Annotated in this window: 30 protein-coding genes and 2 pseudogenes; 8 read left to right on the forward strand and 24 right to left on the reverse strand. The window is 34.7% G+C overall.

Translation table 11 applies throughout. From position 1 onward, the window contains the following. Nucleotides 1–68 precede the first annotated feature (68 nt). From JMM81_RS18430 to JMM81_RS18455, 6 genes are all read right to left on the reverse strand, one after another. Nucleotides 69–1,130 carry a glycosyltransferase family 4 protein gene (locus tag JMM81_RS18430; RefSeq protein ID WP_256243010.1) on the reverse strand — a complete coding sequence of 354 codons (1,062 nt, stop codon included), beginning with the start codon at nucleotides 1,128–1,130 and terminating at the stop codon, nucleotides 69–71. Between the two features lie 148 nt (nucleotides 1,131–1,278). Further along, on the reverse strand, nucleotides 1,279–2,415 hold the full coding sequence (locus JMM81_RS18435; RefSeq protein WP_256243011.1) for a glycosyltransferase: 1,137 nt from the start codon (nucleotides 2,413–2,415) through the stop codon (nucleotides 1,279–1,281). Between the two features lie 99 nt (nucleotides 2,416–2,514). After that, nucleotides 2,515–3,243: a WecB/TagA/CpsF family glycosyltransferase gene (locus JMM81_RS18440; protein WP_256243012.1), complete on the reverse strand. Its 729-nt coding sequence runs from the start codon at nucleotides 3,241–3,243 to the stop codon at nucleotides 2,515–2,517. A 176-nt stretch (nucleotides 3,244–3,419) separates the two neighbouring features. Beyond that, complete coding sequence (locus JMM81_RS18445; protein ID WP_256243013.1) at nucleotides 3,420–4,592, reverse strand: glycosyltransferase family 4 protein; 1,173 nt, start codon at nucleotides 4,590–4,592, stop codon at nucleotides 3,420–3,422. Next, nucleotides 4,589–6,133 (reverse strand): murein biosynthesis integral membrane protein MurJ, encoded by a 1,545-nt coding sequence (gene murJ / locus JMM81_RS18450; RefSeq protein ID WP_256243014.1) that lies wholly within the window; start codon nucleotides 6,131–6,133, stop codon nucleotides 4,589–4,591. The genes JMM81_RS18445 and murJ overlap by 4 nt, the downstream gene beginning before the upstream one ends. Before the next feature lie 51 nt (nucleotides 6,134–6,184). Continuing rightward, nucleotides 6,185–7,630, reverse strand: coding sequence for an O-antigen ligase family protein (locus JMM81_RS18455; protein WP_256243038.1), 1,446 nt, complete (start codon nucleotides 7,628–7,630; stop codon nucleotides 6,185–6,187). 174 nt (nucleotides 7,631–7,804) lie between these two features. Here JMM81_RS18455 and JMM81_RS18460 point away from each other — a divergent pair, with 174 nt between their 5' ends. Next, a complete protein-coding gene (locus tag JMM81_RS18460) occupies nucleotides 7,805–8,950 on the forward strand; it encodes a glycosyltransferase (RefSeq protein WP_256243015.1) in 1,146 nt (381 codons plus the stop codon). Between the two features lie 133 nt (nucleotides 8,951–9,083). On the opposite strand, the gene JMM81_RS18465 is transcribed toward JMM81_RS18460, so the two are convergent. Both JMM81_RS18465 and tagD read right to left on the reverse strand, forming a co-directional pair. Beyond that, complete coding sequence (locus JMM81_RS18465; RefSeq protein ID WP_256243016.1) at nucleotides 9,084–10,286, reverse strand: CDP-glycerol glycerophosphotransferase family protein; 1,203 nt, start codon at nucleotides 10,284–10,286, stop codon at nucleotides 9,084–9,086. After that, on the reverse strand, nucleotides 10,279–10,677 hold the full coding sequence (gene tagD, locus JMM81_RS18470; RefSeq protein WP_256243017.1) for a glycerol-3-phosphate cytidylyltransferase: 399 nt from the start codon (nucleotides 10,675–10,677) through the stop codon (nucleotides 10,279–10,281). Before tagD ends, JMM81_RS18465 begins: the two co-directional genes overlap by 8 nt. 279 nt (nucleotides 10,678–10,956) lie before the next feature. Here tagD and JMM81_RS18475 point away from each other — a divergent pair, with 279 nt between their 5' ends. Then, the gene (locus JMM81_RS18475; protein ID WP_256243018.1) at nucleotides 10,957–12,054 is read left to right on the forward strand and encodes an acyltransferase; all 1,098 of its coding nucleotides are present in this window, start codon (nucleotides 10,957–10,959) and stop codon (nucleotides 12,052–12,054) included. Nucleotides 12,055–12,149: 95 nt separating this feature from the next. Here the strand turns inward: JMM81_RS18475 and JMM81_RS18480 are convergent, their stop codons facing one another. The 4 genes and pseudogenes from JMM81_RS18480 to JMM81_RS18495 all read right to left on the reverse strand — a co-directional run bounded on the left by JMM81_RS18480 (nucleotide 12,150) and on the right by JMM81_RS18495 (nucleotide 22,472). Beyond that, nucleotides 12,150–14,855, reverse strand: a complete 2,706-nt coding sequence (locus JMM81_RS18480) for an SH3 domain-containing protein (RefSeq protein WP_256243039.1) — start codon at nucleotides 14,853–14,855, stop codon at nucleotides 12,150–12,152. Nucleotides 14,856–15,284: 429 nt separating this feature from the next. Beyond that, complete coding sequence (locus tag JMM81_RS18485) at nucleotides 15,285–17,675, reverse strand: C39 family peptidase (RefSeq protein ID WP_256243019.1); 2,391 nt, start codon at nucleotides 17,673–17,675, stop codon at nucleotides 15,285–15,287. 237 nt (nucleotides 17,676–17,912) lie between these two features. After that, a pseudogene (locus JMM81_RS18490) lies at nucleotides 17,913–19,124 on the reverse strand (CDP-glycerol glycerophosphotransferase family protein); the annotation flags it as partial. A gap of 27 nt (nucleotides 19,125–19,151) precedes the next feature. After that, entirely contained in the window at nucleotides 19,152–22,472 is a 3,321-nt protein-coding gene (locus JMM81_RS18495) for a CDP-glycerol glycerophosphotransferase family protein (protein WP_256243020.1), read from the reverse strand. 438 nt (nucleotides 22,473–22,910) lie between these two features. Between JMM81_RS18495 and JMM81_RS18500 the strand changes: the two genes are divergently transcribed. Continuing rightward, complete coding sequence (locus JMM81_RS18500; protein ID WP_256243021.1) at nucleotides 22,911–24,455, forward strand: glycosyltransferase family 2 protein; 1,545 nt, start codon at nucleotides 22,911–22,913, stop codon at nucleotides 24,453–24,455. A gap of 107 nt (nucleotides 24,456–24,562) precedes the next feature. Here JMM81_RS18500 and tagH read toward each other — a convergent pair. After that, nucleotides 24,563–25,354 (reverse strand): annotated as a pseudogene (gene tagH, locus JMM81_RS18505) (teichoic acids export ABC transporter ATP-binding subunit TagH); the annotation flags it as partial. 15 nt (nucleotides 25,355–25,369) lie between these two features. Beyond that, nucleotides 25,370–26,200 (reverse strand): ABC transporter permease, encoded by an 831-nt coding sequence (locus tag JMM81_RS18510; RefSeq protein WP_256243022.1) that lies wholly within the window; start codon nucleotides 26,198–26,200, stop codon nucleotides 25,370–25,372. Nucleotides 26,201–26,632: 432 nt separating this feature from the next. Here JMM81_RS18510 and tagU point away from each other — a divergent pair, with 432 nt between their 5' ends. After that, the gene (gene tagU, locus JMM81_RS18515; protein ID WP_256243023.1) at nucleotides 26,633–27,568 is read left to right on the forward strand and encodes a polyisoprenyl-teichoic acid--peptidoglycan teichoic acid transferase TagU; all 936 of its coding nucleotides are present in this window, start codon (nucleotides 26,633–26,635) and stop codon (nucleotides 27,566–27,568) included. Between the two features lie 215 nt (nucleotides 27,569–27,783). Here tagU and JMM81_RS18520 read toward each other — a convergent pair whose 3' ends face one another. The 7 genes from JMM81_RS18520 to JMM81_RS18550 form a co-directional block, all read right to left on the reverse strand. After that, nucleotides 27,784–29,115 (reverse strand): glycosyltransferase family 2 protein, encoded by a 1,332-nt coding sequence (locus JMM81_RS18520; RefSeq protein ID WP_256243024.1) that lies wholly within the window; start codon nucleotides 29,113–29,115, stop codon nucleotides 27,784–27,786. A 142-nt stretch (nucleotides 29,116–29,257) separates the two neighbouring features. After that, nucleotides 29,258–31,705 carry a sulfatase-like hydrolase/transferase gene (locus JMM81_RS18525; protein WP_256243025.1) on the reverse strand — a complete coding sequence of 816 codons (2,448 nt, stop codon included), beginning with the start codon at nucleotides 31,703–31,705 and terminating at the stop codon, nucleotides 29,258–29,260. A gap of 64 nt (nucleotides 31,706–31,769) precedes the next feature. Further along, nucleotides 31,770–33,599, reverse strand: a complete 1,830-nt coding sequence (locus tag JMM81_RS18530) for an LTA synthase family protein (protein WP_256243026.1) — start codon at nucleotides 33,597–33,599, stop codon at nucleotides 31,770–31,772. A gap of 184 nt (nucleotides 33,600–33,783) precedes the next feature. Beyond that, complete coding sequence (locus tag JMM81_RS18535; RefSeq protein ID WP_256243027.1) at nucleotides 33,784–36,234, reverse strand: SpoIID/LytB domain-containing protein; 2,451 nt, start codon at nucleotides 36,232–36,234, stop codon at nucleotides 33,784–33,786. Between the two features lie 240 nt (nucleotides 36,235–36,474). Then, entirely contained in the window at nucleotides 36,475–37,065 is a 591-nt protein-coding gene (locus JMM81_RS18540) for a class D sortase (RefSeq protein WP_256243028.1), read from the reverse strand. Between the two features lie 288 nt (nucleotides 37,066–37,353). Continuing rightward, on the reverse strand, nucleotides 37,354–44,127 hold the full coding sequence (locus tag JMM81_RS18545; RefSeq protein ID WP_256243029.1) for a leucine-rich repeat domain-containing protein: 6,774 nt from the start codon (nucleotides 44,125–44,127) through the stop codon (nucleotides 37,354–37,356). Nucleotides 44,128–44,327: 200 nt separating this feature from the next. Continuing rightward, on the reverse strand, nucleotides 44,328–44,573 hold the full coding sequence (locus JMM81_RS18550; protein ID WP_256243030.1) for a hypothetical protein: 246 nt from the start codon (nucleotides 44,571–44,573) through the stop codon (nucleotides 44,328–44,330). 361 nt (nucleotides 44,574–44,934) lie between these two features. Here JMM81_RS18550 and JMM81_RS18555 point away from each other — a divergent pair, with 361 nt between their 5' ends. Beyond that, a complete protein-coding gene (locus JMM81_RS18555) occupies nucleotides 44,935–47,154 on the forward strand; it encodes an O-antigen ligase family protein (protein WP_256243031.1) in 2,220 nt (739 codons plus the stop codon). Between the two features lie 421 nt (nucleotides 47,155–47,575). On the opposite strand, the gene JMM81_RS18560 is transcribed toward JMM81_RS18555, so the two are convergent. After that, nucleotides 47,576–48,025 carry a NanQ anomerase/TabA/YiaL family protein gene (locus tag JMM81_RS18560; protein ID WP_256243032.1) on the reverse strand — a complete coding sequence of 150 codons (450 nt, stop codon included), beginning with the start codon at nucleotides 48,023–48,025 and terminating at the stop codon, nucleotides 47,576–47,578. Nucleotides 48,026–48,316: 291 nt separating this feature from the next. Continuing rightward, nucleotides 48,317–49,399: a CapA family protein gene (locus JMM81_RS18565; RefSeq protein ID WP_483862176.1), complete on the reverse strand. Its 1,083-nt coding sequence runs from the start codon at nucleotides 49,397–49,399 to the stop codon at nucleotides 48,317–48,319. Nucleotides 49,400–49,894: 495 nt separating this feature from the next. Between JMM81_RS18565 and JMM81_RS18570 the strand changes: the two genes are divergently transcribed. The 3 genes from JMM81_RS18570 to menC all read left to right on the forward strand — a co-directional run bounded on the left by JMM81_RS18570 (nucleotide 49,895) and on the right by menC (nucleotide 53,298). Then, the gene (locus JMM81_RS18570; RefSeq protein ID WP_256243034.1) at nucleotides 49,895–51,052 is read left to right on the forward strand and encodes a M20 peptidase aminoacylase family protein; all 1,158 of its coding nucleotides are present in this window, start codon (nucleotides 49,895–49,897) and stop codon (nucleotides 51,050–51,052) included. Nucleotides 51,053–51,064: 12 nt separating this feature from the next. Beyond that, nucleotides 51,065–51,889 carry a GNAT family N-acetyltransferase gene (locus JMM81_RS18575; RefSeq protein WP_256243035.1) on the forward strand — a complete coding sequence of 275 codons (825 nt, stop codon included), beginning with the start codon at nucleotides 51,065–51,067 and terminating at the stop codon, nucleotides 51,887–51,889. A 296-nt stretch (nucleotides 51,890–52,185) separates the two neighbouring features. Beyond that, the gene (menC, locus tag JMM81_RS18580) at nucleotides 52,186–53,298 is read left to right on the forward strand and encodes an o-succinylbenzoate synthase (RefSeq protein WP_256243036.1); all 1,113 of its coding nucleotides are present in this window, start codon (nucleotides 52,186–52,188) and stop codon (nucleotides 53,296–53,298) included. Nucleotides 53,299–53,474: 176 nt separating this feature from the next. Here menC and galE read toward each other — a convergent pair whose 3' ends face one another. Continuing rightward, on the reverse strand, nucleotides 53,475–54,443 hold the full coding sequence (gene galE, locus JMM81_RS18585) for a UDP-glucose 4-epimerase GalE (RefSeq protein ID WP_256243037.1): 969 nt from the start codon (nucleotides 54,441–54,443) through the stop codon (nucleotides 53,475–53,477). Nucleotides 54,444–54,671 lie beyond the last annotated feature (228 nt).

Here is a 54,671-nt window from a genome sequence, read left to right on the forward strand (position 1 = left end):
AGGACTTCTGTACCTGTCGCAAGCTTTCGGTACAAAAAGCATTTGCTGAATGAAGTTAAAATGATGCATTATCTATTCTTTGCTCCTGAATATCGGCGTCCTTTAATCATGTTAAGAATAGGTTTATACTCTTTTCCCACTAACCCAAGAACTTCTACGCATAATTCAATTAACAAGAGAAGTACCGCTATGAATATGAACGACCCCCAAACCTTTGCTTGGGAGAAAATGATCGCCGCAAGTCCAAATGCTGTCGCAACCGCATAAATCAAAAGAACTGTCTGTCGATGAGTAAATCCGATATTCAATAAACAGTGATGTAAATGTGACTTATCTGGTGCTGATAGTGGTTGTTTATGAATCAATCGCCTAATGATAGCAAAGAATGTATCCGATAGTGGAACACCTAAAATAAGAACTGGAATAATAAAGGAAATCATTGTAACATTTTTAAAGCCTAATAATGATAGCACGGCAATAATGTATCCTAAAAATAAAGCACCCGTGTCACCCATAAATATCTTTGCTGGGTGGAAATTATAGATGAGAAACCCAAGTGTACTAACAAGAACGAGCGTAGCAATGGCAATAACATATGTGTCACCCATAATGATAGCCATTCCAGCAATTGTCACAAGAGCAATCGATGAAACACCAGCCGCAAGACCATCTAAACCATCAATTAAATTAATAGCATTCGTTACAGCAACAATCCAAAAAATCGTAAATGGGATGGACAAGAAGCCAAAATCAACTTGCCCACCAAAAGGTAAGTTAATGAATTCAACTTGAATGCCTCCCCCCATAACAACAATAAGGGCTGCAATGATTTGTGCAAAAAATTTAATTTTAGCTGTTAGTTCAAAAATATCGTCTAATATCCCCGTGATAATGATGACAAAACTTCCTAATAGGATATAGGGATGGTACTCTTTTGATGGGTCAAAAATAAAAACACCTAATAAAAAGCTAATATAAATAGCCAAGCCGCCTAAGCGTGGCATTATTTTTTGGTGAACTTTCCTATGATTAGGTCTATCTGTTGCTCCAATCTTAAATGCTAATTTAATGACTAAAGGAGTAATCAAAACAGATACCAAAAAACATAATATTAAGGTCACATAAAACATAAAGACCCTCCTTATGACTATCATACCCCTTCTTTACATTCAAAATCAGGGATATATTTCTAACGTCATACCATTTTTCATATCCTGCTTATTATAGCATAACAGCCCTTCTTAAAATACGCATACTTTCGACAAATGAAAGAAAGTATTAAGATGATGATTCTTTTAATGAATCTTTAAATGGTTCTTTTAATAGGGCTTTATATGTATCAAAAACACTTTTTTGAAAAGACTCTAAAGTAAATTTCTTTGAAGCACGATTGTATAGCCGGATTCCTTTTTGTGCGAGTTCTCCCTTCTCCTTTAACTTAATCGCTTCTTCCAGTGCCTCGACTAAAGATTCAATATCCTTTACAGGAACAATCCAACCATAATCCTCAGAAGGAATTAAATCTCGTACACCCCCAACATCCGTGGTGATCACTGCCTTCTTTTCACGTGCTGCTTCTAATAAGACTAATGGAAAACTTTCACTATAGGATGTCAACAGGTTTAAATCAACTATCTTTAACAAACTTGGAACATCATTTCGAAAACCAAGAAAGGATACATGCTTTTCGAGACGAAGATTCTTCGTAAGTTGTTTCATCTCTTCTTCTAAAAACCCATCACCTACTAGAAGTAATTTCACCTGCCTATGCTCTGCAACTATTTTTTCTAAAGCCTGCAGTGCGACCGTATGCCCTTTAACCGGTGTCAGTCTTGCAATCATCATGACCACAAAATCATCTTTGTTCAAAGCTAAATCAGCTCGAGTGATCTGGAATGAGCATTCAGTCGAAAAATCAATTCCATTAAATATAGTCGTAATCTGATCTTTCATGATTCCTTCTCTAGACAACAGTTCTTGAAATCGAGTTGAAATGGCAAAATAGTGATCAGGTTTTTTCAGTGCCCATAAATGGAGTTTTGTTAAAACACTTCCACTAATCCCTTTTTTCAAAAAATCATGATAGGGATTGCTATGAACCGTTGTGACCCATTTACAATCCGGTCTTTTTCGTTTGATAAAATACCCGTAAAGATTGGCTCGCGGTCCATGAGTATGAAAAATATCAATTCCATTCTTATCGATAAAGTCACATACTTTTTTTATAATGGTAAAGTCAAACTTGGATTTTTGGTGGAAAAGCTGAACCTCAATTCCCTTTGATACCGCTTGTTGTAACATTGGCCCTTCCTCAAACAAACCAAGAATCATGTTTTTATTATTTTTTAGAAGGGACAGGATATGAACCATTCCTCCCCCTGTTTCATTCCCAGCATTTAAATGAAGAACCTTCATTCATACTCATCCTTCTTTTGGTCAAATAGTTAGACGACAGTTTCATTTATAAAGTTACACCCGCTTAAACAGGTAAAGAGTACCAATCAAAACAGACCATTAATGTTTATTTCTCACCTTTACTATCTTAAATAAAAATTTAGGCAGTGCTAACATTCTTCTCCATCTGGAAGGCTGTTGGATCAATCGATAGAGCCACTCTAATTGTATCTTTTGCCAAAATTCAGGAGCTCGTTTGACATTTCCTGCGAGAACATCAATACTGCCACCTACCCCAATGAAAATCCCTTTATCAAAAGTAGAAAAATGATGATCAATCCATTCTTCCTGCCTTGGAAATCCTAATGCAACAAATACTAAGTCAGGTTTCAATTGATGAATTTCATGAGGTACTTCCTTATCCTCCAAGGAAAAATATCCATGGTGATGACCGACTAATTTTAAATGAGGAAATTGTTTTTGGATCCGATCAACAGCCTTTTTATTGACCTCTTCTTTTCCTCCAAGAAGATACACTTTCCATTTCTCTTGATTGGCCTCGTTAAGCAGGTGGGTCATTAAATCATATCCAGCAATTCTTTCCTCTATCGGATGCTTCAATAATTTTGAAGCTAATAAAATCCCGTGACCATCAGGAACCACATAATGAGCAGATTGAACAATGTTCCGGTATCGTTCATTTTCATATGAATGCATGACAATTTCAGGATTGGCTGTCACAATAAAGGTCTTTTTATTATTCTTAATATTTTCCTTAATCACCCTTCCCATTTCAAAGAAACTTATGTTGATAAACTGAATTCCCAATACATCTACAAATTTATTCATTTTGTTTTCCTCTTCTTTATACCTGTTCTAATCTGATTCATGATGTTATTCAATCTATTTGTGAAGCTCCTTAGATAAAATAACATATTCTATAATGAAATAGTGAATTAAAACTTAAAAAACATAATATTATAATTATTTTTACAATTACCTAACAAAATTAAAATTTTGTTCATTTACCGCAACTCTAACGCCTCTCTATAAACCTTTTCATACTTTTCAGCGGCAGAAAGATGCGAATAATTATTTTCCACCTTTGTTCTAGCATTTTCAGCCAGTCGATTTCCGAATAATGGATCGTCTAAAATTCGAATAATGGAATTTGATAATGCATCCGTATTTTTTTCTTGTACTAAAAGACCATCCTTTTCATGTTCAAATATTTCTTTCAACCCACCAACTGCTCCAGCAATGACAGGTGCACCTGATCCCATCGCTTCTAAAGCAGATATAGAGGTTGCCTCCTCAACACCATGAGAATGAATACTAGGAACTAAAACAATGTCGGCAATACTATATAGATCTTTCATTTTTTCATGTGGAATAGACCCCAATAATTTCACATTTTCTTGTAATTGCAACTCCATCGTCTTCTGTTCAATCGCTGAATACTGTTCCCCAGTACCCGCGTATATCAGTAATGTATGAGGATGCTTCCCCAGTACTTTTGGAAGTGCTAACGTTGGATAGACCACTCCATTTTTCTCCGTTAACCTTCTAGGTACAAACAATATTTTCACATCATCTGGAATGTTGAATTCTGCTTTCACGTGTGCAGCTTTAGACTTATCCACCTGAAATTCATTTACATTAATAAAGTTTTTAATCGTATATGCCCCTACATTTGATTGCTGTTTGATGTATTCTTTAATCCGCTTATCAACAGCGATCACTTTTGCCGCATTTTTGTATGCCTGCTGTTCCGTCTTAACTATCTCTAAATCTTCAGGGCTTCCTTTCATAATAGCCCCCCTACTGATCGCCTCATAAGAAAAGTATCCATGTACAGTTGCCACAGTCGTTACACCTGATTCAATCGAAGCTAGCGCAGCGTATACATCTTGAGAATTGATTACATCATAATCCGCTTTGACTTTATCGATATACGATTTTAACATTTTCATTTTTTGTCTATCATTCAACAATTGGCCTTTTCCCTTTTTTACTTTATTCATCAAAAATCCTGGAGCTTGTGTAAATAGCTTTCGAGCAAATGGATTCATGTCTGTGAAAGAAAGAACATCTACTTTATGGTTTCTTTCCTCCAGTCCCTTTTTTAATGTAGAAACATGGGTAGAGAGACCACCTTCATGAGGATATTCAAATATGGTTGTTATTAATATATTCATGTTCCTTCCCCCCTTTTCATTAATTGTAACAATACGTTTGTTTCTTTAATTTTGAGTAAGAATGATAACAGTAAAAATAAGCTAAATACGATGAAAGTCATAATGACAAGCGTGATAAAATTGGAAAGTTCGTTAATGAACGGATAAACAGGACTAGATAATAAAAAGACAATGGCAAAGGTAATCATATATTTACCAATATCAAATAAAAGGGTTTTGATGATACGCTTCTCAGGTCGAGACTGTTTCCATAGAAAATACCCCAGAAGCAATGTTTGTAACAAACTAGATATGGTTGTAGCAAGGGCAATTCCTGTTGCTTGAAAATAACGAGAGAATAAAATACTAAAAATAATATAAGTTACTACCATAAAAATACTGGTATACATAGCATTTTTCATTGCCTTTAATGCATATAGACAATTCATTAAATAATCTCGTAAAGCTAAAAAAACAAGACCTAGCGAATAGATCACGAATATTTGTACCGTTTTTAATGTAGCTGAACGGTCAAAAGCCCCTCTTTCAAATGCTAACTCAATTAAATCCTGACCACATACCATCATCACAATGATAAATGGGATGGATAAATAGATAATGATCTTTGCACCTTTGATGACAATTTCAATAAAACTAGTCATACTCTTTATAGCAGATTCTACAATTGATGGATATAAGACCGTTATTAACGGAGCTAATAACACGCTTAAAGGCAATTGCATCAACTTACTGGCATAGTTTAAAGCTGAAACACTCCCTTCCTCTAATCCTGAAGAAATGATTCGATCCGTAACACCATTTAGTTGCACAGCAAATGAAGAAATAATGATAGGATAAAAAAGGATTAAGGTACCTTTGATTCTCTCCTTTTCTTTTCTAAATGAAAAATTAAACTTTGTATCATATTTTGATAATCCAGGGTACTGAATCACAAATTGGAAAACTGCTCCTAATACAACCCCTATTGCTAATCCCACTATTCCGTAATGCTCTGCCAGAATAACAGTAGAAAGGATCACAACAATATTCTGCGCACTCCCCGTTAGAGCTGGCATTACGAATTTTTTATGAGAATTCAAAATTCCTGTAGCAATCGTTGTTAATGCAAAAAAGCAAATACTAGGTAACATAATTCTCGTTAATAGTGATGTAAGTTCCAATTGTTCTTGATTGAAACCAGGTGCAACCACTTGTACTAATTGATCAGAAAATACAAAGGCAATAATGGTAATCAATAATGCAAACAAAAAGAACAAAGTCCCCAGAACACTCATCGTTTCGTCTGCTTTGGATTGGTTCTTTTCCTTTTCTTCCATATAAATTGGAATGATACCTGAATAAATTGTAATACCAATCGCCGTATAGAGTAGGGTTGGGATGATATTGGCAACAAAGAAAACATCGGCAACCTCTGATGCTCCAAAATAGGCCGCAATGATGGCTTCCCTTACAAACCCCAATACCTTTCCAATAGCAGAAATAATCGTAACGATCCCAACCGCTTTCACTATATTCGGAAGTTTATTTATTTTACTAAACATGAGATACCCTCTATTTCCTTACCCTAGTTTAAAGTTTACTTCTACTATTTCTTAGGTTTGATGATGCTTTTCCCAATAGCCTCTATTTAAGATATATCCAAGTAAGATATAGAAATACATGGTAAAGGTTTTGTCTTCCCAAATATTATAAAATAAACCTGCCACACTACCACCAATTAATAGAGCCATTAAAAGAATCGCAACACCGGCTTGTTTTCTCTTTTTCCAAAGCATCACAATCAAGCCAATAATAAAAGTAGCAAAAGATAGTACGCCCAGTATACCGGTCTGTGTAATGATCTGAATGTATTGATTATCAGAATAAATCCCACTCGGTATTTGATATTGGTCAATAATAGGGGATGGATAACTGAGTGAAGCTGAATCGCCAAAAGTACCGAAACCAGTTCCAATAATGGGATGGTCCACAAAGATTTCTAATCCTTTTTTGACAATATATAGTCTCCCCCATTGTGAACTCTGCTCAATGGTGCTTTTGTCAAATGCCTCTGTCATTCTCTTTCTGAAGTCACCATTTCGATCAGTCACCTCATTTTCTACCGAAGAAGGTTCTTCTTGTTGCTGGGTACCCTGCTGCTGCTCTTCCATATAGTCTGTTACCGCGACGACAGGAAAATAAATGAGTGGCAGCGATAGTAGGATGCTGAGAGCTATCGGTTTCATGACCCTCCAATTTTTAGATAATAATAGATAAACAATAAAGCCAACCATTATCGCAATAATGGTTCCTCTAGAATAAGTCAATAAAAACACACCAAATATGACGATCGATGAAGTATTCAATATAAATCGATATTTCGTAAATACTGTTTTCAAATAGATGGAAAAAACAAACGCAATTGATAAATAGGTTGCAAGGACATTAGGGTTTCCAATCAAGCCATAAATTCTAATCCGGTTCGTCTCGGGAAGATTTATAAGACTCCAAGATTCTGGAATAAGCCAGGTTCTTAAAGAAGCCTTTTCAATTATTCCTTGTATGCACAGGATTACGGCCATAATGACCGTTGTCCATAAAAATATAAATACATCTGTTTTATTAATTTTTTGTATACTTACAATAAAAATAAGTAAAAAGGTAATTAAAAAGGCCCTTAACTGGAAAATAATCGCTATAATGGATACATCCATCACGAAAGCTGAAATGGCTCCTATTAAACAAAAAGATAGAAAGCCTATCATAAAGATGTTCATGTTCACTTTCCCTATCACTTTTTTGTTTTCCAACCAATACCATAAGGATTGAAAAAAGAGGATAAGGATGACTAAATCACCAAGATATTTGATATTTTCATTCAACTCTAATAGTGCAGGTCTGATAGGAAAATAAATAATTAAGAATAGAAGACCCTGTTTCGGATTGAATAATAATATAACAGCAATCATAAATGATAGGACTAAACCCATACTTTCATATGGCAATAGTAGACTAACTAAAAGGAATAGAACGGAAATGGGTAAAGCGTATTTTTTCATTTGACTCAATGTAACAGACCACCTTTTTATGTATGTAAACTGGATAGAAACGCTAGTAAAGCATCTCACTTTGAAAAGATATCCTCGTTAGAATAACATAAGATTATGTGTAGAAGTATTAATATTAGTGTAACAATTTGTAAAATTCTTATTACATAGGAGACCATAAATAAAATGCAAAAAGATGATTATTTATTAGTATTGGGGATGTTTCCATGGAACTACTCACATCTTAGTGACACGATCCGTTCTATGATAAAGGCATCAAACCACAAAAGAACAATCTATATAAATCCACAGGCTGAAATCCGTTCAGTGTCTACTAAATGGGAAAAGCGTCAAGAGGGAAACATCCATATTTGGAATCCGCCTTTTCAGTTTCTCCCTACTCGTTATGGGATACACCGTTTGCGAGAAAAAATGACGGCTTATTCATTAGCAGACTATATAAAAAAGGAACTTGGAGAGGATTGGCGCAATCATACGGTCATGTATGTGACACCCACTACGTTGGAGCAATCCTTTGAATATGTCAAAAAATTAAAACCGAAACGGTTAATCGTAGATCTTTTAGATGACAATTTAAACTTTCCTTCCATTTCAATGAAGAAAAAGTCCAAACTCACAGAGATGTTGAAATTCCTATGCCAACAAGCGACCGTTATCACAGCTGTTTCACAATATTTAGTCGAACAAGCGAAGGAAATGACCGATCTACATACGATTCAATACCTGCCAAACGGTGTCGATGTTGAGATGTTTCAAAAAAAGGAAAGCTTAGCACCCGAGGACTTAGAGCTTATTCCGAAACCAAGAATTACATTTGTTGGCGCTCTTACAACATGGATCGATTTTCCTTTAATTCTAGAGGTTGCAAGGAAACTGGAGGATTACCAGTTTATTTTAATCGGTCCGATGGATCAAACTATCCAAAATAATCCTGAAATCAAACAATTAAAATTGATGGAGAATGTTCATTTCTTAGGTCCAAAGCCGTACGAACAGATCCCTAATTACTTACATGATTCAGATGTCCTACTCTTGCCCAGAACAATGGATCCCTATTCACTTGCTTGTGACCCTTTAAAGCTTTACGAATACCTAGCTACGGGTAAGCCGGTTGTTTCAACCAACCATCCGAGCACGAAGCGATTTCCAGATTTCGTTTATACGGGGGGAAGCTCTGAAGAAATGGCAGAAGGAATTAAAGAGGCTTTAACAAGAAGCACGAAGACCAGTCAACTACAACAAAAGTTTAGCAGCAGCTTATCTTGGGAGACACGGATCCATACATTACTCGATTTAGTTGATAGGCCTTAAACGAAAGCATAAAAATAGCCTCAATAAGGTTATTGAAACGAGTCCTTATTGAGGCAGTTTATCTTTTTATTTTTATAGGTTGAAAGAAAAGGAAAAGAATGATTTTTCTACATACGCTTATAATCAATAAATATTATAATGCTCTTCTTCTAACTTCTTCAGTAACAGTGTCTTCTTTGAAGATGTATTGAATCAACTTTTCACTAGAACGCCCTGTAGAATACTTATTCCATCTTCTAGCATATCTTTTAATGTCCTCTAGGTTAAATTGATTTTCCTTTATTAAATGGATAATATCCAAGGTATCGTCAACAATAGGTCCAGGAACCATATTTTCATATTGACCACACAGACCTCTTTCCTTTTGATACGTTTCTAAATCATAAGCAAAGAAAATCATCGGTTTGTTTAATAAAGAAAATTCATACGGAATAGAGGAATAATCTGTAATTAAATAATCAGCATTGACTAACAGTTCATTAATACCGTAAGCCGAAGAAGAAAAATCATATACAAATCCTCGATAAAGCTCAGCATAGTTGACTGTACACTTTGTCGCCGGATGAAATCTTAAAAGCACAACATAGTCTTCACTAAGTTCATTAGCCATTTTTTCAAGATCCAGCTTCATCTCAAATTCGTCGAGTTGCTGATCACGATATGTGGGTGCATAAAGAATCTTTTTCTTGTTTCTTAGTGTAAGGTTCTCTTTCCTGAATTGATTAACGATTTGACTCTGAATAATTTCATTATAAAAAAAGTCAGTTCTTGGAATACCTGTTCTTAAAATACTCTCCTGCGGGAGATTGAAAGCATTCATAAAGGTATTCGCCATTACATCAGAGCCAACAACGACTTTGTGAAATTTTTCATATACACGCAAAAAACGTTCCTGTGCTTTTTTACTGCGATATTGGACAGATTGATCTTCAAGACCAAACTTCTTAATGGCACCTGAAGCATGCCATAATTGGATACATTCGACATCTTCTTTAAAATCAGTGACAGCTAAAAAGCCAAAATAGTTATCTACGAAAATATGTTTTGATGTGGCTAAATGATAAATAGCCTGTAGCATCTGAAGAATATGAAAAGATTCAAATGGAATCAGTTTAATATCATCATATGATTGGAAACATGACCCACTTTTCCCTTTAAAAAGGACAACCACATCGACAGACTTATTTTGTCTTCTTATCTCATCATAGACATACTTGCTGTTATCACCAAAGGAAACGACAAACGTCACCCTATTTTTAAGTGGGAAAAGATTAAAAAAGTTAAATACCCACTTAAAAATAAGCAAATATACGTCAATGATCAGTTCTCTAACCATTGTTCACAGCATGTAAATCCGTTTTAATTTTCGTAGTTGAAATACCAACAGTACGTGGTAAGTAAACAACTTCACAAAACTCTTTAAGTTCATCAAATTTACCTTCCCAATCATCACCCATAACAAAGATATCAACATCATGTTTAATGACATCTTGGATTTTTTGTTCCCAATTCATCTCTGGAATTACTTCATCCACGTGTTTGATTGATTCAAGGATATACTTGCGATTTTCATAGCTATGGTACGCTTCTTTATTCTTTCCCTTATTAAATTCATCTGTCGATAAACCAACAATTAAATAATCGCCTAAATTCTTAGCTCTTTCTAACAAATTAATATGTCCTATATGGAGTAAATCAAATGTTCCATAAGTTAAAACCTTCTTCATTTAAATATCATCTCCTTACCTATTTTTCAAAACCAGGTAATCCACTTTGACATTTACAATCTGTTTAATATCTAAACAATAAAAATATATATTTTACAAAATATTTATATTAAATTAACTTAAACTATATTATATATGCTTGTAGGATTAATTTCAATTTCCTTTTCGTTACATTTACATATCAACAGCTACTTTAATATAAAATTAAAGTAGCTGTATTGTAAAAACTATATGTTATAATTTCAAAAGACATTTTAAGATCACATAGGGGATGATAATTTGGAGAAAAAACACTATTACTCCATAGATTTATTAAAATTTTTTGCAATCATTTTTGTTGTTTGCATTCACTCAAATCCTTTTATAAGAGTGAAAATATACGAAGACTTTGACATTAATTTCTTTATAGATGTTTTCGCAAGGTTTGCTGTTCCCGTCTTTTTTGTTACTTCTGGTTTTTTAATAGGACAAAAAATATTAGAAGGGAAAAATATAAATGAATATTTTAATAAATACACATGGAAAATCGTAACAATTTTTTTATCTTGGACAGCTTTTTATTTTATTTATGACATTTTAGTAAGATTGAATAGTTATAGACAAACAGGAGAGAAGACGGAAATCGAGAAATATATAAATCGTTTTTTTAGCCTGGATACGTTATGGTACACACCGAATGGAACACCTTATCACTTATGGTATCTGGTCGCACTTATTTGGTCTTTAATTATCCTTTATTTCTTTATCAAGCATAAAAAGCTTAATTTATTATTAGTTTTAAGCCTAGGATTTAACTTAGTTGGCCTTTTGGGACAATCTTATTCTGTGATTTTTGATTTAAGCAAAAATACAAGGGAAGCATTGTTCTTTGCCACTTTTTATCTCACCTTAGGGTACTGGATTGGTTTTAACCTCAATAAAATTAGAGGGAATTTATTAAGAGTAAACCCCCTTATCTATTTATGGTTATTTTTTATCTTTTCTGGTCTACAAATTCTAGAAAGCGTACTTTTAGTTAAAAAATTTGGATTCGGAAGGGCAGAAAATTATTATCTTTCAACAGTATTCTTAGTAGTATCTTTATTTTTATTTGCATTAACGAAACCTAATATTGGAAAAGGTTCTTGGTTATCAAAAGTTGGAAAGAATTCACTAGGCATATATGTTATTCATGTATTCTTCATCAATTTAATAAGGAGATTGCTTCCTGAAGAGTTACTTTTCATTAGAGAAACTTTTTGGTGGCACTTACTATATACACCTGCATTAATCGTTATCTCTTATTTTGCATATGAAATTATACAAATAGTCAAAAGAAGAATAAAAAATAGAACTTCGCATAAAGAGGAACTCACACAAGAGCATAAAACATTATAATAAAATGAAACGAGTCGTAGTATGTGAGATTTATAAAGCGGATGAAGAAAAAAAGAAGGTCAGGAATTCTCTCCTGACCTTCTCTTTTTTATAGTCTAATTCTCTAATTCAGTTATATATTCTCCTGACACCCATCCTGTTTCGCTTGAGTTAGGGAGATAAATATTGTACCAACCTGAATCTGTTACAGGTTGCCCATTTTCCAGAACTGCTTTTAAGAATTCATTAGCCTTAGCATACCCAATTTTATCACCCTCAGGCTGATTACGAATGTTCAATGTGGTTGAAAGCCCACTAACCTGCAATAGATTATCAAAAGACAAACTTTCTCCGTAAATCCATCCGGTTTGACCATCAACAGAAATTCGATACCAACGATGATCATAAGGATAGTCACCCGTAGTTCTTACATCGGTATTATAACCTAGAACAGTTACTTTAGTAGATTTCTGTAAAGTACTGATGTAAAAACTTGAAGATAAATAAGGATAACTTCTTAAATTGATATTTCCATTTAGAGTTGCTGTGATTCCTTGTGGGAAATCTATAACAATATCCGTTGGAACAGGTTTTCCTGCTGGAATATCTCTACCTAAGTTTTCTGGAGCACTACCGTTTGGTGTTATAGGAGATGCTGAAGGATAGTACTTAGCATCATACGGCTGAATACCTTCCATTAAATTAGCAATTCCATTTTTCCAATTTTGATCGGTAGCATACTTGACATTCATTCCTGTTAAAGTAGACCCATGCTCTGAATAATAGTAACTACCACCAGGAATTAAATAATTCTTCTTCACCATATAGGCTACAGCATTAATACTTTCTTCAATACTATCAAAATAGTATCCCATTGTGAAAGGAGCAACATCATATGCACCATAACCATATAGATTATTTTTATATGTAAACAAGTTGGATCCTGCCCAACCAGTTTCCCATATAGCATGTGCTACTAGATAAACGGCATTTACTCCGTATTTATTTTGTACATTAATAAAACTTTGCGAATGTTTCTTTAGTTGGCTATTCGAATGGCCCTTACGATCGAAGAAATCCTCAATATCCTTTGCAGATATATTAGCAGGCTTTCTTAAATCAAGTTCCAAATAACCTACTTTTTCAGTGCTAACATCATCTTTATGAATGTATCCAGTTTTCTTATAACCATTAATATAAACAGTTGCCTTATACCAAGAAGTTGTAAATGTTTGAACCTTTAATTCCGCTCCGCTATTATAATATTTTAAAACGGCTGCGTCTTCGGAAGCACTAGAGTACACATTTACTTTGTCTGCAATACCCCATACCTGCAGGTTTGTTGGAGAACTTGTACTATTTTCAACATCTCCAGATTTAATGTAACCTGTTTTCTTATGACCATTAATATAAACGGTTGCTGAATACCAGCCATTAATATAGGACTGATATTTCAAAACACTTCCTCGGTTATATGATTTCAAGACTTCAGAACTAGTTATTGCCTTTTCATAAATCTTTGTTGGTGATTGTAACCCGACCCCATAATACGTTTCTGGGTTTTCTGTTGGGTTTTCCACGTCACTCGCTTTTATATATCCTAACGTCTTCTTCCCATTAATATAAACAGTTGCTAAATACCAGCCTGATACAAATGATTCGTATTTTAAAATGCTACCCTGTTCATATGATTTTAATGTGTTTGAACTCGTGGAGGCCCTTTGGTATACCTTTGTTGGTGATGTCTTTCCTACTCCAATATAAGTGACAGGATTATTTGTAATATTTTCTACATCACTTTTATGAATATACCCAGTAGTCGCTTTACCCTTAATATAAACTGTAGCTTCATACCAATCGGAAGTTAGTGTTCGATATTTTAAAACACTACCTTGTGGATATGTTTTTAATACATTTGAATTACTTGATGCTTTAGAGTAAATATTTGTTGGTTCCTTCAAACTGACCCCATTTAAAGGAATACTTTCCGAAGTGATATTTTCTACATCACTTACTTTAATATAACCAGTAGTTGCCTGACCATTAATATAAACCTTAGCTTTATGCCAATCTGCTGTATACGTTTCGTATTTTAATAAAGTCCCTTGATCATAGCTTTTTAGAGGTTCCGAGCTAGTCGAAGGCTGTTCATATACATGCGTTGTTGGACTCGCTAAACCAATCCCTTGAAGATTTACCGGTGCACTTTGTGTCATTAGATTAAGAGATGTAGGTTCTGCTTCAGCATTCACCTCTGAGGACTCTTCGTCAGAACTTGAAACATCCAATGTTTCCTGCTGGTCACCCTCTAATGTCTCTTCTGTTACATCTGTAACAAATTGATTTTCATCAACAATCATACCATCTTCGTTTTTAACGCTCTCTTCTTCTGTTACATCATTATCTTCTTCATTACTCTCAATAGATTCGTTTATAGACGCTTCTGGTTCTGTTATAGAAGATTCTGCACTATTTAATCTACTATTTCGAAACTCTTCAGCGTTTGATGAATCTACAATCATACTACTCTGTACATAACCATTCAACGACGTTTTTGTTTCAACATCCGTATACTCCAAAAACGTGAATTCTAATCCTTCTTCTAATACAGTTACTTCCGTTTCATCCTCTAGTGATAAAAGGACCTTAGAGTCTAAGGATTCTTCCTCGTAAAGATCAACTGTTCCACCTGCTTCTTCAGCAAAAACCAGAGCTTTCTTTGGTTCAGGGAGTTCAGATGCATATGTAGCATTTGGTTGAAGGGGTATAAACTGTAGTAATAAAAGAAGAATGAGAAAATAAACACTTGTTGTTTTTACCATATTCACAAATAATTTCCCCCATATAAATTTTAGACACTACCCAGCAGATGTAATTGACCCTAGCAATGACTGCTATTTACATATTATTAAATGTTTATCTTACATTAATAAACGTAAACACATACTGGTTTTTGGATTTCCCCATGAGTCTTTTTACATATGGGTAAGAGGCTACTACTAGCTTGCAGCAAAGTTTCGTCAACATTAAAAAGCACATGCAAAATGAATAGTATCTACCTAGTTAACAAAGATACGCTTAGACTTGAACTCTTTTCCTAATCTCCCCTCCTTTTTTCTTTCTAAATACTAATCTATCAAATTACGACAAATTCTTCTACACTTTTTGAATAGTATTATTGTTTTTTCCTATTTTATCATAATGAATCCTGTGATTTATTAAAACCCCCTCCAAATTGGAGGGGGTTCCTGTTATCTAACAACAATTGCTCTTCTATCAAATGAATCAAAAACTTGATTAAATTTTCTTTCGCTAACTGTACTTAATAATTTACCGCCTGCAGGATCTACATATAAATATTCATTCGTTTTTTCATTATATCCTGATAAAGAAATAACATGATACTCAACAGGTGCATACATTTTATCTTCGCCGGAATAATACCATTTCCAGTTTAAAGTTCGAAAATTATACACAACCCAAACTAATACTGGATTACCTTGACGAAGCTCAGATTTAATTTTTTCTTCACTTATTCCATTAATAACTTCACTGTCAGATCTATATTTCTTAGATAATCCAATTAATCCTTCAGGATAAATTAAATTTGGATCTCCTTGCTGACTTCTAAATGGTGAGCCTACGTAGCCCTTGTATGGATCGTTAGAATATGTCATTGAAGCTCCCATATAGGTTTTATCAAGGTTATACCCTTTGAAATTGAGCGCTTGAGTTAAGGAAACGACAGAACATCCCCAAGGCATACTAGGATTCTGCATAATTTTAGGAATAAAAAGTTTCATATTTTCAAGGCGATTCCAATGATTACCATATTTTGTTCCTGTCTTAAATATATAGTTCCCTTTATTCTTTTGAGTACTTTGTTCTTTTAATTCAGCATTGTTAATAATACCATTGTTGTTAATATTAAAGTAATACTTTATATTCTTAGCACGATTTGTTGCTCTTGTTTTAGGATAATATTCATAAGCCTTTATTACAGTGAAAGAATTTTCTTTACGTGTTAAGGAGCTAGTCATGTAACCATTATGATCGTAATAATAAATATATTTTATTTTTTGTCCATGTTTACCGTATACGGCTTTATCATGGTATGTATATCGAGTGATCATTCTTTTAGAATTTTTTGCTCTTCGAGAAGCTTGGTAGACATACCCATTCGTATTAAGGTTAAAAATATACTCAATATTATTTCCTTTACTGCTAAAAGGAGTATTGCTGTAATACTGATACCATGTTGCTATCCTCTGCGTCCCTTTTTCTCTTTTTGTTGCTTTTGTAACATGACCTTGACTATTTAAATTATATATGTATTCAATATTGTTCCCATGATTTCCATAAACTGTTTGCGGGTAATAATCATACCGAGAAATAACTTTCTTTGTCCCCTGCTGTCTCTTACTCGCTTTTTCTACATAACCTGAACGATTTAAATCGAAGATGTATTTAATATTGTCCCCATGATCACCATAAACTGTTTGCGGATAATAATCATACCGAGAAATAATTTTCTTTGTCCCCTGCTGTCTCTTACTCGCTTTTTCTACATAACCTGAGCGATTTAAATCAAAAATATACTTAATATTGTTCCCATGATCACCGTAGACTGTTTGTGGATAATATTGATACCAAGAAGTAATTTTTTTTGTTCCTTTTTCACGTTTAGTTGCCTTTGTTACAAGACCTTCACTATCAATTACAAATACAAATTGAATATTATGACCATGATTTCCAAAAGTCGTTTCTGGATAATATTGAAATCTTTGAATAACTTGTTGGTTCTCCTCATCGAGTTCTTCTGCCGCTTCTACAAACCCATCATTATTAATATCAAAAATATATTTAATTCTACGATCACTATCTTCATAATTTGTCTCAGGATAGTATTCATAGTAACGGATGATTTCAGCAGTTGTCTCTCTCTCTGTTGCCATCGTTACATAACCATTTTTCACGTCATATTCATACTGAATTTGAGTTTTATGGTTTCCATATGTTGTTTGTGGAAAGTAATCATAATAGGCAATAGTTGCTTGTGTTCCTTGTTCTTTTACCTCAGCGTATTGAATCGTTTGGTCCTCGTTTAAGTAAAAGACTTTATTTATATTCACATCTGCATTTTCCACTAAAGTAGTAGCATAATATTCTTGAATCTTTACTAATCTACCATTATCATAGACTTCTGCATATGATAATTCACCATTATTATCAAAATAATATTTGATGTTTCCATCTTCTACAACCTCAACAACTGAGTCTTCCTCTTTAGTTTCCTCAAGTGAATTTTGCTCAAGTGTTCTCAATTGTTTAGTTCCATCTGATGGAATTTCTATTTTTTCTTGCTCAGACTCTGGGAACTCAGATTCAGCTATTTGATCTTTTTCCTCTGTGTCTACTTCAGTTTCCACTGATTCTTCTTCATTTATAGGTGCTATAGCCTCTATACCTTCATCTTTTACTTCTTCAGGCTCTTCTGTCTCATCAGATGAATTTATACTGACATCAGTATTAATACTAGAGTCGGTTTCCTGAGTGTTCGCTGATTCAGCTTGGCCCACATTACCTAAAGAAGAAAGAATGAGCACAAAACAGAACATTAACACCACTAATCTTCTCAACATCTTGTCACACCTCTCATTTTTCCAAAATATTAAATTTTTATCACATGCATTATTCTATAATAATCAACCACTATATTAAACCCACTTAACAGAATTTCAATGATACTAATCATCGTTTTGTTAGTAGCAAGAATAGTGATTCTAATTTTTAGCACTTCGAAAGTATAAAAGAATTTTTATTTCCACAAAAAAATGTCTCTCATAGGCAAGAGACATTTTTCTTGTATATTCTAAGCATTATCTAAAAACTTTTTCAACAACCCTTTTACTTGATTCTCCTGACTCTAAATAACAAAATTTCTCAAAGAACTCCTCGAAGTTATCAGAAATTTGAGGATTAACTTGCTCTATTCGCAAAACCTCTGATATGCATTCTTCTGTTGTTTTCACAAGTGGACCAGGGGCCTTTTTTTCAAAATCAAAATAAAAGCCTCTGAGCTTATCACGATACTCTTCAATATCGTAAACAAAGAAAATCATTGGTTTCCTCAGATTAGCAAAGTCAAAGAAAACAGAAGAATAATCCGTTATTAATAAATCTGAGATTAAATAAAGCTCTCTAATGTCTTCATGTTGAGAAACATTATAAGCAAAGCCTTCGTAAGCAGATATATCCATATTTTCAGCAATTAAATAATGCATTCTTAGCAAAACGATATAACCTTCACCTAAATATTTTCTCATTAAGCTTAAATCTAATTTTAAGTCAAACTTATATTTCCCTACCTGATAAAACTCATTATCTCTCCATGTCGGTGCATATAAAATGACTTTTTTATCTTTGGGAATATTCATTTTGCTCTTTAGTTCTAGAATAGTTTCTTCTTTATTACTGTTATATAAAAAATCATTTCTTGGATAGCCTGACTCAATCATTTCTTTCTTGAAATCAAAAGCACGTCGAAAAATATCTGTTGAATATCGATTAGGGGAAATTAAGTAATCCCAGCGACTAGATTCACTCAAGAAATTTTTTTTATACTTTTCTGTCGTTGTTCCTGGCATATGAACTTCATCCATATCAGCGGCAAGTTTTTTCAAGGGTGTTCCATGCCATGTTTGAACATAAGTTGTGCGGGCTGGTTTTGGAATCCAAGCTGGCATCCGACTATTAAATACCCAGTATTTTGCACGAGCCATAATGAACAACCATTTTAATGAAAACCTTTTAAGAACTTCTACATCCTTTACCTGAAAAGATGACAGGTATCTTGGATCTACACTCCAATACATTTGATATTCTGAGTGATGTTCCTTTAAATACTCATAAATAGCCCTAGGGTTACAACTATATTGTTTACCTAGAAAACTTTCAAACACAATAAGTTTTTGGTCCGCCGGAAACAAACTGACGATTTTAAATAATAATGTATACGTTGTTTTTATAACACCTAAACGTCTTAATTTAGTAAGCATGTTCTTTATCATAGTGATATTTTTTAACCTTCCCCAATAATTGAATGACAAGTTGTAGATTTAGTCAAAGAATTTATCAACTATCCTCTTCGAAGCATTTCCATCCTCTAAAGAACAGTATTTGTCTCTAAAATTTTTGTACTTATCTTTGTATTCAAATTGAATATCTCCAATATTTTTTACAGCTTTAATAATATCCTCTGTCTCAAATAAAAACGGACCAGGCGCTTCTTGTTCAAAGTCCATATAAAATCCACGAATATCATTCTTATATTGTTCAAGGTCATAAGTGAAAAATAACAAGGGTTTTGCAGTATTAGCAAAATCGAACATAACCGAAGAATAATCTGTCATTAATATATCACTTAATAAATAAAGCTCTTGGATATCTGGATAGCTTGAAACATTATAGACAAAGTCTTTAAGGTCATCAGGAATATTCAACTTGTTACTTATGACCACATGCATTCTCATTAAAAGAATATACTCGTTCCCAAGCTCTTGCTTCATTTTATTCAAATCCATGTTTAAATGAAATTGAAACTTATTTTTCCCTGTTGTTTCATTATCTCTAAACGTAGGAGCATAAAGAATAATTTTTTTATCATCAGGAACTTTTATCTGCTTTTTAATACGTTGTATGATCTTAGTATGATCCTGATTATAAAAAATATCATTTCGGGGATAACCAACCTCCAAAATTTCCCCTTTATACTGAAAGGCACTTCTAAATGCTTTTGAAGCATACTCGCTTGGAGAAATTAAATAATCCCAGTTTTCTGTTGCACTATGCACCCTCTCTAAGTACGTTTCATCTCTACCTTGAATATTTTCAATATCAAATAGCATCTTTTTAAGAGGCGTTCCATGCCAAGTTTGAATATAGGTCGTTCCTTTCCGCTTCTGAATATAAGTAGGAAAGTTTTGATTGTTGATCCAATACCTAGCTCTCGCTAAATAATAATAATACTGCGGACTCAGTCTTTTAATTTTTTTCGTTTTTGGGTCATTAAATCTAATATTTTTATTCGTTACCCAAACCATTTTATAAGGAAGCTTTCTTTCAACTATCTCTTCGTAAATGTTTCGTGGACTATCTGCATATTGTTTTCCAACTCCGCTTTCAAATAAAATGAGGTTTTTATCAACCGGCAAGACCACCTTAGCCACTTTATAGAATGTCTTCATACTTGGAAAATACCACTTACTCTTTCTGTATCGATTAAAAAGAGCCCTTAGTAAATCATTTTCCAGAAGTTTAACATACCACTTTTTACCTTCGTAGCCCTCAATAGCCTCAGAAATCCTTTCAGACGATTTCTGATCTCTATGCATTAAAAATTTATCAGATTTCTTTTTATTCTCATCAGATGCTTTAAAGTCTAATTCGACATAATGCTTAATTTTCAACAATAATTGTTCGGCATCATAAACAATATCTCCTGGCAAATCATTATCCAAATCGAGATGAGAAGGTCGTTTACCTATAAATCGTTCTCTGTCAAATTGATAATAGATAACCGGTTTATATAGGAAACTGAAATCAAAAGCTACACTAGAGTAGTCTGTTACCATTAAAGCACTTTCTTTAAGAAGATCTTGAACATCTACTTCACCTTGATTTATAACTCGAACTGGAGTACCTTCGAAATAAGGAGTGAACTTTTGCATATTTGGATGGAGACAAAGAACGATATCTAAATGATTTTCTTGAGCTATAGCATGGAGCTCCGGATGATATACGAGATCTTTATATCTTTGAAAATATTCACTATCTATGAAAGCCTCATCTGTCGTAATCCAGTCTCTCCATGTCGGGATAATTAATAATTGTCTTTTCAAACTTACATCCTTTGAAAATAAACGATCAAATCGGGATAATCCTGTAATGAATACATCTTTAGGATCGTATCCAAAATCATTTACAATCATTTCCTTCTCAAATTTAGAACTGACAAGAAACATATCAGTTTCAAATCCAGGTGCTGACTTACCATAATTGGCAATCATATTTTTAGTACCCATGATTCCATGCTGAAGAAAAACTTTGATTCCTTTTGCAGCCTTCCTAAATCGCCTTGTCCGGACCGGATATAAATAATCTGGATGATGTGACCCTATAATTCTCTTGGCTATCAAAGCGTGCAGAATATGCTCTTTTGACTTAAAAATCAAAACATTTCCAAGCGGTTCAACATTTTCTCGTTCTGGAGAATTCTCTTCAATTACATAGTAAACATTTTTTTCAGGATGATGTTCTCTCATATATTTAAAGAAGTGATATCCGGTGTCTTGAGCTTTATAAGGTCGTTCACCAACAAGCCAAATGTCTTTATTCCTCCCAAGGAAACGATGAAACCAGGCAAATTTTAATTTCCTTTGTAAGAAGTCAAACGTTTCCTTGTTGAACTCGAATACTTCCAAAGACAAGTTTGATCCTTTGAAAGTATAATACGGAGTCACAATAGATGCTTTTTCCTTAAAAATAGAATAAGCTTCCTTTAGGAAATACCTAGCTCGAAAAGTTGGTCTCCCTATCCGTATATATTGTTCTTCACTGCGGTCGTGAAATTTAATTTTCAAAAATAAATCATATACATCCTCTTTTAGATTCTCTCCACTTGAAATAGTATTAAAATTAACAGTTGAGGAGTAATAATAGCGATTGAATCCATATTTTAATTCTGTTTCTTCCCTATTCCATATAAAAGATACGTCCTCATTTAATTCCTTTTCACTATTTCTTCCTTTTAGAACGAGCTTACCTTCTTCTATTTTTGAACCTTTTGTAAATAGTTTCCCTTCAATAGTTAAGGAATGGGTTGACCCTTTAAGCCGATCAACTTGTAATTTCGTTTGTAATTTTGGCTCTTTGTTAAATAGCATTGAAAGATTACCTTTTTCTGTTAAATAACATATTCCATAAGCCATATCGTTATGTACAATCTGTATTCCCTCTATACTGGTTTTTTGAAAACGGCCTAAACGAATTAGATATTCAGCCGTTCTCTTAGAATTTTCACTAATAAAATCGGCTTTTTCTTTTAACTTTTCTATTGAATTGTCACTCAAATTTTCAGTAGGTACACGTAATTTAATGTACCAATCAAAATTCTCATCATCTAATAGGGTTACCTTTTGAAATAGATGATTCACATTTACCTTAAATTCAAACTTATTCCCCACACGTAAATTGGACGAAACAAATATATCTGTCCCTGTATGACGGGATTTCAACCAAAGCTCTCTTACTTCATAATAATCCTTTGAAAGAGAACCACTAATTGTGAGTAACTCTTCACGTTGAAAGATAATTAAATTTTCCTTTAAAGTCTTCGTAACTTTTTTTTTGCGTTTTATTATTTTTTTTAAAACCATCATTCAATCACCAATCAATTCTATATTTAAGTCTTTTTAAGTAATAATCTAATGATAAAACTTTTTATACTATACTACAATAAATCCATTAAACGTAAAATTACATTAGCTTATCTTTTTCTATAATCATACTTACTATGTAATATTATTTTAATGTTTTTATCATTAATTACTCAAAAAATCCTATTACTTGAAATAAAATTAACTAAAAATAAATTTATTCATTTAAAATGTAACGCCTATGTATATTTATACTGTATTTTGACATCTATTAGTAATTTAATTATAAACTTTTCTATTTTTTATCTCATTCTAGACTAATTTAAAATTGTTAACAACATGCATTAATGAAAGGGTCGATATAAAAAATTAATCAATTATGGTACATTTGATTTGTTCCATTGGGTTAGATAAACTTTTTAAGGTTATGGAGTGATATATATGGATAAACATTTATCTGAAAAGGCACTAAAAATATTAAAAAATAAAGATACTATAGTTTTAAATAATCCTAAATCTCTTAAAAATAAGATTTTCAAAAAAGAAAGAAAAGTCTCAGTTGTTATAGCCGCATATAACGCAGCTTCCTATATTCAGAATTGCATTGATTCTGTATTAAATCAAACTCTACATTTTGAGCTAATTGAATTGATAGTAATAGACGATCACTCTAATGATGACACTGCAAATATCATATTGAATTACGCTAAAATGCACTCTAACATTACAGTCGTCCTACTTAAGGAAAACACTGGTACAGCTGCAATGCCCAGAAATATAGGAATTGAATTGACAACTACTGAAAAAATCATATTTTTAGACTCAGATGACTGGCTTGCAGAGAACGCACTATCAACCCTTGTTTCTACCATGGATGAAACAGAAGATGATTTTGTTGTAGGTAAGACAGTGAAAGTAGAAGATAAAGGAGAAAGTATTCTCGCAGAGTTTGTCTCATATAAAGTAAGAAAACATGTGTCTCCATTTGATATTCCATATCTATTCTATCATATGGGTCCACAATCAAAATTAATGAGAACATCTATTTTGAAGGAAAATAATATTCGTTTTCCCGAAATGAAATTCGGGGAAGATAAGTATTTTCTATTTAATGTATTATCGAAGTGTTCTAAAGTAACAACTATAAAAGATCCTATTTGTTATTTAAATCGGTTGTCTACTAATAATTCTTCATTAACTAAGACCACAGAAGTATTAGACAAAAGGGCAGCCGATATGATGATTTTAAAGTATATACTCGACAAACAAGTACCTCTTGAGCAGGAAAAAGTCTTTATGAAACGTTTAGTTGAATATGATCTAGTTAAAACATGTGATAGCTTTGTTTTCGTAAAAAGCAAGGAAAAACTCAAGTTCATAGAAATCATTAGGGAAGCACTCTATCGTCTTAAAGGTCGATCTTATGATATCATTGAAATGTTCGATACACCACTTTATAAAGTTGCCGCAAGACTGATTGAGTCAAAAAGAGATCAAGACTTTATAGAATTATTCCAATGGTACAAATTAGAGAAAAATAAACATATTATTATTCAGAATGGTATCGCTTATTATAAAGTTACACCATTTAGTGATGACGACCCTTTTAAATTAATTCCTATAGACCTATTCGTAAGATCAAAGGATTCTTATGTTGAAGATAATCATTATGTTCAAACATTTGAAATCTATGGGGAATGTATAACAAAAGTGGAATATGTTTTGATAAGAGATAGACATCAATTAGCTAATGAAATAGAGATTCCTTTAAAAATCAATGGGAATGTTGGCGAATTCCGTGTAAATTATAACGAGTTAAATCGGTTAGATAATTCTTTATTTAGTGTTTTTGTACGATATGACGGTTTTCGATTGGCGAATATTAGAAGAATGCTAGAAAATCAAGTAACTTATGACAATAGAAATTTTGTATTTTATACTACAAAGGTTGGCAACGTAGGGCTTTCTCTCAAAGAAAAAGAATAATAAAAAAGGAAGGTGCTCAAAAAACATTTTTTGCACCTTCCTTTTTTCAATTAATAGGGATTTTGAACAAAGTTTATTCATGATGATAAGGTGAATTTTTTTCCTTTTCCTTTTCCACTTTGCCTTTCCATTGCTTCTTGACGAAACTGCCTTTTCTCTTCTAAAGACATTGCTTTATATTTCTTTAAAAACTGTTCATATTTAGGCATAACTTCCTCTATTAACCCATAATCTTTTACTTCACCATATTCCAACCATAACGCTTTTTCACAGAACTTCTTCATTTGACCAATCGAATGACTAATAAAAAAGATGGTCTTACCCTTTTCTTTAAATTCATTCATTTTATCCAAACATTTATCCGCAAAGATTCGATCACCCACTGACAAAGCTTCATCAATAACAAGAATATCTGGATCAATATTTACTGAAATAGCAAAACCCAGTCTTGACTTCATACCGCTTGAATAAGATTTTACTGGTTGATCAATAAAAATGCCAATATCAGCAAAATCTATAATTTCCGGTTCAAGCTTCCGAATTTCAGATTTACTAAAGCCTAACATTAAACACTTCAGTTCAATGTTTTCACGACCAGTTAATTGATTATTTAAACCGGCATTAACAGCAATCAATGCTGTTTTTCCATTAATTTCAAATGTCCCTGATGTTGGGGGGATAATTCCAGCAATAATATTGGATAAAGTAGACTTCCCTGACCCATTAACCCCAATAAATCCAATAACATCCCCTTTATTCGCTTCGAAACTTATATTTTGAATCGCATAAAAATCTTCACCATAACTTTTAGGAGAGATAATATCCAAAAGTTTTTCCTTCGTCCCCTTATATATCTTATATTGTTTGCTTACATTTTTTAAACTTACTGATTGAGTCATTATCTTCACGTCCCATTACAAAAAGTCTACAAAACGATCCCTAAATTTCACATGTAAAACAGAACCGATAACTAGTAACAGTAAAGTTATCCCCCAAAAATAGAGTGTATATTCCCAGTGCTCAATTGGATACCAGGATAGCCCTAATATAGAAGCACGGTACCCTTCAGCTAAATAATAGAAAGGATTTAACTTCATTATAGTATGAATAATAGTGGGTTCAATATGGTAGGGAGGCCATAAAAAAGGTGATAAATAAATTAATATTCGAACCAATGACTGAACTAACATTTGAAAATCCCGTACAATTGTTGATAAAGTTGATGTAATTAATGATAGTACAACTAAAAAGACAACCGTTGATAGAATAAAATAAAGTAATTGAATATAATGTATGTTAATCGGATAACCAAGAAACTGAAAAATCACAAGAACAACCACAAGCAGCATTAAATGCTGATACAACTTCGAAAAAATCACATAAGTTGGAATCACACTCATGGGAAAACTCATTTTCGAAACCATCTTAATACGAGTATAAATAGATTTTGAGCCCTGTGTAATGGATTGGTTAATAAAAAACCAAACAACCATCCCTGAAAGCATCCATGGAAAATAAGGTATTAATTCTCCATTTAACTCAATATCCCCTCGACCAGTACTACTAAATATTCCAAAACCAAATACAAACCAATAGATTGAAATTTGAATCATAGGATTAATGATTTCCCATAGGATCCCTAGATAGTTGTTGCTGTTAGCACTTTTCATTTCATAAACAGACAAACGTCTAACTAAGTAAAAGTTATTAATTTGTTCCTTTATAACTGTGATGACAGAACTCATGTGATAGTCCTTCCTACGTTTGTTTTATAATTTTAATAATTATATATCTCTCGCTCAAAGAAATATGGTGTAACAACTCAACTCATTATCTATAATTCGGAGCGGCCGTATACAGATGTTAGTTTATATTTAATACCCTATCTGAATAAGTATTTTATCATTTTAAAGCTATAATAAAAAGGGCTTGTGATATTATTATTCAATCACCTTACCTGAAAGATTCAATACTCAGGTTATGAATAAAAAGAAAAGTATTATACCAATTTACATTATATACATAAAAAATGAAATAAGCTTATGGGGGTACACTAATATAAAATTAATCCTATATTTGTTAAAAACAAATAGACAAAAAGCACTATGTTTTGACAAGAAATTCTATTATAATGATGGAATGTGATATTTTATTATATATCAAGAAGGGATACGATCATGCGTAAAGATAGAAAACAAAAAAAAGGCAAGCGATGGCTGAAGGTCACTGGAATCATACTCCTACTTTTAGTCATTGGTGCTGGAACATATGCATTTACCGTTTATAAATCCTTAACCAATGCAGTAGATACGATGCATCAACCGATTGAACGAGAGAAATCTGACAAACGACCTGAAGAAATTACATTAACGAATAAAGAACCATTTTCCGTTTTAATGTTAGGTGTTGACGAACGTGCAGGAGATAGAGGACGCTCGGATACGATGATTGTTCTGACTGTGAACCCTAATCAGAACTCAATCAAAATGCTCAGTATTCCACGCGATACAAGAACCGATATCATTGGTCGTGATACAGTCGATAAGATCAACCATGCTTATGCGTTTGGTGGAGAAGAAATGTCGATGGCAACGGTTGAGAATCTGTTAGATATTCCGATTGATTATTATATTAAAGTCAATATGGAAGGATTTAAAGACGTCGTTGATGCGGTTGGTGGCATTCAAGTAAATAATAATCTTGAATTCACCCAAGAAGGATACCGGTTTACTAAAGGTCAAATTAATTTAAATGGGGACCAAGCTCTATCTTTTGTCAGAATGCGCTATGAAGATCCTAACGGTGATTTTGGTCGTCAGGAACGACAACGTCAAGTGATCCAAGGAGTTATTAAAAGAGGAGCAAGCTTCAGTTCTCTAACTAATTTTGGAAATATCTTTGACGCATTAGGGAAAAATGTTCGAACAAACGTTACATTTGATGAAATGTTAGATATTCAGAAGAACTATAAAACCGCTGCCGGGAGCATTGATCAGTTACAAATGACAGGTCAAGGAACGAAAATAAGTGGAATTTATTATTTAATGGTTCCTAATGAGCAAATACAAAGTATTCAAAGCGAACTAAAAACTCACTTAGAAATTGAAGAATAACGAAAAAGACTGAAGAGGTTAGATTTACTTCTTCAGTCTTTTTCTTAAGCTCTTTTCGTAAACTTTGTGGCTTTTCATACAATTAATAGAAACGAAATACTCATTTTGATATTGAACACATAAGAATAGTTACGAAAAGATGCCCCAACCTCTTGATTCATACGGGTTTAGACATTTATTCAGAAAACAACAATCTATGCGAAAACAACCTTTTCTTATCTTTGTTTTACTTTAATGGGTTGACCTCTTTTATGATCAACTTCGGTTTTATTATGTTCTGTTTTTACCCATGTATGTTGTTGTCTCCACTTTAATAGTCCAACAACTTGTGCATAGATAAAGGTATAGGCATAGAAGAAAATGGAATACGTTATACGGAAGAATTTAAACTTTTGCTTTGTATCCATTTTCACAGCATAATACATACAAACAATAAATTGATAGGTAAACAAAAGCAAAGTAAAGAAACTTGTACCAAATAGCCAAGTTACAGCTTGTTCCCCTACTGCAGGGATCGTAGCATTGGCTGAAAAAGCAGCATAACCAAGGGAAACTAAAAGCCCAAATATAATAATGGTCATTTGAACAGCTCTTGCCATTCCAAATAAATAAATCAATTGGTCAATGATTTTAATCTTCCCTTTTTCGGTAAGTAGCTTTTTCATCATTGGCTTAAAGTTCGTAAAAGCAACAAACCAGTGACCTTGCGACCATCTTGTACGTTGTTTAAGGCTAATCTTAAAATTGTCAGGCTTTTCATCGTATACCCGAACAAAGTGGTTCCATAGAACTCGACCATTATCCCGAACGATTTCCATTTCTAATTCAATATCTTCTGTTAAAGATCGGAAACTAAAGCCACCATGTTTCATAAGATAGTCCATTCTAACAATAAAACCAGTACCCCCGATTGAATTAATTAGTCCTAGGCGATATTTTGCTAATTGAAAAAAACGATTGATATAATAGTAGCTCATCGCATACCCTAATGATAAGTTTGAAGTTGAATTCTTTGAATCTAAGTAGATTTGAATCGCTTCAGGTTTATCTTTTGCGATATACTGAGAGTTCAATTCACGTAATACATCAGAATCGACATGATTATCCGCATCTAATATCATGAGACAATCGTACTCTTTTGATAAATCTTTAAACCCTAAATAACGAAGAGCATATTGTAAACCTGCTGGCTTCCCTACACCTTCACGCGGAAATAATTTTTCACTTGTATCAATGGACTTCATTCCTTTTTCATGACATATTTCTCCTGTTCGATCGGTGCTATTATCATTGACCACATAAATATCAAAGAGATCCTTTCGATAATTAATTTGCTTTAAATTATCGATGGTAGAACCTATTACCTTTTCTTCATTATGTGCTGCGACAAGAATTAAGAATTTAGTTTTGTCCTCTATAATCTCATAGTCCCTTTTCGCTTTTCCAAATCCAAATAGGGATAGAAATACATAGTATGCCGTAAGACCATAAACATAAACGGATAATAAGATAAGTATCGCAAAAAAGACCTTCACTAAAAGATCCATTTTCCACCTCCTAATATACAACCTTTAATTAAATCCTTCCCAGATTGCTATATTTTATACTTTGGATCAGGCAATGAGTTCATACAGTGAGCGTTGTCCTAGAAATCAATTTTTATTGACTTCTAGGGACAGATCTTTTTTATTATTTTAATATGTTTAAGATATATTTATGTTCATTGAAATATTTGGTTATTTCTTTTTGCGTTATATTTTTTCCCCAACCGCTATTTTCATCCGAAACAGAAATATATAGGTATCCATTTGGATAAATATCGCTTAGATTCGCTTCATTCATCGTATCAGTATTCTTATCGGTTAATACCTTGTTTTGAAATTCAACGTAATAAGGAACCTCTTCTAACCCAAGGTTTAATCTCACAATTTTATAACCATTGTGCGAAGAGAATACCTCCCATTTCTTTTCACCATCTAATACAATTGTTTCCCATAATAATGTCATGTTTAGTTGTTGATTTTCAAATACATGAGCAATATTTTCATATTCTAAGGTATTAGACTCCTTGATTACTTTCCCTCTACTGTCCATCAATTTAACAATCAGTTTGACTGGTTTTTCTTCATTGATATCGTCTTTAGGAATTGAAAATACCACCTTACTTCCATCTTTTACATGAGTATTCATTTCTACTCCATTTAAGTACGCAACGGAAGTATGACCAATACTATTTCCAGCAATGATGAACATATATTGAGTGTTTTTTCCCTCTACAAAGGTTTGTTCTATTTTCATCGGTTCACCGATGGAGTATTGATCGCTGACTTGAGGTTGTCCAACCAATTCATAAAAATATTGTTCACCATGCATAATGTCGTACTGCAGTAATTCGAAATCACGGTAGAAATCTTCGTTTTCCTCTGGGGTGATAGATGGAGAAACTTTTGAGTATGCGTTTAAATAATTCATATAAGGATTGCTAGTTACTCCAACCTTATCTAATACATAAGAACCTAACATGTTTACATGAAAGTTTATTTCATCGTTTAATTCCTCATAATTGCTCCAAACTAAAACAGGCGTTTTCTTTCCGAAATTACCCTCAGTGTCAAAATGTATTTCTTTATATACATCATTTCCTAAAGGTGGGATATGGTCTCCGAAATAAACAACTAAAGTGGGTTCTTCAAAGTTTCTAAGAGTGTCAATTAATCTCCCAAAAGCTTCATCGACTTCATATATGTTGTTTGCATAGTTTTCAATTATTTTCTTTGAATTGTCGCTAATAGTATTCTTCACTCTAATTCCGTTATCTGTAGAATTCATATCATCGTAAGGCCCGTGTCCCTGCATGGTTATAGTATAAATAAAGTCTGGATTTTCGGTTTTCTTCATTTCATTTATAATCAAATCGTTAATCACTTCGTCATCGGTAAACATCCCATCGATCTTAGGTTTGTTCCCTAACGTTTCTAATGAAGTGAACTTGTCAAAACCAAGGTGTTTGTAAACTTCATTTCTTCTATAAAACCACGAGTGGTAAGTATGAATAGCCGTTGTATGGTAGTCCAATTCGGAAAAAGTAGTGGCCAATGAATGAACGGGTCTATGTATGTAACTGTTGTATGGGTTATACGGAACATTATAGTTTCTAAGAAACGTTTTGCTTAATCCTGTTAGAACCTCATATTCAGTATTTGCTGTTCCTCCACCTATGCTTGGTACTTCTACAACTCCAAAAGTAGATTCGTTTGAAATTTCCTTAAAGTTTGGAATGACTTCTTTAGATAAATGTAATTCAGATGCTATGGATAGGTCCCAAAATGCTTCACTCATAATAAATATAATGTTTGGATTTATTTTCGAAATAGTTGACTTTTCGTCCGTTGCTTCCTGAATGTTCTTGTAGATTTCTTCGATCGCTTCTTTACTGTAGTTATCAGGTTTAGGAATGTTTAAAAATTTACTATCTATTAATGTAGCCAACAAAAAACCGTTTGTATCATGATTCCATGAAACATCAGCAGGAATGGTTATTCTTAGTTTTGATAAAGAGTCTATCGTGGAAGCGTATCCAAGTATAATAATAAAAAGACTAACCACAGAAGCAAAAACTCTTGAACGTTTAGGAATTTCCAGTTTTACAAATAATATTACAAAAGAAATAGCCAGAAAAACCAAGATAACACTTACTATAATTGGAATATAAAAACGAAAAGATAATACATCCACTATATTTGCGGCTTCGCTAAAAAGTCTAAAATCAAGGATACTAAGTGGCTCTCCTCTTAAATCGGTTTTAGTGTAACTAATATGAGCCAAAATGGATAACAGTCCCATTACCAAAAGAGCAACGATTAAGTATGATTTTGATTTCAAGAAAAATAGAAAGATATTAATAATCCCAAAAGCAATTAAATAATTAAAGAAAACTTCTAAAGGGTGAGTGAGAAACCACTTCACACCTTCCATCATTCCACCTTTATTTAGTACGGTTATACCTAACACCGTCAACAAAGGTACTATAAACATAATGAGGTTAAAGGCTACTAGAATTATGGTTACCTTAGGAAGCTTCGGTTTATTTTTCCTTTTCACCTTTTCAATGTCGCTAGGTTCTTCAGTACTTTCCACCATTCACACTCCTTCCCATATTGCCATATTTCATACTTTGGATCCTGTACGTAACTTTATCTGCTCATCGATCAGGCAATGAGTTCATATATTGATCAGATATTTGCATTAAGGATAAGACTCTCTCAAAGTCTACAGAGTATTTTTGAAACTCCTCTACTGGTTGTTTTGTCATAATGGATACAGCTGTACCATCCTGAAATTTATCACCCGGAATAAATAAGATATCATTATTGATAAACGAACCTGTTGGCAGATAAAAACGATTGCCTAACAAATTATCAGGATAATTAAATAAATCCTGACCAAAGTGGATTTGATTTAAAGAAACCCCTAGCAGCGTAGCCATCGATGGCATAATGTCGACCTGTCCTCCAATGGAATGAATCTCCTTTCCTTTTAATTGGTCCGGAAGGCTGATAATTAATGGAATATTGAACGCATCTAAATAATCATGATAATCCTGTCCTATTATCTCATTGACCAATTTTTTATCTTGTTCGGTTTTTAACTGCAATCCATAATGATCTCCATAAACAACAAGTAATACATCCTCCCATATGTTGTTTTCCTTCAATCCTTGAATAAATTGACCAAGAGCATAGTCTGCATAATGAACTGCTTGTAAATAATCCCCGGTATTTGTATTTTCAAATTTTGCTGGTAGGTTCAACTGCACCTTATTGGATGGAATTTTGAAAGGATGATGGCTAGACATTGCAATGATATTCGCATAAAATTTTTCTCCCCTACGCTGCAAATCCCTTAATTGTTGTAACGTTTTTGTATATAAGACTTCATCAGAAGCCCCGAAGGAAATAACATCTTCTGTACCAAAGAACTTTTTATCATACACTTGATCAAACCCTAAAGCTTGATACATTTCATCTCTGTTCCAATATTCAACATCATTCGTATGTAATGTCAACGTAGTGTAACCCTTTTCTTCTAATAATTTAGGAAAGCTTGGAATATTCTTATGACCATATTCTTGTGACATAGCTTGATCACCAACAGGATACAAAGAGGTATTAACAATGAATTCTGCATCTGCAGTGTTGCCCTTACCAATTTGCTGAAAAATATTAGGGAAATAATAACTGGTTTGAAGAAGCTTATTCAAATTCGGGGTGATTTCTTGTTGATCTACCTTTTTGTGGATAGGAAAATTTTGAAAAGCCTCGAGTTGTACCACGATTACATTTTTGTTCATCGCTTTCCCAAATAAGGATAGATGATTTTTGGGATTAATATTTTTTATTTCATTAATTAAATCTTGTGTAATGGTGTATTCTTGTTCCTTCGCATAATCTTTATGAATCGGAAGAACCGTATACAAGCTATTATTAAGAACTCCCATATTATGGACAATTTTCTTTTCATTTATCACTGCTGACCGCGATTGCATCGTATAAAACACACACAGTACAGAGATAGAGACAATCACAGTTAAATAGATACCCTTCCTTGAAATAACCTTTGACTCTGAAACTTCCCTATATAACAAAAACCCTAGTAGTAGAAATGGAAAATCAATAATAAACAGGATATAAACGGGGCGGACTAAGTCAAAAATACTATCGGTAAGTGTTCCAAGTTGACCTACTTGTTTAAACGCAGAAAAGGTAGGAATAGCTCCATAATAATTATTATAAACTAACACGCTTACATAAATAATAGAAATAAAAAAGGTACTAAGAAAATACAAGGTGAGCTTTTTTTCTAAACGAGAAAATAATAGGATCTCTAAAATGCCGAACAAAATGATCACAACAGCTATTTCATGCAAAACAAATGAAACATTCACTTCCTCAAAAAGCAACCAATTGATTAATATTATTTTTAATAGCATAGAAACAGAAAATAAAAAGATAGAAGGTAACACAAAATTCATTTGAACACCTACATTGACTAAATTTTTTCCTTATATTATGGGAGATATCAAAATCCTTTATTCAGTAATAGAGGTGCCTGGCTATTTATTAATATGTGTAAATTTTCAAAAATATAACGAAGAAGAAAAGGAATCGGAATTCTCCCTCTTACTCTAAATGAAAAAAGAAGAGCATTTCGCTCTTCTAGTTTAAACTAATCCATTTTGGACCTACCCATGTCTTAATTTCATACCATCCAGTATTTCCTAGCTTATTAATCGTTTTTACTGTTTGAGGTGATAATGAACTAAATGGTTTGTCTCCTAGATCTGGATTATGATATAAATCTGTTCGAGTTTTTAATGTAATACTTTGGTTCACTGGTTGTTTAGGAACATCTTGTTTAATCCACTTTGGACCTATCCAAGTTTTAATTTGATACCAACCAGTGTTAGGAATTTCAGCAATGACATTTACAGTTTGCGGTGCAATAGAATTTACTGCTTTTTCTGTTGATGGATTATTGTAAAGATTCATTCTACTAGTCACAGTGATTTTTTTAGCCACTGCCATACTATAGCGTTCTGGTTTAATCCACTTTTCACCAAGCCATGTCTTAATTTTAAACCATTCTCCTTTTGTTTCCACTGCTGTTACCGTTTGTGGGGAGAGTGATGAGCCAATATAATAAGCTGTATTTGCTGATGAGTATAGATTTGTTCTATTCAATAAAGTTAATTTCATCGGAACTTCACTAGACTCATTATTTTCTTCTAGTATCGACTCCGTTTTGACTTCAATCCATTTTGGACCTACCCATGTCTTAATTTCATACCAATCACCTTGCCGCGATAAGACAGAAACGGTTTGCGGTGATAAAGTATGTCCTGTCTTACCAACACCATTAGGACCACTATATAAATAGGTTACGGGTGCTGTTAAAGTAAGTTTTGTTGGCTCCTGTTCTTCAGTATCTTCAGGAGGTGATACGTCTTTTCCTTCATTTTCTTCTATTACTTCCGGCTCTTCTGCTTTTTTCGTTATTGTAAAACTCCCAGCTACTTGGGAACTGTTTCCACCTTTATCTTTCGTTACAAGTGTAAAACTATAGTTACCAGATGGTAAGGAACTTGCATCCCAAGTAAATTGGGTGTTTCCTTTTGCTTGTACCTTACTTGATAAAATATTTTTTTGAGGACTATTTAACGTAACTGTTGTCGTTGATTCCTCATCAAGATAATAGCTAAACGTAACCACTTGATCATCATTCACCGTTGTTTGGAGATTTGATACGGTTGGACCCAGTACATCTTCAATGCTTGTACCTGGGTAATAAAAGTTAAGAATCTCTCTATAGGTCTTTCCTTCTTTAGACATTTGGAATGCACCATATTGACTCATTCCAATTCCGTGTCCCCAACCTCCACCATTAATGGTGATTTTTGTTCCATCATCTTGAACACTCTTTATATAAGGACTCTTCATAATACTTGAATTGATCATACTTCTAAACGTATACGCTCGTGTATGAATCGTTTTAGAAAATGTCTTAATCTGTCCATTTTCCATAGCATATTGATTTGTAGTTGTATCTCTCAACAGATAGTTGAGCGTCATTTGACCATTAATCGTCTGATTAGCAGGTACATGTAAATCAAATGAAAATGCTGGAACACTTACAATTTTAATTTCATATTTTTTATCAATATGGCCATTTGCGTGTAGCCAATTTTTAATATTCGTTAAAATAGAGGCATCTGCACTTATTTCCTTTTTTTCATTCCACCATAGTGCTGGTTGTGAAAGGTCTAAGCCAGTTAAACCAATTTGATTCTTTGTAAGGGAGAAATTCCAATCTACATTTTTATTTCCTAGACTAGAACTTCTCGTATCATAGGGGTCCTCTTTTACTTGCAAATAGGGGATATGATTCCATGAAGCATCTCCCCAAGAGTTTACTTTTGATAGTGTTTTACCACCATTACTTGAAGAGTATAGGGCATTGGCTCCAATCACTTGTCCATTATATTTGAGAACTAAACCTTGAGTGGCTTCTATTGCTTGATTCGTATTTTCATACCAATAATATCCCGTATATACTTGATCGGTTTGTCCATCATCAATAGGACTTACACCTTGCGCATATGTTCTTGCGGCAATTGCTTGTGCCTTTAGCGCATCCATCCCGCCAATACTCCCCCATGAAGGACTCATTTCCTGTGAGACCACACCTTTAAGATAGTCTTCGACTGGCAGAGTGTTGTAAGGCCTAACATATTTTCCGCTTTCTACTTCAAATCTCATTGTTCCTAAATATTTTCTTCCATTAATCGAAATCATATTTTGCGTATTATAAACTTGTGGATTTACCGTTAAGGATCCTCCATAGTTTTTAACTTTTGTCCCGTTTTTATATAAAACCAGTTGTCCTGATTCCACTTTAATCACATATGCTCCGCTTAAAGCAGAAGCATCTCCTACTACTTGATAATTACCAGTAATAGAGATGTTAACGGAGCTTTGATTTCCTAGATAAGCTGATAATTTAACGTTAATCTGTGAACTTGTAGAACTTGATGCAGAAATATTCCCGCCAGAAAAACAAAGTGCTACTAGAAAATTAAAGGCTACTAAAATAGGAATAAATTTCTTCAATCTCTCACCCTCTCCTATATAATGAAACTATCAAACTTGTTTCATTATATGGAGATAATAATTCAATAGCAATCGAATTCCCTAATTTATGGTTATGTAAGTTTTTCTAAGGAAAATTGAGGAATTACATTGCTTTGAATCCTTTTGCCGAGATCATTTTCATACATCCCCGAGTAGAAGTGAGGCAATTTATCTCTGCTGGCTTTTTTTAACTTTCAGGACAACCTAGTCACTGTTAACTTAATTATGATTCCGCTTGCCTACTTGAATTGGTTCCGCATAAATAATATATCGTTCAGGTGCATCTCCAATAAAACCAAATGGATAGCAGGTTGTGACAATCAATTCTTCTTGATCATTTTGTAAAGTGATAATCTCTCTATCATCTGCATCTACGATTTTGGTAGCTATAATTTTATAGGTAAACTCACCGGTTTGGAGATTCATGACAAACTCATCTCCAAGTTCTAGTTCACCTAGCCTTTTGAATACTGTATCACGATGGCCAGAAAGAACGATTTGTCCATTTTCTCCTGGAAAATAAGATCCATTATAGTGTCCGACTCCTTTATCTAACTCGTCCGGGTCGGTTCCTTCAATAATGGCAAGCTCTGAATTGATTTTTGGGATCTCCAACAGCCCAACGACTTCTCCCTTTTCTGGAGTATATCTTTCATTGTTGACTGGCTCTGACGGTTTACTAACAAGGTTTTTAGCCTCACTGACCGTTTCTTCGACAGACATTTTCCCTTTTTGAATTTCCCAAACAGCATAGATCGTTATGCCTAAACCTACTAAAAGGATCCCAAAAAACAGAACTTTCCCTTTCATACAAATACCCCTTTTTCTTTTAATAAGACTGTGTTGATGATTATGACTTGCAAAATGACCTTTGGTGTGTGCAGCATATGTTTTATTCCGTGAATAACTTAATGCTCGCGTACAGCAAAGGCTGTTAAAATATCAACAGGATTGTTGAACAGAGCCTTTAATAACCTATTATTCTTTAACTACTGATCTACAGAATTAGTTTGTTTTTGTAGCCTGTGTTTGTTCTTTTCTATCTCTATTATACAAAAAACCCCTCTTGATTTTATTTTTCAAGAGGGATTTTTCTTTCTATGCTCTCTTTCTCGAGTAAGAGTAGATTAGGATACTTCCGCTAACGATAATTAGTAAGAGTCCTACTAATAGAAGGTTATACAGATTTGTTGCTGTATTTGGAAGTTCTTTTTCAATTTGTTCATCCTCAGTATTGTTATTTATTGTGTCAGCATTTGTGTTTTCTGCGGTTGAATCATTCTTTTTCGTTTCTTCTTTAGAATCGTCTTTTGATTCTTTATTTGTTCCATTTTCAGGATCTGTAGGATCCACCTCGAACACTCCGTACGTACTAAAGTGCGAAACTTCTGCCCAAACTTCTCCTTTTTCTGTATTATATTTTGTTGGGATGATAGCTGGTTCTTGTTTCTTCCCATCTTCATCAATATAATACACAACTACATTTTCCCATTTAGATACTTTGGAAGGATCGACAACCAATTTTAATGTGACTGGATGTTCTCCAAAGTTCGTAATGAAACTTCCGTCTTCTCTCTCAAGAGTAAAATCAAACACAGGCCCAATGGCACCATTATAAGATTTTTTTGTTACCGTTAAAGTAACATCCTGATCTGTCGGAAGAATTTCCAATGGTAACAATACTTCAATATCGCCTATCGTAGCAGGTATTGCTTTTTCTGAAATATTTATGATTGACTTTGGAATCCGAATAGATAGACCTCTGTCTGTCTCTTCATCTTCGTTTTCCTCTGGTTCTTTACTTGGCTCTTCACCTTCGTTTTCCCCTGGTTCCTTACCTGGCTCTTCGCCTTCGTTTTCCTTTGGTTCTTTACCTGGCTCTTCGCCTTCATTTTCCCCTGGTTCTTTACTTGGCTCTTCGCCTTCATTTTCCCCTGGTTCTTTACCTGGCTCTTCGCCTTTATTTTCCCCTGGTTCTTTACCTGGCTCTTCACCTTCATTTTCCCCTGGATTCTCACCTGGATCTTTATTTACAGTCGTAAATTCAAATGCTTTTTCAGCACCTAAACCTTTTCCATCATAATCCACCATTTCGTCACTAATGACTAGTTGATATTCTGTTTCTGTATTCAACGGTGAATCTGGTGTAAATGTAAATGATTGAGAAAGCTTTATTGTGTCATCCTCTTCATAATAACCAGGTTGATCAGCTTTCATTTTATAACCATTAAGCGTTTGATCTGGTGTAACGGTACCAGATACCTCTGAACCATCAGAAGTTTTCATAACCTTAATGGAATTCGCTGCATTTGCTTGATTCATTAAGCGATCAAACTCCACTTGGAACGAACTATTTACTGTAACCCCACCTTTCAAATCTTCCATCGATTCAGCCTGATCCCCATTAATTACTCTCACATTGTTAATAATAGGATCATAGTTCCGAACAAGCGGTACATTTAATTCCGTTTCTGCTGGTGGAACGGTTACAATTCGGCTTGTGTAAGACTCATAACCATCCTTACTAAAAATAACTTTCCAATTACCTTGAATAACATCCCATCCATATCGTCCATTTTCATCTGTCACCTGTGGATTTACTTGACCAAATGCGGCAGCATTCCATTGCTCCCATGTTTCCTCATCTGTCTGCTCTTCCACCACTGCGGTAACACCTGGCAAACGATTTTCCATGCTACCTTCAAATACATATCCTGAAGGATCAATTAATACAATGACCTCTACAATTGGCATAGAAATCACTTTTCCATTCTTTTCAAATGTAAGCTCCATTAACTGCTCACCATATGAACTCCAATCGCCAGGAATTTCTACTTCATATACCTTTCCTTTTTTGGTGAATTCATATTCTTCTCCAAGGAAATGAAGGGTTGCTTCTTCAACTGATTGATCAAATTTAGCTTCAAGCTTAATTGGTGTAAACTCAACAATTGCCATCGTGGCCACACCTGTATATGGGTTTAACGTAACATCCTTGTTCCAACCAGCTGTAAGACTTAGATCAGTCAGTTTCGGAACAGAGGAATTATATTCAATCCGAATAGATGCTGATGATGCGGTTTGACCATTATCCGTTACTTTTGCCACCAATTGATGTGTACTTTCTTCCCCATTACGAATAGGCAATTGAACATCTGCATACCACCAGCGACTATTCACCGGAACGGTTGTATCTGCTAATAGAACATTTCCATCATAAATTTGAATTTGACTTCCTGGTTTCGCACTACCATATACTTTAACCATTTCTTCAGAAGTAACCTCTGGTCCATTTAACGTAACATAAATGAGAGAAACTGAATTATTTAGATTCACTGTTTCTTGACCAGACTTAATCGTTGCTGAAGAAACAAGGTTTTCTTGTGCTGTTTCTTTTACTTTTGCTTTAAATGAAATTGTTCCTGTTTCTTCTGCCGCAACTTCATTTAAAGTAATCACATTATTTAGGGTAAATTGACTTGTTGTCACATCCTGATTGGACACCAACAAGGAATCACTAATCAATTCAACTTCATCTGAAAGAGCAAAGGAAAATTCTACATTTTGAACAGCTTCACCTTGATTTGAATAATTCAAACGATATTCCACTGTTTCTCCCGGGACCGCTGAGCTTTTCGATGCAACAAATGTATTTCCCTCACCTGCAAACGCCCCTGTTGCTTCTTGAGTTAAGAAAATATCAATAGTTGATCCTGCTCCAACTTGTTGTAAAGTCTTAGAAGGTAAATTATAGGCATCAATCACAACTTTATAATTACCTGGCTTCACACCATGTACTTTGAAATAACCGTTCGCATCTGTTCGTGTATAGTATGACCCCCATTTGCTGCCTTCTTCATACACTTGCACGGATGCATGTTTAACCGGTTCATTTGCTGCAGCCTTATATACATGACCATCAATAAATTGTTCTGGTTGTAATACAATATCTTCTATTTCAGCTATATCATCTACAAATTGAGATGCTGGAATCGAAGATTTGTAAGTTATGTAACCAGGTAATTCAATTTCAATTGTTACATCTTCAACATTAAGTCCTGCCGCATAAATCTCTCCTGCTTGTTCAAAGGAACCATATGCACTGGTTGTCGGGCCTGAAATGCTAAACCATCCACCAACTGGTGACTTGCCATCAGCTGTTGTCACATTGGCCTTTAATTCAGCACCTTTATCAAGTGTAATAAAAAATCTTTCATTTTCTTTAATAGATTCTTTTGAGCTTGTCCAAACTTTGTAGCTATTAGAACCAATGTTTATCACATAATCATCCGCTATGGCTACATCGTCAATTGAATAAATACCATCGTCTGAACCTACAGACCACTCATAGTATGATCCAAGATAATATCCAGTCTTGTTAATCGTCTCTGTACTTTGGAGAGACAAGTAGTCCAGACTCTTAACGGGATTGCCATTTGAATCTTTTATTGAAAAGGTTACCGTCGTTGTTTTGATATCAAGCTTTTCAACTTGAATTTCAATTGGATAAACACCATCACTTGTCACGTCAACTTCATGTAAAAGAGCACCATACTCCTCTCCTCCATAAATATAGACCGAGTATGTTCCTTTCGGTAATTCAAATGATGTATCTTGTCTTTCATAAGGGAAGAATAATCCCTTTTCGTCCGTATAACCATATAAAAAGATGTTACTATTGGTTTCGTCTTCACCTTCGATTGACATATCAATACCACGAACTGGCTTATCATCTTTATCAGTGATTTTAAAAGAAACATCTTCTACATTATTTTCCTCCGACCATCTAGTATCGATATATGTACTACTACTAAAGTGGTCGTCCTCATCATTTACAACATCCGCCACAATCGAGTATCTTGTTGACGGATCAAGGCCTTCAATCGTATAGGAATAATCACCATATTCAATGATATGCTCGGCTACTATGGACGGCCCTCCATAGACATCATTATACACATCGTTGTATACATCATTATATACATCATCAAAAACGCTACCATATGAATAGACAGTTAGTTTTGCAGATTTAACTGTTGTCGGATCAACGTTTCCAGCCCACTCTACTTTTACTGACTGGTCCGTAATCTCTGATGCTTCTAAATGAAGGGTTCCGTAGTAGTCCTCATCTGTAGTGTAAACATCTACACCATGACCACGAAGCTCTTGGATAACGGTAGATGCTTGTGACCCTGCAGTAAGATCAAGCTTTGTATTTGATAAATTGACTAATACTAGATTCTGCAGTGACTGTAACGTATCAATATTTGTAATGGGGTTACTATATAAATACAGATACTGTAAATTAGATAAACTACTTAAAGGGCTCGCATCCTTAATAGTATTTGATTCTATACTTAATTCAGTCAAAGCTGATAAACCACTTAATGGTGAAATATCAGTGATCCGATTATCGTATAAACCTAAATATTCTAAAGATGTTAATCCTGCCAAGGGACTTACATCACTTATTCGATTATAGTCTAGTGATAATGATTGTAGCGATGTTAAATCCTCAAGACTTGCAAGATCACTAATCTTGTTATCACTTAAAGAAAGATCTTCTAATTTAGTAAGCTTAGCTAATGGACTAAGATTTGAAATTTCATTACCACCTATATAAAGTCCTTGTAGATTAATAGCCCTCTCAAGACCAACAAGAGAGCTGATATTACTATAGCCTGCATATAGATAGGTTAATTTTTCCATATCACTTTCTTTTAATTCACGATCGTTTATCCAAAGTTCTTCTTTTATTGCTTTTTCCAGATTACGATCTTCTATCATTACTTCTTCTCCAGAAGGAGCTGGAAGAGTCGTTACGTCTATTTCCATTTCTTCTTCTTCTGTAAAAGTTCCAAATACAGCAACTACTTTAATAGAATACGTTGTCTCAGGCTGGAGACCTTTGATTGTATAATCCCAACCTTCCATTTCTGCCACTTCTTCGTTATCTACAAAAATTTTATACGATGTTGGCTCATCTTTACCACTATAGTACCAATCTAAATAAATACTTTGATCATCCGCTTTAGGAGTATTAAACGAATAAATATAACCCGACTCTCTATATTCTACAAGAATATCTTTAGCTTCTAACTCTTCTATAATGTTTCTCGCTGTTTGATCTTGATAGAAATCGATAGAGATATCCTGAATATTGACCCAATATAAATTAGGAATCTCTTTAAGAGTTGAAATATCGGAAACTTTAGTGCCAGATATATCTAAAGAGTCTAATGCCTGCATGTCTTTCAGCAGGGATATATCTGAAATTGGATTGTTCCATACAGAAATATAATATAGTTCCTCTAGATCCTTTAACGGAGATAGATCTGTAATACTGTTCCCCCCTAAATTCAGGGATTCTAGGTTAACTAAATTTTCTATTCCTTGTAAGGAAGCTATATTATAATAATCGGCATTCAGATAAAAAATGGGTTCTACATCACTTTTATACAATTCCCTATCATAAATTTGTAGCTGTTCACGAACGGCTTCCTCTAACTGGGAATCTTCAAAAGTAACAACTTCTCCCACAGGCTCAGATTTCGTAGAAAAAGCGTTATCTACAAAGGCATATACTTCATCACCTTTAAGTGCCTCCACACGTATAAAATACTCAGTACCTGGCGATAAGTTAGTCATTTTATAGCTATTATCATGTACGGTTGAATACTCCGAACTATCAACATATATCTTGTAAGAGTCCGGTTCAAATCCACTATAGCTCCAATCCAGAGAAATGAAATCTTCTCCTAAAGTCCAATCCATAAAGGAAATTGATACAGCAGGGTCATAAAATACTTTCACCCCGTTTTCCTCTAATGTTGTAATAACATCACGCGCCTGTTCATCCGTCGTATAATCGACAGGAATATCTCTTATTTCAAGCATGGTTAAATTTGGTAGGTTTAAGAACGGGCTTAAATCAGTTACCTTTGTTCCTGTAATACTAACTTCCCATAAGTCACTTAATTGCTCAATTCCTTCAATCGAAGGAATATCTGTGAAACTTAAATCAAGTTGATAAATCTTACGTAAATCTAGGATCGGTTCTAATTGACTAATTGGATTATTTTGAACAACGAGTACACTTAAGTTTGTTGCATACTCAAGTCCCGTTAAATCGGTAATTCCTCTGTCATTCCCATCAAAAATTTCAAGATGTTTCATATCAGAAACTGTCACTTCATCATCAGAAATTCCTAAATGTTCCTTTACAGCTTCTTTTAAATTGTCATCAATAAAAACAACCGGTTCTGAACCGGGGTCAACTAGATCCTCACTCTCTAGTTCAGCAGGTTGTGCAGGATCAACTAATTCACTACTCTCTAGTTCAGCGGCCTGTAAAGGATCAACTGAATCAGTCTCATTTTCAGTGGAGAGTGGCATTTCTTCTATTTCAGTTTTGACTTCTTCTGCTTCTAAGGCTGCAGTGCCATTGTCTGAAGGTAGTTCTGTGTTTTCCTTTTCTGGAGAACTCCATATTTTAGGACTACTTTCTGCAACCATTGTACCCGCAGTTACACGAATAGCATATGTAATCTCTGAAATTTCTTCATGAAGAGGATCAACATAGGAATAAGACAAAAGTTTTCTATCGTCATCCCCCAATTCACTACTAATCTCAGATTCTTGATTTATTGGTAAAACATCACCATTTTTTATCAGTTCAATTTTATCAATATTCTCCATAGATGTGGGGTAACTAACATCAAACGAAAGACTTATTGCTTGATCCTTTAGTACCGGATCCTTCAGATCAACCTGAATATCCATCTCTTTGGCAATCACAGTTGAAACAGGTACTAAATAGGTCATGATCATCATAAAGATCACAAATATATGAAGCCATTTCTTTACTTTCATAAAAAGACTCCTTTCTAACCTCCTAATAGGATAAATTTCCAACAAAGACTATTATACTAGATCAAGGGAAATTTTAGGGGTTATTTTTTTAAAAAAGTAATTTCATTAGTACCGCTTTACTCTTTTTGTCCCCTATCAGTTCAATTGAGTACATCTTAGTATAAAAAAGACTGACAATATGCCAGCCTTCTTTACTCATTTTAATTATTTACATTGGCTTTATCTCGAACTTGAATTCGCAATTGCTCATTTAACTTCTCAGTCTGCTTTTTCAACTTATCATTTTGAATTTTCAACTGGTTGTTTTCAATTTTTAAACCCTTGACTTCAGTTTCCATTTCACTGATTTTTGCCTCGTATTCCTTTATTTCTCCTGCTGAAGAACAGCCTCCAAGTATAAATAAAGCCATTGCACTAACGACAATCCAAATGAACCTTTTTTTCAATTATGTACACCCCTTCGTAAATCTCTTTTTATATTAATATACCTTATATTATTTCAACAAGAAGAAAATTTCGATCCATTTCCCTATTCATAATAGGAAAATTGATATAATAATTAGGACCTATAATAAGTAAAGTAAGTGAAGGGAACGGGTATGACGCAAATATCCCTGGACGATACATCGCAGGAAAAACGGGTACTACTTCTTACGATTCATGGTTTGTTGGATTCGATGAGCACTATACAATAGCTGTTTGGATGGGCCCTGATGATATCATCCCTCAAAGTCGTATGGACATTCCCTATGAGTACTCTACTACAAACCTATTTAAAAAGATTTTTGAGCCATTGGGGGAGCAAAAGTGAACTGGATCATTTTTATATTTTTAACTGGCATATTTATTATTTCACCTTATTTTAAAGGCTTATACTATAACTTCAGTTTTTACCCAATTGTCCTTATCCTAGCAAGTTTATTTCTGTTATTAACAGCAAAACTGTTTATCAAAAGGGAATGTCCTACCATTGCACCCAGCTTGCCTGTTATCTTATTTCCAATTAGTTATGGAATGTCTTTCTTTGTAGCAGAAAATCCGAAGGGGGCTGCGGACTCATGGATCCAATGGGTTTCATACGCTGTCTTTTTCATTCTATTATACAAGCTGAATCAAACAAAAAGGATGAAGCATATCATGCCAATCATCTTTCATTTAACAGGGAGTGGCCTCGCGATTTTTACACTCCTTGTCTATTATGAAATTGTGTTTTTCAGAAGCACGATTGTAGCTGGAAGGTTTGCTGGCGTATTCCAATATCCAAACACGTTTGGAATGGTAATGGCCGTATTTATTCTTTTTGCTTTAATGATCATAACAAAGAAAAACATGAAACTCCCTGAATTTATCTTTTATAGCTTTTCACTTGTAGCACTCTTTACCTGTTTGATTCAATCATTTTCTCGTGGCATGTTTGTCCTATTCCCGATTGCATGGTTTTTCGGGCTATTGTTATTAAACAAGCAAAAGCAAATCGAATATTTCCTATATACTTTGTTTGTTACTGGAATCGGGCTCAGTGTCTATACATTCATGGAAACAGGAGAGAACAGCCATAGTGAATTTCCTGGTTTATTCATGCTCCTACTAGGATCCGCTTTATTCATTATTATTGCTTATTATTCAAAAGGATTTATTTCTAATAAAGTGAGTCCTGTCACAAAAAAAGGGAATCAATTTCTGCTCCCTTGTATTCTGCTTGTTATGTCTATTCTAGGAATACTTGATTTAAAGAACGAGGGACTTGTGTTTCAGCAGTTACCCACTCAACTGCAAGAACGGGTTCAAAGTGTAAGTTTGGAGGCTGCCACTGCAAAAGAACGTCTCATTTTGGCCAAAGACGCTTTAGAATTAAGTTCATCTTCGCCATTTATTGGTTTCGGGGGCGAAGCTTGGGCCTCTATTTATAAAAAAGGGCAACATTTACCGTACACCTCTAACAAAATTCATAACGGTTTTTTGGAATGGATCGTAGATACTGGTTGGATTGGATTTACCCTTTTTCTTGTCGTTTTCATTTATTTCTTTCGATTATTATGGAGAAATAAGGAGGATGTACCTTTAAATAAAGCCGTAATTGTTGCCTTGTCAGCTATCTTCCTGCATAGCTTCATAGACTTTAATTTTTCTTACAGCTGGGTATGGCTAATGATTTTCTGGTTGTTGGCGATGGGCATGAATCAGCATACAACTAAAAAACCTCATGACAATAAACTATTCGCTATCCTAACCAGCATATTTGCTATATTCGTTATCCTATCTGCATTCTTTGCTTATCGATTTATCGTCGCTGAGCAAGCTTATAATAAATCGAAAGTAGTGAAATCAATCAGTTTAAAAGAAATAGCATTAGAAAGAGCTGTTTCATACGATCCGCTAAATACATCTTATCGAATGAGATTAACAGAGCTTTACTTAACGAATGAAGATCAGCAAAAGTGGCGAAAATCAATGGATGAGACCATTCAATTGGAACCGAACAATTCCAATATCTTTCAAAAGGCAGGCTCTTACGCTGAAAAAGCAGGGGATCCTGGGTTAGCTATCACTTATTATCATAAAGGATTAGACATTGATCATTTTAATCATTATCTATACGAAAGCAGTATTCGTCTACAAATGGAGCAAGCACTGTTATTAAAGAAACAAGGAAAAGCAAATGAAGCCCATGAGCTGTTAGAATCTGTCATAAATGATTACCATCATAATCTAGAGTCGTATGAGCATTTTTTAAAGTATGCTCCTAAAGAAGCCGAACGGTTTAATAGTCGTCATTTCATCGTAACCGATAAGACTAAATACTACGCTGCTCTTGCCTTTTATTTGAAAGAAGATTATAAACAGATATTGGATATTTTTGATCAAATAAATCCTACATCGTCTGAATGGAAACGTGTGGCTGCCCTAACTATTTTGTCTCTTGAAAAAATGGGAGATAAGGAAGAAGCCGATAAAGTCATGATAGAAGCTGAAAAACAATTTTCTAATATGACAGATACTCTGCACTATTTTCAATCAGAATATTAGCAGACTTTCCATGAACCTAACTTATGCAAGGTCGTATACGATCATTAAATGGTATACGACCTTTTTATGATTTCAAATGAATAAGGGCTTAATGAACTTTCAGGGAGTTACATGATATTCAGATTCTTATATGAACCGTGACCCATTTTTTCCGCTAAAGTAATGGGTTCAGCAGCATGAACTGAAGCAGAACCTTTTAAATAGGATGATTGAATATTTACATCATGTCCCTCAAAATCACTTCTTCCCCTCCCCCTATAGTTTATATTCTATTTGAAAACCCATTATTATATTAAAATAAAATTATCTCTATAGAACATACGAATCAATCAAACGTTTGATTGGATTCATTTTTCATAGATTTATCTCTACTCAAAAAAGCACCCAAAATGGTTCGGGTGCCTTTTTTCTTGTATGTATTTTAGTCACATAAAGCCTTTACTAAAGCCTTTTTAATTGATTTTGGTTGATCAATACAAATGGCTGGCATATGAGCATCTTGTGGTGTGAAGATCGCAAAGTAGCCTGCTTTAACAAGAAGAAGATCGCCATTTCCCTCATAAAATAGGATATCTTTTTCTTTGTCTTCTTCATTTACTTTTACATTTTCCACGTTTGTATACCCCATTCTTTCTTCACCTTGGACCATACATTGGATATCTGTATATTGATAATGGGATTCGTAGCGGCCTTCCTCGACTGCTTTTGTTTCATACTCTTGGATCAGAACGAATGCTTTGTCACCTTCAATGTCGTATTTACCAACAGGTAGAGAATTCAGATCATTCTCTTGTAAAAATTGTAGCCCCTTTTTTAATCTTGGATGAAGTCCTTCATAGAATGTAGCGTTCGAGAGTTTATCAATAATCAATGTATTTCCTCCACAATTCAGGTTAGTAGTAACAGTATTTTATTATAAGCCACGCTCTATGCATCAACAATCACAAATTCTTTTATCCCTATTTTGTTCATGGAAATGGAGGACTTTCTGCTGTTTTAAAAGTGACCTTAAGCATGTCTAGTACACGAAAAAAGAAGAGCAGCATCGCTCTTCTCGTTTAAATCAGTCCATTTGGATCGATCACAGGTCTTAATTTTGTCGAAAAACTGACAAATTAACATTCTGATCATTTATCTAATTCTGAGACTCCTGACAGACAAATTATTCTGATGACACGACTTCTTCCTTTTTTTCGTATACCATCCAATCCGACCCATTGATCTTATTGGATGCATCGATGATTTTTTGTTTCACCCGATCATGTTCTGAACCGGTTAATAATGTTGGTTGATAATCATTCCTAGAGGAAACAGATGAGATGGAAAAAGGGATAACCTTTATTTCTTTTTTATCGGTGAGGGTGTCATTTTCCAAATAAAAGGTTTGTTGAAATACGAAGGTATCCTTGTCACTTGGATTTCTATTTCCGCCAAACATAAAGTTACCTAGACTATAAACAATAAATTTTCCATTATATTCTTCTATCCCTTGTATAACATGTGGATGGTGTCCCAGAATAAGATCGGCCCCCTGATCGATCGTATATCGTGCGAGTGACTTTTGCGACTCTGTCGGAACATACTGTCTTTCATTCCCCCAATGAAAATGAACAAGAATGATCTGCACACCTTGATCTTGTAACGTTTGAATATCCTGCTCAATCGTACTACGTATTTCGATGGTATCCGCCCACCCTTCATACCCTAAGGCACCTAATTTCACCCCTTTGATGGTTGTGATATATTGATGTTCGTAACCAAAGTAGCCAATCCCTTGATTCTCCAAGGTAGCCATCGTATCTCTATAGCCTTGCTCTAAATAATCAAAGATATGATTGTTTGCTAAATTGACCGCTTCAATTCCTCCCAATTCTAGAATTTCCGCATAGGCAGGATCACCCTTAAAGCGAAATGTCTTCGCCGCTTTCTCTGTTGCGGTTGTTAGTGTCGTTTCTAAATTAACACTTGTAAAATCATCTTCTATAAAAAGATTTCCCAACCCCTCTACAAAATAAGAATATCCATTCGCTGAAGCTTCACTTACAAAGGAACCACTATAACCAAAGGTTTCGTCTGTCCCAAGAGTAAAGTCTCCAGCTGCATTGATTTTAATCGTCGTTTCAGAAACGGGTACCGGTTCCTGTGTATTCGCTTTTTCTTCCGTATTTCCCTTGTTCCGGGAAGTTGTAGGTGCGTCTTTTTCTGAACTCTTATTAGTTGTATTAAAAAAAACGCCAGCCATCATGAAAGTGATCGTTAAAATACTGAAAATGCCTGTTCTAATCCAACGACTCTTTGTTTTCTTGTTCAACTCATTCCCGTCTTTTCTTGAATTCATCGTTACGATCATCCCCTCATTTTGATCCAATTCGTAAAGCTTCCTCCTAAAAATGAGTACTTCTCTTCCTTATGGTAGTTCGTGTATGTAAGGGTCTAGCGGTTATTTATATGTAGGGTTTTCTCATATTATGGCAATGATCAAGGGAAAATGAGCATGGGTGATGGATTTCATTCAGATTTCCTTTTAAAATAATCGTTAAAAATGGAGTTCGGGCGACTTTAACAGCAGCGTAGTTATTTGCATAAACTTTAGTAAAATGGAATGATGATAAAAGACTAAAAAGAATACCTTTAAAACATGTATAATTTAAAGTGTATCCTTTATTAAGTGTATCCTTTATTAATGGAAGCTTTTTGAACAAAGTCCATCACAAAAAATGATATAAGGAGATGATGTATCGTGAAGCAAGCCCTACAACAGATTGAAAAAGAGATCTTTTCCATTTTCGATCATCTCCATCAGAACCCTGAAATCAGTTGGAAAGAAGTAAACACAACCCAATTTTTAAAAGAGCAACTTGAAAAAGAAGGATACCGTGTGCAAACGTTCTCAGACTGTACAGGGGTTGTCGGTGAAATCGGTGAAGGTGACTTTACGGTCGCCGTACGAGCGGATATAGATGCGCTTTGGCAAGAAAAAGATGGCAAATGGCAGGCCAATCATTCTTGTGGACATGACTCCCACTCCACCATGCTTCTTGGCGTCATGAAATTGTTCAATCGAATGGGCTATAAGCCACCTGGAAAATTAAAAGTAATTTTTCAACCTGCTGAAGAAAAAGGAGCGGGCGCATTGAAAATGTTGGAGAAAAAGATCCTTGATGATGTCGACTACTTATACGGGGTTCATTTGCGACCGATTCAAGAATTACGCAGTGGCTATGCCTCCCCTGCCATTCTTCACGGTGCTTCTCAGTTTATAACGGGAGAAATTAAAGGGGAAACCGCTCATGGAGCCCGGCCACATCTTGGCGTGAATGCGATTGAAGTGGCGAGCAGCTTGGTACAGGAAATCAGTAAAATCCATGTAGATCCTCAAATTCCGGCATCGATTAAAATGACCGCGATCCATGCAGGTGGTGCAAGTGGCAATACGATTCCGGATCGTGCCGAGTTCTCTCTTGATCTGCGTGCCCAAACGAACGATGTAATGAACGAATTGGAATTTAAACTAACGCAAATTATTGAAGGACTTTCTATGATCTATGATGCGGATATTAAATTGCATTCAGAAATCAAACTAGCAGCAGCAACAGTCGACTTAGAAGCCCAACAGATGATGAAAGGGGCCATTCAAGAAGTATTGGGTCAAGAATATTGTGCCCCACCTGTCGTGACATCGGGTGGCGAGGATTTTCACTTTTATTCTCTGATGAAAGAAGATTTGAAAACGACGATGCTTGGGCTTGGATGTGATCTTCAGCCAGGACTCCATCACCCTAATATGACTTTTCACCGCAAGGATATGTTAACGGGTATTCAGATTCTTGCAACAACAGTGATTCATACATTTCAAACACTCACAACAACTGAAACGAAGCCAAACGAGAAAAAGTGAGAGGTGAACCCTATGGATATTAGGATTAGAAACATTCAAACGATGGAGGATTTTGAAAAGGTTCTTCAACTTGATCTTAAAGTGTGGGGTGGGGAGCCTGTTCCGGTTCATCAAACTTTAACAGCTGCCAAAAACGGAGGTATTGTTTTAGGTGCTTTTGCCAAAGAACAGCTTGTCGGATTTCTTTATAGCTTTCCTGGATTTAAAAATGGGGAGACTTATCTTTGTTCTCATATGATGGGCATTGATGCCGATTACCGGAACCAAGGAATCGGGGCTCAGTTGAAGTTGAAACAAGCAGAAAAAGCGTTAAGGCTTGGTTATAAAATGATTCGTTGGACATTTGATCCACTACAAAGTCGAAATGGCTATTTAAATATCGCTAAGCTTGGGGCGATTTGCTCGGAGTATATCGAGAATTGCTACGGCGAAATGAACGATGGCTTAAATAAAAACATGCCCTCTGATCGATTTAATGTAGAGTGGCTTATTGATCATCCTTATCGAAAAAACCGACAAACTCTTTTTGCAGATGTTGCGGTGAAATCAGAAGGGATTGTGCTTGGTTGGAAGGAACGAAAGGACGGATTTCCTGAGGCGTTCGAAGTTGAAAATCAACATCATCACGATTCTTCTTATCTTTTTGTTCCTGTGCCGGTCTTTTTTCAACAACTAAAGGAACAGGATGCCGCGTTAGCGTTTGATTGGCGTTTGAAGATAAGAGCTGTATTTCAGCCTCTCTTTGCCGACGGTTGGGCTGTTGTCCATGTGGTGCGCAAACAGGATGAACCTGTTCAATATTATGTTCTTTGCAAAAGAGAAAGATTGGCATTGTAACGATCGTGTGACGAATATTCCGTACAATTGGTCATCACTCCATACAGGAGCCTATATCATGAGAAATTCTTGTATGGAGAAAGGAATTACATAGTTATGAATATTTTTCCCGAGTTGACGGATCAAATTCGCCCCGCCGAATTTGCGCCCGGATTTTTATCACGCTTCAGAAAGCCACATCCTGTGGCTTTCGCCTGACTAGGACGTCCTGTCCGTCGTCGAGCTCACTCGATAAATTACCTTTAAAAAATCCGAGGCATCCGCCAGAGGCTTAAAATCATATGGAGGTACACGCAATGAAGATAGATCGAGTTGTTTTAAGACATTTGCAAATGGAACAGAAGTCTCCCTTTACAACGAGTTTTGGGACATTTAAGATGAAAGATTTTATTTTAGTCGAAGCGATTGATACAGATGGCGTTTCCGGCTGGGGGGAATCAGTTGCTTTTCATGCTCCATGGTATAGTGAAGAAACAATGAAAACCAATTGGCATATGTTAGAGGATTTCCTATTGCCGCTCACCTTCCAGTCTCCTATTGAGCATCCAGATCAATTGAACGAACGTTTTTCTACTATCCGAAAAAATAATATGGCCAAGTCGGCGATTGAAGGAGCCGTTTGGGATTTACATACTAAAAAACAAGGGATTCCGTTAAGCCAAGCTCTCGGTGGGAAAAAGAAGCAGATTGAAGTAGGGATTAGCATTGGGATTCAACCAACTGTTAAGGATCTTCTTTCTATAATCGATAAGTATGTAACGGAGGGTTATCGCCGGATGAAGGTGAAAATTAAGCCAGGTTGGGATGTCTCTGTGATTGCAGCGATCCGGGGGAGGTTCCCACATATTCAGTTAATGGCCGATGCGAATTCTGCTTATACGCTTAGGGATACGAATTTATTGAAGGAGCTTGATCAATATAATCTGACGATGATTGAACAACCGTTGGCATCCGATGATATTATTGACCACGCCTCGTTGCAAGCTCAGCTGCAGACACCGATTTGTTTAGATGAGAGCATTCATTCGTTGGAGGATACACGAAAAGCGATTAGCCTAGGTAGCTGCAAAGTGATCAATGTTAAGATTGGCCGAGTTGGTGGATTGACGGAAGCGGTGAGGATTCATGATTTGTGTAAGGAGAATGGGATTCCGGTTTGGTGTGGCGGGATGTTGGAAGCGGGTGTTGGACGAGCTCATAATATTGCGATTACGACGTTAGATCATTTCACGATGCCTGGGGATACAGCTGCTTCTTCTCATTATTGGGAAAAGGATATTATTGATCCAGAAGTGACGGTTAGGGATGGACTGATTACGGTTCCTGATAAGCCTGGGATTGGGTATGAAGTGAATCGCCGTCTAGTCGATTCCTATACGGTCTCATCGAAAACGTATAGGAAATGGTAGTAGGGTCCTCTCTCACGGTGACCGTTTTTCAGCTTTTCTTCTGTTTACGGTCACCATCGACCTTGTATGGTGACTGATTTCTTGATGTTTCTATTTATAGTATAAAAAGCAACAAAGTTTACGAAAAGAGCCTTAACAAAAGAGGCACCCATTCAATGATGGATACCTCTCTCCTACTATTTTTCTTTCGAATGCCACTTCCACGCACTCGTAATAATCTCTTCCAAAGAGTACTCTGCTTTCCAGCCTAACTCATTGAATATTTTTTCAGAAGAAGCCACAAGTCGAGCAGGGTCACCTTCCCTACGTTCAGCCATAACACTATTCGCTGTCTTTCCTGTCACTTTTTCACACGTTTCAATGACTTCTTTTACAGAATAACCTAAACCATTCCCAAGATTATAAGTAGCTGTTGTTTTTTTGCCTGTTAATAAAGCATCTAGTGCTAGTATATGGGCTCTGGCCAAATCGGTCACATGAATATAGTCACGGATACAAGTTCCATCCGGTGTCTTGTAGTCACTACCGAAAACGGAAATACTTTCCCTTTCTCCTACCAAATGCTGAAGAATGATCGGAATTAAATGTGTTTCCGGATCATGCTTTTCTCCAATGTCAGCCGTCTTGTAGGCGCCTGCTGCATTGAAATAGCGCAACACAACATACCGAAGGCCATAGGCTCCAGCGTAGTCACCTGAAATCTGTTCGACCATTCGTTTAGAACGACCGTACGGATTAATAGGATTGGTTGGGGTGCCCTCTGTAATAATGTCCACATCAGGAATCCCATAAGTTGCAGCAGTTGAGGAAAAAATAAAATTCTTTACTTTATATTTCTTCATGGCTTCCAACAACGTCAAAGTAGCTGCTACATTATTGGCATAGTATTTCATTGGATCTACCACAGATTCACCAACTAGACTGTTTGCAGCAAAATGTATCACAGCCTCAACCGAATACGTTGAAAAGATATAATCCAACTCATCTGGATTTCCTAAATCCCCTTCAACAAAGACCGCTCTCTCATCCACTGCCCATCTATGACCAGTTGAAAGATTATCCAGCACTACGACCTCTTTTTCTTTTACTAATTCTTTTACCAAATGACTGCCGATATAACCCGCTCCACCGACGACGAATATCATAGGTACACTCCTTCAATTAATTCTCTCTAGAGTCATTAGAATAGTTCCGTATCCTTATGTAAAATGGAAAAAACATGATCTATTCTAGATACACTAATCTATTATTCGATCGCTAACAAAAGACGAATTTTCGCAAAATCAGTAAAAAATTTTACATTCTACTTATAAAGAAGATTTCCACCAGTGGGGGTTTTACTGCCCGTTAAGAGTCGGGTAAATGAATACTTT

Origin of the sequence: Bacillus sp. V3B (assembly GCF_024494465.1) — a bacterium.
Taxonomy (GTDB): Bacteria; Bacillota; Bacilli; order Bacillales; family Cytobacillaceae; genus Bacillus_BD.

Coding starts and splice junctions, on each gene's coding strand:
- JMM81_RS18430 (WP_256243010.1), bottom strand. CDS start 1,130: ATGTTTTATGTGACCTTAATATTATGTTTTTTGGTATCTGTTTTGATT.
- JMM81_RS18435 (WP_256243011.1), bottom strand. CDS start 2,415: ATGAAGGTTCTTCATTTAAATGCTGGGAATGAAACAGGGGGAGGAATG.
- JMM81_RS18440 (WP_256243012.1), bottom strand. CDS start 3,243: ATGAATAAATTTGTAGATGTATTGGGAATTCAGTTTATCAACATAAGT.
- JMM81_RS18445 (WP_256243013.1), bottom strand. CDS start 4,592: ATGAATATATTAATAACAACCATATTTGAATATCCTCATGAAGGTGGT.
- murJ (WP_256243014.1), bottom strand. CDS start 6,133: ATGTTTAGTAAAATAAATAAACTTCCGAATATAGTGAAAGCGGTTGGG.
- JMM81_RS18455 (WP_256243038.1), bottom strand. CDS start 7,630: ATGAAAAAATACGCTTTACCCATTTCCGTTCTATTCCTTTTAGTTAGT.
- JMM81_RS18460 (WP_256243015.1), top strand. CDS start 7,805: ATGCAAAAAGATGATTATTTATTAGTATTGGGGATGTTTCCATGGAAC.
- JMM81_RS18465 (WP_256243016.1), bottom strand. CDS start 10,286: ATGGTTAGAGAACTGATCATTGACGTATATTTGCTTATTTTTAAGTGG.
- tagD (WP_256243017.1), bottom strand. CDS start 10,677: ATGAAGAAGGTTTTAACTTATGGAACATTTGATTTACTCCATATAGGA.
- JMM81_RS18480 (WP_256243039.1), bottom strand. CDS start 14,855: ATGGTAAAAACAACAAGTGTTTATTTTCTCATTCTTCTTTTATTACTA.
- JMM81_RS18485 (WP_256243019.1), bottom strand. CDS start 17,675: ATGTTGAGAAGATTAGTGGTGTTAATGTTCTGTTTTGTGCTCATTCTT.
- JMM81_RS18495 (WP_256243020.1), bottom strand. CDS start 22,472: ATGATGGTTTTAAAAAAAATAATAAAACGCAAAAAAAAAGTTACGAAG.
- JMM81_RS18500 (WP_256243021.1), top strand. CDS start 22,911: ATGGATAAACATTTATCTGAAAAGGCACTAAAAATATTAAAAAATAAA.
- JMM81_RS18510 (WP_256243022.1), bottom strand. CDS start 26,200: ATGAGTTCTGTCATCACAGTTATAAAGGAACAAATTAATAACTTTTAC.
- tagU (WP_256243023.1), top strand. CDS start 26,633: ATGCGTAAAGATAGAAAACAAAAAAAAGGCAAGCGATGGCTGAAGGTC.
- JMM81_RS18520 (WP_256243024.1), bottom strand. CDS start 29,115: ATGGATCTTTTAGTGAAGGTCTTTTTTGCGATACTTATCTTATTATCC.
- JMM81_RS18530 (WP_256243026.1), bottom strand. CDS start 33,599: ATGAATTTTGTGTTACCTTCTATCTTTTTATTTTCTGTTTCTATGCTA.
- JMM81_RS18540 (WP_256243028.1), bottom strand. CDS start 37,065: ATGAAAGGGAAAGTTCTGTTTTTTGGGATCCTTTTAGTAGGTTTAGGC.
- JMM81_RS18545 (WP_256243029.1), bottom strand. CDS start 44,127: ATGAAAGTAAAGAAATGGCTTCATATATTTGTGATCTTTATGATGATC.
- JMM81_RS18565 (WP_483862176.1), bottom strand. CDS start 49,399: ATGATGGCTGGCGTTTTTTTTAATACAACTAATAAGAGTTCAGAAAAA.
- JMM81_RS18575 (WP_256243035.1), top strand. CDS start 51,065: ATGGATATTAGGATTAGAAACATTCAAACGATGGAGGATTTTGAAAAG.
- menC (WP_256243036.1), top strand. CDS start 52,186: ATGAAGATAGATCGAGTTGTTTTAAGACATTTGCAAATGGAACAGAAG.
- galE (WP_256243037.1), bottom strand. CDS start 54,443: ATGATATTCGTCGTCGGTGGAGCGGGTTATATCGGCAGTCATTTGGTA.